The sequence below is a fragment of the Cryobacterium sp. SO2 genome (assembly GCF_026151165.2).
Taxonomy (GTDB): domain Bacteria; phylum Actinomycetota; class Actinomycetes; order Actinomycetales; family Microbacteriaceae; genus Cryobacterium.
Map to the genome: position 1 here is coordinate 2792159 of NZ_CP117849.1, position 55551 is coordinate 2847709.

The 55551-nt window shown below is 70.3% G+C and carries 53 protein-coding genes (2 of these 53 only partly in view); 27 read left to right on the forward strand and 26 right to left on the reverse strand.

Annotation, left to right across the window (positions count from 1 at the left end):
* The 4 genes from ptsP to BJQ94_RS13075 all read left to right on the forward strand — a co-directional run.
* Positions 1-908, forward strand: partial view of a phosphoenolpyruvate--protein phosphotransferase gene (gene ptsP / locus BJQ94_RS13060; protein WP_265399006.1) — the 3' portion only. 781 nt of this gene lie to the left of the window's left edge; 908 of the gene's 1689 nt are visible here — the last part of the coding sequence; its start codon lies beyond the left edge, outside the window; its stop codon occupies positions 906-908.
* 94 nt (positions 909-1002) lie between these two features.
* Complete coding sequence (locus BJQ94_RS13065; RefSeq protein WP_265399007.1) at positions 1003-1281, forward strand: HPr family phosphocarrier protein; 279 nt, start codon at positions 1003-1005, stop codon at positions 1279-1281.
* Between the two features lie 161 nt (positions 1282-1442).
* Positions 1443-1733 (forward strand): hypothetical protein, encoded by a 291-nt coding sequence (locus tag BJQ94_RS13070; RefSeq protein WP_265399008.1) that lies wholly within the window; start codon positions 1443-1445, stop codon positions 1731-1733.
* Between the two features lie 4 nt (positions 1734-1737).
* On the forward strand, positions 1738-2607 hold the full coding sequence (locus BJQ94_RS13075) for an FHA domain-containing protein (RefSeq protein ID WP_265399009.1): 870 nt from the start codon (positions 1738-1740) through the stop codon (positions 2605-2607).
* A gap of 116 nt (positions 2608-2723) precedes the next feature.
* Here the strand turns inward: BJQ94_RS13075 and BJQ94_RS13080 are convergent, their stop codons facing one another.
* The gene (locus BJQ94_RS13080; RefSeq protein WP_265399010.1) at positions 2724-4340 is read right to left on the reverse strand and encodes a DHA2 family efflux MFS transporter permease subunit; all 1617 of its coding nucleotides are present in this window, start codon (positions 4338-4340) and stop codon (positions 2724-2726) included.
* Complete coding sequence (locus BJQ94_RS13085) at positions 4337-5146, reverse strand: tryptophan-rich sensory protein (protein WP_265399011.1); 810 nt, start codon at positions 5144-5146, stop codon at positions 4337-4339. Before BJQ94_RS13085 ends, BJQ94_RS13080 begins: the two co-directional genes overlap by 4 nt.
* Positions 5147-5226: 80 nt before the next feature.
* Between BJQ94_RS13085 and BJQ94_RS13090 the strand changes: the two genes are divergently transcribed.
* Positions 5227-5655: a MarR family transcriptional regulator gene (locus tag BJQ94_RS13090; protein WP_265399012.1), complete on the forward strand. Its 429-nt coding sequence runs from the start codon at positions 5227-5229 to the stop codon at positions 5653-5655.
* 25 nt (positions 5656-5680) lie between these two features.
* Here the strand turns inward: BJQ94_RS13090 and BJQ94_RS13095 are convergent, their stop codons facing one another.
* Positions 5681-7384, reverse strand: coding sequence for a CYTH and CHAD domain-containing protein (locus tag BJQ94_RS13095; protein ID WP_265399013.1), 1704 nt, complete (start codon positions 7382-7384; stop codon positions 5681-5683).
* A gap of 50 nt (positions 7385-7434) precedes the next feature.
* Between BJQ94_RS13095 and BJQ94_RS13100 the strand changes: the two genes are divergently transcribed.
* Complete coding sequence (locus tag BJQ94_RS13100) at positions 7435-7995, forward strand: DUF2510 domain-containing protein (RefSeq protein ID WP_265399014.1); 561 nt, start codon at positions 7435-7437, stop codon at positions 7993-7995.
* On the opposite strand, the gene BJQ94_RS13105 is transcribed toward BJQ94_RS13100, so the two are convergent.
* Both BJQ94_RS13105 and BJQ94_RS13110 read right to left on the reverse strand, forming a co-directional pair.
* A complete protein-coding gene (locus BJQ94_RS13105) occupies positions 7976-8755 on the reverse strand; it encodes an HAD-IA family hydrolase (RefSeq protein ID WP_265399015.1) in 780 nt (259 codons plus the stop codon). The two genes, BJQ94_RS13100 and BJQ94_RS13105, sit on opposite strands and share 20 nt — an antisense overlap.
* Before the next feature lie 96 nt (positions 8756-8851).
* Complete coding sequence (locus BJQ94_RS13110; protein WP_275875493.1) at positions 8852-10588, reverse strand: HNH endonuclease signature motif containing protein; 1737 nt, start codon at positions 10586-10588, stop codon at positions 8852-8854.
* Between the two features lie 550 nt (positions 10589-11138).
* Here BJQ94_RS13110 and BJQ94_RS13115 point away from each other — a divergent pair.
* The 4 genes from BJQ94_RS13115 to BJQ94_RS13130 are packed head-to-tail and all read left to right on the forward strand — an operon-like array spanning position 11139 to position 19229.
* Positions 11139-13316 (forward strand): S9 family peptidase, encoded by a 2178-nt coding sequence (locus BJQ94_RS13115; RefSeq protein ID WP_265398599.1) that lies wholly within the window; start codon positions 11139-11141, stop codon positions 13314-13316.
* 40 nt (positions 13317-13356) lie between these two features.
* Positions 13357-15627, forward strand: coding sequence for an EAL domain-containing protein (locus BJQ94_RS13120; protein ID WP_265398598.1), 2271 nt, complete (start codon positions 13357-13359; stop codon positions 15625-15627).
* A gap of 48 nt (positions 15628-15675) precedes the next feature.
* Entirely contained in the window at positions 15676-16131 is a 456-nt protein-coding gene (locus BJQ94_RS13125; RefSeq protein ID WP_265398597.1) for a GyrI-like domain-containing protein, read from the forward strand.
* 50 nt (positions 16132-16181) lie between these two features.
* A complete protein-coding gene (locus tag BJQ94_RS13130) occupies positions 16182-19229 on the forward strand; it encodes a DEAD/DEAH box helicase (RefSeq protein ID WP_265398596.1) in 3048 nt (1015 codons plus the stop codon).
* A gap of 97 nt (positions 19230-19326) precedes the next feature.
* Here the strand turns inward: BJQ94_RS13130 and BJQ94_RS13135 are convergent, their stop codons facing one another.
* On the reverse strand, positions 19327-19959 hold the full coding sequence (locus BJQ94_RS13135) for an NAD(P)-binding domain-containing protein (RefSeq protein ID WP_265398595.1): 633 nt from the start codon (positions 19957-19959) through the stop codon (positions 19327-19329).
* A gap of 111 nt (positions 19960-20070) precedes the next feature.
* Between BJQ94_RS13135 and BJQ94_RS13140 the strand changes: the two genes are divergently transcribed.
* Together BJQ94_RS13140 and BJQ94_RS13145 are read left to right on the forward strand one after the other, a co-directional pair.
* Positions 20071-20577 carry a MarR family transcriptional regulator gene (locus tag BJQ94_RS13140; RefSeq protein WP_265398594.1) on the forward strand — a complete coding sequence of 169 codons (507 nt, stop codon included), beginning with the start codon at positions 20071-20073 and terminating at the stop codon, positions 20575-20577.
* 4 nt (positions 20578-20581) lie between these two features.
* A complete protein-coding gene (locus BJQ94_RS13145; protein ID WP_265398593.1) occupies positions 20582-20941 on the forward strand; it encodes a hypothetical protein in 360 nt (119 codons plus the stop codon).
* Between the two features lie 20 nt (positions 20942-20961).
* On the opposite strand, the gene BJQ94_RS13150 is transcribed toward BJQ94_RS13145, so the two are convergent.
* Complete coding sequence (locus tag BJQ94_RS13150; protein WP_265398592.1) at positions 20962-24456, reverse strand: bifunctional RecB family nuclease/DEAD/DEAH box helicase; 3495 nt, start codon at positions 24454-24456, stop codon at positions 20962-20964.
* A gap of 71 nt (positions 24457-24527) precedes the next feature.
* Here BJQ94_RS13150 and BJQ94_RS13155 point away from each other — a divergent pair, with 71 nt between their 5' ends.
* The gene (locus BJQ94_RS13155) at positions 24528-24818 is read left to right on the forward strand and encodes a GNAT family N-acetyltransferase (RefSeq protein ID WP_265398591.1); all 291 of its coding nucleotides are present in this window, start codon (positions 24528-24530) and stop codon (positions 24816-24818) included.
* A 9-nt stretch (positions 24819-24827) separates the two neighbouring features.
* On the opposite strand, the gene BJQ94_RS13160 is transcribed toward BJQ94_RS13155, so the two are convergent.
* Positions 24828-26072 (reverse strand): exonuclease domain-containing protein, encoded by a 1245-nt coding sequence (locus BJQ94_RS13160; protein ID WP_265398590.1) that lies wholly within the window; start codon positions 26070-26072, stop codon positions 24828-24830.
* 71 nt (positions 26073-26143) lie between these two features.
* A complete protein-coding gene (locus tag BJQ94_RS13165) occupies positions 26144-26887 on the reverse strand; it encodes an endonuclease/exonuclease/phosphatase family protein (RefSeq protein WP_265398589.1) in 744 nt (247 codons plus the stop codon).
* 172 nt (positions 26888-27059) lie between these two features.
* Between BJQ94_RS13165 and BJQ94_RS13170 the strand changes: the two genes are divergently transcribed.
* The 3 genes from BJQ94_RS13170 to BJQ94_RS13180 all read left to right on the forward strand — a co-directional run bounded on the left by BJQ94_RS13170 (position 27060) and on the right by BJQ94_RS13180 (position 28992).
* Positions 27060-27269: a hypothetical protein gene (locus tag BJQ94_RS13170; RefSeq protein ID WP_265398588.1), complete on the forward strand. Its 210-nt coding sequence runs from the start codon at positions 27060-27062 to the stop codon at positions 27267-27269.
* A 410-nt stretch (positions 27270-27679) separates the two neighbouring features.
* Positions 27680-28402: a DUF4097 family beta strand repeat-containing protein gene (locus tag BJQ94_RS13175; RefSeq protein WP_275875494.1), complete on the forward strand. Its 723-nt coding sequence runs from the start codon at positions 27680-27682 to the stop codon at positions 28400-28402.
* A gap of 35 nt (positions 28403-28437) precedes the next feature.
* Positions 28438-28992, forward strand: a complete 555-nt coding sequence (locus tag BJQ94_RS13180; protein ID WP_265398872.1) for an MOSC domain-containing protein — start codon at positions 28438-28440, stop codon at positions 28990-28992.
* 204 nt (positions 28993-29196) lie between these two features.
* Here the strand turns inward: BJQ94_RS13180 and BJQ94_RS13185 are convergent, their stop codons facing one another.
* Positions 29197-29622 (reverse strand): hypothetical protein, encoded by a 426-nt coding sequence (locus tag BJQ94_RS13185; RefSeq protein WP_265398871.1) that lies wholly within the window; start codon positions 29620-29622, stop codon positions 29197-29199.
* A 193-nt stretch (positions 29623-29815) separates the two neighbouring features.
* Entirely contained in the window at positions 29816-30667 is an 852-nt protein-coding gene (locus BJQ94_RS13190; RefSeq protein WP_265398870.1) for a DUF4433 domain-containing protein, read from the reverse strand.
* Positions 30668-30905: 238 nt separating this feature from the next.
* Here BJQ94_RS13190 and BJQ94_RS13195 point away from each other — a divergent pair, with 238 nt between their 5' ends.
* Entirely contained in the window at positions 30906-31364 is a 459-nt protein-coding gene (locus BJQ94_RS13195; RefSeq protein ID WP_265398869.1) for a cytochrome c oxidase subunit 4, read from the forward strand.
* 24 nt (positions 31365-31388) lie between these two features.
* Here BJQ94_RS13195 and BJQ94_RS13200 read toward each other — a convergent pair whose 3' ends face one another.
* The 7 genes from BJQ94_RS13200 to BJQ94_RS13230 form a co-directional block, all read right to left on the reverse strand.
* Positions 31389-31892 (reverse strand): cupin domain-containing protein, encoded by a 504-nt coding sequence (locus BJQ94_RS13200; RefSeq protein WP_265398868.1) that lies wholly within the window; start codon positions 31890-31892, stop codon positions 31389-31391.
* On the reverse strand, positions 31874-33208 hold the full coding sequence (locus tag BJQ94_RS13205) for an amidohydrolase family protein (protein ID WP_265398867.1): 1335 nt from the start codon (positions 33206-33208) through the stop codon (positions 31874-31876). The genes BJQ94_RS13200 and BJQ94_RS13205 overlap by 19 nt, the downstream gene beginning before the upstream one ends.
* Entirely contained in the window at positions 33196-34020 is an 825-nt protein-coding gene (locus BJQ94_RS13210; protein WP_265398866.1) for an energy-coupling factor transporter transmembrane component T, read from the reverse strand. The genes BJQ94_RS13205 and BJQ94_RS13210 overlap by 13 nt, the downstream gene beginning before the upstream one ends.
* Positions 34020-34595, reverse strand: coding sequence for an ECF transporter S component (locus BJQ94_RS13215; protein WP_275875495.1), 576 nt, complete (start codon positions 34593-34595; stop codon positions 34020-34022). The genes BJQ94_RS13210 and BJQ94_RS13215 overlap by 1 nt, the downstream gene beginning before the upstream one ends.
* 132 nt (positions 34596-34727) lie before the next feature.
* Positions 34728-36395 carry an ABC transporter ATP-binding protein gene (locus BJQ94_RS13220; RefSeq protein ID WP_275875496.1) on the reverse strand — a complete coding sequence of 556 codons (1668 nt, stop codon included), beginning with the start codon at positions 36393-36395 and terminating at the stop codon, positions 34728-34730.
* Positions 36392-37687 (reverse strand): adenosylhomocysteinase, encoded by a 1296-nt coding sequence (locus BJQ94_RS13225; RefSeq protein WP_265399117.1) that lies wholly within the window; start codon positions 37685-37687, stop codon positions 36392-36394. The genes BJQ94_RS13220 and BJQ94_RS13225 overlap by 4 nt, the downstream gene beginning before the upstream one ends.
* Positions 37684-38280, reverse strand: a complete 597-nt coding sequence (locus BJQ94_RS13230; RefSeq protein ID WP_265399118.1) for a hypothetical protein — start codon at positions 38278-38280, stop codon at positions 37684-37686. The genes BJQ94_RS13225 and BJQ94_RS13230 overlap by 4 nt, the downstream gene beginning before the upstream one ends.
* Positions 38281-38406: 126 nt before the next feature.
* Between BJQ94_RS13230 and BJQ94_RS13235 the strand changes: the two genes are divergently transcribed.
* Positions 38407-39393 (forward strand): LacI family DNA-binding transcriptional regulator, encoded by a 987-nt coding sequence (locus BJQ94_RS13235; protein ID WP_265399120.1) that lies wholly within the window; start codon positions 38407-38409, stop codon positions 39391-39393.
* A gap of 6 nt (positions 39394-39399) precedes the next feature.
* On the opposite strand, the gene BJQ94_RS13240 is transcribed toward BJQ94_RS13235, so the two are convergent.
* Together BJQ94_RS13240 and cls are read right to left on the reverse strand one after the other, a co-directional pair.
* Complete coding sequence (locus tag BJQ94_RS13240) at positions 39400-40086, reverse strand: GAP family protein (RefSeq protein ID WP_265399121.1); 687 nt, start codon at positions 40084-40086, stop codon at positions 39400-39402.
* 12 nt (positions 40087-40098) lie between these two features.
* The gene (gene cls, locus BJQ94_RS13245; RefSeq protein ID WP_265399122.1) at positions 40099-41553 is read right to left on the reverse strand and encodes a cardiolipin synthase; all 1455 of its coding nucleotides are present in this window, start codon (positions 41551-41553) and stop codon (positions 40099-40101) included.
* A gap of 94 nt (positions 41554-41647) precedes the next feature.
* Between cls and BJQ94_RS13250 the strand changes: the two genes are divergently transcribed.
* Both BJQ94_RS13250 and BJQ94_RS13255 read left to right on the forward strand, forming a co-directional pair.
* Entirely contained in the window at positions 41648-42388 is a 741-nt protein-coding gene (locus BJQ94_RS13250) for an META domain-containing protein (protein ID WP_265399123.1), read from the forward strand.
* Between the two features lie 10 nt (positions 42389-42398).
* The gene (locus BJQ94_RS13255) at positions 42399-42731 is read left to right on the forward strand and encodes a DUF4190 domain-containing protein (protein WP_265399124.1); all 333 of its coding nucleotides are present in this window, start codon (positions 42399-42401) and stop codon (positions 42729-42731) included.
* Between the two features lie 22 nt (positions 42732-42753).
* On the opposite strand, the gene BJQ94_RS13260 is transcribed toward BJQ94_RS13255, so the two are convergent.
* Complete coding sequence (locus tag BJQ94_RS13260; protein WP_265399125.1) at positions 42754-43602, reverse strand: phospholipase; 849 nt, start codon at positions 43600-43602, stop codon at positions 42754-42756.
* 181 nt (positions 43603-43783) lie between these two features.
* Here BJQ94_RS13260 and BJQ94_RS13265 point away from each other — a divergent pair, with 181 nt between their 5' ends.
* Genes BJQ94_RS13265 through BJQ94_RS13280 form a run of 4 tightly spaced genes read left to right on the forward strand, consistent with a single transcriptional unit; the run spans position 43784 to position 46527 of the window.
* Positions 43784-44041, forward strand: coding sequence for a hypothetical protein (locus tag BJQ94_RS13265; protein WP_265399126.1), 258 nt, complete (start codon positions 43784-43786; stop codon positions 44039-44041).
* A gap of 23 nt (positions 44042-44064) precedes the next feature.
* Positions 44065-44526, forward strand: coding sequence for a GNAT family N-acetyltransferase (locus BJQ94_RS13270; RefSeq protein WP_265399127.1), 462 nt, complete (start codon positions 44065-44067; stop codon positions 44524-44526).
* Positions 44519-45520: a DUF2332 domain-containing protein gene (locus BJQ94_RS13275; protein WP_265399128.1), complete on the forward strand. Its 1002-nt coding sequence runs from the start codon at positions 44519-44521 to the stop codon at positions 45518-45520. Before BJQ94_RS13270 ends, BJQ94_RS13275 begins: the two co-directional genes overlap by 8 nt.
* Positions 45521-45549: 29 nt before the next feature.
* Positions 45550-46527, forward strand: a complete 978-nt coding sequence (locus BJQ94_RS13280; protein ID WP_265399129.1) for an NAD(P)H-quinone oxidoreductase — start codon at positions 45550-45552, stop codon at positions 46525-46527.
* 21 nt (positions 46528-46548) lie between these two features.
* On the opposite strand, the gene BJQ94_RS13285 is transcribed toward BJQ94_RS13280, so the two are convergent.
* Both BJQ94_RS13285 and BJQ94_RS13290 read right to left on the reverse strand, forming a co-directional pair.
* Positions 46549-48465 (reverse strand): diguanylate cyclase, encoded by a 1917-nt coding sequence (locus BJQ94_RS13285; RefSeq protein ID WP_265399130.1) that lies wholly within the window; start codon positions 48463-48465, stop codon positions 46549-46551.
* Between the two features lie 255 nt (positions 48466-48720).
* Positions 48721-49740, reverse strand: a complete 1020-nt coding sequence (locus BJQ94_RS13290) for an LLM class flavin-dependent oxidoreductase (protein WP_265399131.1) — start codon at positions 49738-49740, stop codon at positions 48721-48723.
* 481 nt (positions 49741-50221) lie between these two features.
* On the opposite strand from BJQ94_RS13290, the gene BJQ94_RS13295 reads away from it, so the two are divergent.
* Entirely contained in the window at positions 50222-50962 is a 741-nt protein-coding gene (locus BJQ94_RS13295) for an HAD family hydrolase (RefSeq protein WP_265399132.1), read from the forward strand.
* A 57-nt stretch (positions 50963-51019) separates the two neighbouring features.
* Positions 51020-51529, forward strand: a complete 510-nt coding sequence (locus BJQ94_RS13300; protein ID WP_265399133.1) for a GNAT family N-acetyltransferase — start codon at positions 51020-51022, stop codon at positions 51527-51529.
* Here BJQ94_RS13300 and BJQ94_RS13305 read toward each other — a convergent pair.
* From BJQ94_RS13305 to BJQ94_RS13315, 3 genes are all read right to left on the reverse strand, one after another.
* A complete protein-coding gene (locus tag BJQ94_RS13305) occupies positions 51526-53544 on the reverse strand; it encodes a DUF2207 domain-containing protein (protein ID WP_265399134.1) in 2019 nt (672 codons plus the stop codon). The two genes, BJQ94_RS13300 and BJQ94_RS13305, sit on opposite strands and share 4 nt — an antisense overlap.
* The gene (locus BJQ94_RS13310) at positions 53541-53945 is read right to left on the reverse strand and encodes a hypothetical protein (RefSeq protein WP_265399135.1); all 405 of its coding nucleotides are present in this window, start codon (positions 53943-53945) and stop codon (positions 53541-53543) included. Before BJQ94_RS13310 ends, BJQ94_RS13305 begins: the two co-directional genes overlap by 4 nt.
* A gap of 96 nt (positions 53946-54041) precedes the next feature.
* Positions 54042-55019, reverse strand: coding sequence for an aldo/keto reductase (locus tag BJQ94_RS13315; RefSeq protein WP_265399136.1), 978 nt, complete (start codon positions 55017-55019; stop codon positions 54042-54044).
* A gap of 129 nt (positions 55020-55148) precedes the next feature.
* On the opposite strand from BJQ94_RS13315, the gene BJQ94_RS13320 reads away from it, so the two are divergent.
* Positions 55149-55551, forward strand: partial view of a DUF1801 domain-containing protein gene (locus BJQ94_RS13320; protein WP_265399137.1) — the 5' portion only. 2 nt of this gene lie beyond the right edge of the window; only the first 403 of its 405 coding nucleotides appear in the window; it begins with the start codon at positions 55149-55151; its stop codon straddles the right edge of the window (only 1 of its three bases is visible, at position 55551).

The window sequence follows — 55551 nt, forward strand, 5'->3', positions numbered from 1 at the left end:
TCGTGCCGCTGCTCGCGAACGTCGGCGGCGCCGCGGATGCCGTCAAGGCCGCCGCTGCCGGAGCGCAGGGCGTTGGCCTGTTGCGCACCGAGTTCTGCTTCCTCGACCGCGACGAAGAGCCCACTCTGGACGAGCAGGTCACCGCGTACCGCGGCGTCTTCGACGCGTTCCCGGGCAAGAAGGTCGTCGTGCGCACGCTCGACGCCGGCGCCGACAAGCCCCTCCCCTTCCTCACCGACGCGTCGGAGCCCAACCCGGCCCTCGGCGTGCGCGGCTACCGCACCGACTTCACCTCGCCCGGCGTGCTCAAGCGCCAGCTGGCCGCCATCGCGACCGCCGCAGAGGGCACAGAGGCGGATGTCTGGGTCATGGCCCCGATGATCTCCACCGCCGAAGAGGCCGCAGACTTCGCCGGTATGTGCCGCGAGGCCGGGCTGAAGACCCCCGGCGTCATGGTCGAGGTTCCGTCCGCGGCCCTGACGGCCGAGACGATCCTGGGCCTGGTGGACTTCGCCAGCCTCGGCACCAACGACCTCACCCAGTACGCCATGGCCGCCGACCGCCAGCTCGGCCCGCTCGCGGCGCTGAACACGCCGTGGCAGCCCGCCGTTCTGCGTCTGATCCAGCTCACCGTGGCCGGGTCCGTCGCCGAGGGCAACAACAAGCCCGTCGGTGTCTGCGGCGAAGCCGCGGCCGACCCGGCCCTGGCCGTGGTGCTCGTTGGCCTCGGTGTGAACACCCTCTCGATGACCGCCCGTGCCCTCTCGGCCGTCGCGGCCGTGCTGGCGAAGGTGACCCTCCCGGAGGCCCAGCGCCTCGCTGCCGTGGCCCTGGCCGCTCCGAGCGCCGTCGAAGCACGCGCCCGGGTTCGCGCCGAGCTGCCCGTTCTCGACGAGCTGGGGCTCTAGACCCCGTCGTTATTCGCACGATGTGCTGCGTCTCACGGCGTCAGCACATCGTGCGGGCAATACAGTAGAAATCCGTACCGTTTCAGGAGGAACCATGTCAGAACGTAACGCCACCATCGCCAGCCGCGTCGGCCTGCACGCCCGCCCCGCGGCGATCTTCGCCGAAGCCGTCGGCGCGTTGCCCGTCGAGGTCACCATCGCCCTTGAGGGCGACCCGGCCGACGACGCAATGGACGCGTCGAGCATCCTGTCGCTGATGAGCCTCGGTGCCGCCAACGGCCAGGTCGTCGTGTTGCGTGCAGAGGGCGATGGAGCGGACGAGGCCCTCGAGAGCCTCGTCAAGATCCTTGAGACGGACCTCGACGCCGAATAGGCACCTGCACCAAAACTCACACCGAACAGCTCGCCCGTGATCCACGGGCGAGCTGTTCGTGTCTGCGGTCGGCTTGCGGAAGCCTCAGGTGATCTTCAGTTCTGGCGGCCCCACCACCGCTAGGGTGGCGCATACCCCTCAAAGGCGAGAAAAGGAACACCATGACCGACCCGATCAAGCCCGACCCAATCAGCACAACCGAGCCCGACTTCTCAGGCCCGCCGTCCCGCAGCATCCAGGACTGGACCGACCTGGGCAAGGAAATGTGGTCCTATCTGACCGGCAAGAGTGCCGTCATCGACTACAGCTTCATCGACATGACCGTCGAGGTTCCGCGCGACATCGGCCCGGATGCGCCGCGCGCCACGTGGAAGCTCAACGGCACGGTTCGGGTGACCACGAGCGAGGCTCCGGCCGGCGCGGGATCCGAGCTCTCCTCCAGCACCGACTGACCTCGTGGCCGACACCACAACGCGCCTCGACATCGATCTGCGCTTCTCGCTGGGCGAGCCCAGAGATGACCGTGAGCCGCTCGTCGGTACCGTCACGGCGGCCGGCCTGGAGATTGAGGTGTTCCTGAGTGAACCCGAGCGCTTCCTGCACAGCCATCTCACCTCCCTGGCCGATCTGCGCACCGTGGCGGCTGGCCTAGCCGAGCGGTCGATGGTTGTCGCCGTGTCAGGACCCGACGGCGTGATCGTCCGGATGGGCGCGGTGCGGGCTCCACTTGCGCAGCGGATGGTGACCCGCTCGCCGCATCTCAGGCTGGGGACCGCCGCGGCCGTAAGCTCGCTGCTCAAGCACTGGCGTCAGCCACCACCGCCCGAGCAACGGTTGCAGCTGCCGCCGACGACACCGTTCCCCCTGGTCCCCACGGTCTCCCGGCGGATCAGGAAACACGTCACGACGACCCACTACACGCCGGGTTCAGGACGCCCCCGCCTGATATTCGTGGTGGGATCTGAGAACTGGGACGGCCAGCCGCCCCGCGAGTTCAACCTACTGCCCGAGAACACTCGGATCGGCAGCGGCGCAGACGCCGACCTGCGCCTGGATGGGCTCGACCTCCTGCACGCCGAGATCCGGCACAACGCCAACGACGAGTACGTCCTCATCGCTCACGGCATGGTCGGCGGCGGCTCGAGTTCGGCGCAGCCCGAGCAGGGCCTGATCCTGCGCACCGGTGCCCGTATCGAAATGGGGCGCTGGCGCATGGGCTTCTTCCGGGAGGAGTACGCCGATCATGGTCGCCCTTACGGCGGCCGGCTCGGCGGGGAGCTCTCGGTGCAGAAGCCCCAGCCGGATCGCCGGTCGCGACGGGACTGAGTACCGCACTAACGCGAATCAGCTCGCTCGTGTAGGGCGAGCGAGCTGATCTTGCGCACCAATGTACTCCGGCCTTCGCCCAGCGCAAGGCCGTTTTTCATGCCCTCAGCGATTACTCAGGTGCGGGCCTGCTCGACCTCGGGCTGCTGGTCGTCGGTGTCCTCGTCGGCCTCCACGCGCCGGCTGCTGAGCCGCAGGGTCGCGATGAGCCCGATCACGAGGAAACCGGCGGCCGCGAAGGCGGAGTACCTGGTTCCCTCGCTGAACGCCTCACGGGCGGCCTCGGCCACCGCTGGACTCTGAGCGTCGAGGGCGGGGATGGCGGCTCCCGCGCTGTCGACAACGGTATCGACGATCTGGCTGCTGGTGGCCGCCGGCACATCGAGGTCGGCGAGCTTGGCGTCCAGCGACAGTCCCACCGAGGTGAACAGCACGGTGCCGAGCACGGCGATGCCCAGGGCCGAGCCGATCTGGCGGGCTGTGCTCGAGGTCCCTGAGCCTTGGCCGCTCTGTTCGATGGGCACGTCGCCGAGCACGACGCCGGTGAGCTGGGCGGTGGCCAGGCCCACACCCATGCCGTAGACGAACAGGAACGGCACGATGGCCAGCCAGGTCGCATCCACGGTGATGACGGTGCCCAGGCCGGCGACGCCGAGGATCTCGGCCACGATCCCTGCGCGCACGATGGTGAGCGGGGAGACCTTGTTACCGAAGGCGCCCGCGATGCCGCTGGCCACGAACGAACCGATGGCCAGCGCCAGCAGCACAAAACCGGTTTGCAGGGCGTCGTAGCCGAGCACGTTCTGCAGCCAGAGCGGCAGCGACAGGATGATGCCGAATTCGCCGAGCGAGACGATCAGCGCGGCGATGTTGCCGTTCCGGAACGACGCGATCCTGAACAGCGAGAACGCGAGCAGGGTGGTCTTGCCCAGGCGCTGGCGGTGCAGGCCCCACCAGATGAAGGCGATGCCGGCGAGCAGGGTGACCAGGAATGCGACCGGGATGATGGAAAGCGTGAACGGCCAGGTCCAGTCGCCGATGGTGGGCGCGGTCTTGGTGAGCCACCAGCCGTAGGTGCGGCCCTCGATGAGCCCGAACACCAACGACGCGCTGGTGATCACCGACAGCACGGCACCGATCACATCGATGCGCCGGGGCACACCCGTGTCCTTGGACTCGGAGACGAAGATCAGCACGCCGACCACGATCACCAGGCCCAGCGGCACGTTGATGCCGAATGCCCAACGCCAGGAGAAGTAGGTGGTGAGCCAGCCGCCGAGCAGCGGCCCGACCGCGACCATGCCGCCGATGGTGGAACCCCAGATGGCGAACGCGATGCCGCGGTCGCGGCCCCGGAAGGTGGCATTGATGAGCGACAGGGTGGTGGGAAGCACCATGGCGCCGCCGACGCCCTGCACGAGCCTGGAGGCGATGAGCAGGTCACCGGTCTGCGCGAAGGCGGCGAGCACAGAGGCGGCGGCGAAGATGACCACGCCGGAGAGCAGGATGCGCCGGCGGCCGTACCGGTCGGCGAGGGTGCCGAAGACCAGCAGCAGCGCGGCGAAGACCAGGGTGTAGCTCTCCTGAACCCACTGCACCTGGGTGGAGGTGATGCCCAGGTCGTCGATGATCGAGGGGATCGCGACGTTGACGATGGTGGAGTCGACGATGATCAGGGCGACGGCGATGCTGATGAAGACCAGGCCGAACCAGCGTCGGCGGGCGCCGGTCATGCGCGCACCAGCTTGTCGGCACTCTGCCGGCGCGGGGCGCGGATGCGGAGGATCACGGTGACGGCGACAACCGCGACGACCGCGACGATGGCGGCCACCGCGGTGGGTGTGGAGAGCAGATCGCCGGTGAGCCGGGCGATCGCAACCCAGACGAGGCCCCAGCAGAGCGCCAGGGTGGGGGTGAGCCGGCCCCGGCCGACGATGGCGAGCAGCACGCCCACCAGGCCGGCCACGGCGATCACCACGACCGACCAGATATCGGCGGCCAGGCCGAAGCCGGTGAACCCGGCGGTCACGAGGACCGCGGTGATGTTGGCGGCCGTGGCCACGCAGACCCAGCCGAGGTACAGGCCGATCGTGCCGTCCACCAGCACCGTCTCGACGAGGCTGTGCGGCCGGGTGTCGAGGATGATCAGGAAGGTCCAGACGAGCACGGCCAGGAGCAGCACGATGACGGGCACGCTCAGCCAGAGCAGGTCGAACTGCACGCTGAGGATCCAGGCTGCGTTCAGCAGCAGAGAGGCCGCGACGGCGTAGCCGAGCCGGCGCTGCCTCGGGTCGGTCGCCTGCCGCGGCAGGAGCTGCCAGATCGCGTAGAGCACGAGTCCGGCATAGATCGGGGTCCAGATCGCGAAGGCCGGGCCCCCGGGCGCGATGGGGGTGGCGTCGGCGGCCAGAGCTCCCCCGGAGGCGTTCTGAATGGGGGTGCCGCCCGCGGCGCCGGACCCGATGAACGAGCCGACGAGGGCGAGGATCGCGCTCAGCAGCACGGTGCCCTGGCGAAGCAGGTCGCGAGACACTGTCATGGGAATCTCCTTGGTGCCGGCGGGGACGCCGGCAATTGATCAGCTAGCTGACTAAACCACGGTAGCAGTACATTGAGGGGGTGACTACTCCCGATTCCGGCATGGACCAGTGGCCGAACGGCCGGCTGCTCTCTACGGCCGCCCGGCTCGTGGAGCACGCCTGGATCGAGGCCCTCGAGTCGCTCGGCCTCACGCACGCCGGCCTGATCGTGCTGCACCTGTTGGGTGAGGGTGCGCAGAGCCAAACCGACCTTGCACGGCAGGCGCGTGTGCAGACGCAGACCATGTCGCGCACTCTCGACCGGCTGGAGCGCCAGGGCCTGGTGGCGCGCATCCGCGACGAACGTGATGCCAGGCGCCACCTGGTCACGCGCACGGATGCCGGCACCGGCGTCTGGCGGCAGGCTCGCACGCTGGAGGCCGATGTGTTTCCGCCGCTCGAGAACGCCGACGAATTGCGGGCGGCGCTGTTGGAGATCATCACCGCGTCGTCGGCCCGGCGCTGGTGAGACCGGCGCCGGCGAGCCCCGCGGCTTAGAGCTTGCGCACCAGCCGCTCGAGCTGCTTCACCGAACCCTCGGTCTCGGCCAGGACCACGGCCACGGTGTCGCCCAGGTGTTCCGCCCGAGCCACGAGCAAACCGTAGACGAGCGTGTTCTCGCCGTCTTCGTGGGCGGCCTGGGCGGCCTGCTCGAGTTCCTCGATGTAAAGCAGCCTGTCGTGCCTGTCGCCGAGCCGCTTCACCACCGGCTTGGCCACGCCGGCGATTTCCGTGTAGCGCCGGCGCAGCTTGGCGAATCGTTCCGCGGCCGCGGCGTGCCTGGCCGCGGCCTTGGCCGCCGCCTTCGCCGCTGCCTTACGAGTGGCCTTCGTGCCCCGTGTCAGCGTGATCGCGGGCTCGACCGGCGCCACCGGGTCGGCCAGGGCCACGGCCTGGGCTGCGTAACGCAGCCGGCGGGCCGCCTTGCGCACCTCGTGCAGCGCCGCCTCCGGCGCATCCGAGCCGGTCACACGGGAGGTGGTGCGGGCCAGGATGGCGACGGCCTTGGTGAGGTCCCTGGCGATCTCCTTCGGCGCGGGCCGCTCGGCCTTACTCGTCATCGGCGGCCACTCCGCACAGGCCTCGAGCGCGTCGAGCAGCCGGTAGTAGCGGGTGCTGAGCAGGTAGGCGCGCACGTTGGCGAGGCCCTCCGCGTACACCCGGCGTGCTCCCCCGACGAGCCGGATCTCGGCGTCACCGGTGGGGTGCGCTGTGATCCCGTCGAGCTCGGCGGCCAGCCGGCTGCCGCGCACCTCGGCGTCGCGCGCACGGCCTAATTCGATGCCGAGTTGCTTGAGTTCGAAACGCAGCTCCGCCACGGCCGACTTCTCGAACAGCCGACCATAGACCGCGAGCACGCTGCGCAGGCGGCGCACTGTCGTGCGCATCCGGTGGATCGCGTCTGGCGCATCGGCCCTGGCGTGCGGGTCGTCGTCGACGAGTTTTTCGGTGAGCTGGCGTAGGGCGCCCACGACGATCACAGCCACGGAGTTCGGGTCTTGCAGGGGCGGCGCCGGCAGCAGGCCGGGCAGTACCGGGGCCCCATCGAGCTCGGCGAGCGAGTCGACGCCCACCGCCCTGGCGATCTTGGCGATACTCGACGACGGGTGCGCGCCGGCGGCGAGCAGCGCCTGTTCGATGCTGTCGAGCAGGCGGGTGCGCTTCTTGCGGGTGTCGGGGGCGCCGTCCAGCAGCTCGGCCTCCCATTCCCGCCACTTGCGGTAGGTGCCGCCGCGCACATCGGATGCCGAGACGTCGTCGTCGGCGATCTCAGCGAGAGCGCTGCCGTCGGGGCCGTGCAGGTGCACCGTGGTGCGCACGGTGGTGACCCGAGCCAGCGGGGTGAGCGGGCGGTCGCGCACGATCGCGCGGACGGGTTCGAGCACGTCGGTGGGGATGGCGCCGGGTTCAGAGCCGTCGGCGCCGCCGACGTCGAGGGGCCAGTGCACCTCGGTGCGGCCCTCGTCGGCGGGCATCTTCAGGTGCCAGCCGGCGTCGCCGCCGCCCTCGCGGCGACGCAGCACGATGCGACGGCGGGCAAGGTCGTGGTCGGCGGTGTCGTAGTACACAGCGGTGAGGGTGAACGAGTCCGGTGCGCTGACCTGCGCGATGGCGTCGATCCCCTCGAACTGGGGGATCCGGCTGAGCGCCTCGACGTCGTATTTGCGTTCGATCTCGGTCTGTGCGCGCCCAGTCATGTCTCCTGTCTACTACCTTGGACGCATCCGGAGGAATTTTGGGGGATTTCATGAGCGCTTCGTCACCAGAACTCGGTGAACCGCGGTGGTACGCCGATCCGGCAGGCGGCGCCGGCCTGCGCTGGTGGGACGGCACGCAGTGGACGACCGCGGTGATGGGGCCGGCCGAACTCGGCCCGCCCGTGCAGCAGCCGTTGCCGCCGGAGACACCCGTCTTCACCGTGAGCCTCTGGATCATCGTGTTCCTGCCGTTGCTGGCGACGGCGGCGGTCATGGTGATGCCCGGCGCTCCCCTGTCCTCTGTCTTCGACATGCAGGCGAGCCGGCAATTGTCGACTTTCGATTCGGCCGAGTTGATTCGGAACCTGTTGAGCCTGGCGATCTACGGCACCACGGTCGCCCTGGCCTTCGCCGACCGTCGGGCCCTGCTGCGGGCCGGGTACCAGCGCCCATTCCACTGGGCGTGGGCCTTCCTGTCGACGGGCGTTTACGTGGTCGGCCGTTCGGTGATCGTGCAGCGCCGGATCGGTCGTGGGCTCACGCCGATCTGGGTGTGGGTGGGCGTCACGATGCTGGGCCTGGTGGTGTCGGTCAGCTCGCTTCTGCGGTAATCGAGAACACCACGCCGTGATCGTGGAGTTCGATACGTAGGCGGTCGAGGCTGGGCACCACGAGGTCGGCGTCGAGTTCGGCTGCGGAGTGTGTGCCGACGACGCCGATGGTGGCGCAGCCCGCCGCGCGGCCCGCGGCCAGTCCGGCGGGTGCGTCTTCGATGACGACGCACTGCCTGGCGTCGAGGCCCAGGCGGTCGGCGGCCTCGAGGAACGGGTCGGGGGCCGGCTTGCCCTTCGCGGTGTCTTCGACGGTGACCACGGTGGCCGGGGCATCGAACCCGGCGGATGCGAGTCGGATGCGGCAGAGCGCGCTGGGGCAGGAGGTGACGATCGCCCGGCGCTCCTCGGGGAGGCTGTTCATCAGCTCTGCAGCGCCCGGAAGGATCGTGATGTCGGAGGTATCGGCGAGTTCAAGTTCGTTGACCCTGGCGAACGAGGATTCCACCTGATCCGGCGCGACCAGGTCGGCGATCATCTCGCGGCCAGGCCGGCCGTGCTGCACGCCGGCGAAGCGCAGACCCAGGTTCATCTCGTCGGCCCAGCGCCGCCAGGATCGGTTCACGGCCATGGTGGAGTCCACCAGGGTGCCGTCCATGTCGAAGAGCACGCCCTGAAAGACCCGGCCCAGAACCGCGTGATCGTCCCCCTCGTGGACCACCTCCGGTACGGCCTGCAGCACCGACTCGAGAACAGCGCCGATATCAACCCCGGTCGGCGTCTCAGCGTTGGGGCCAGGCGAGTTCTCGGGGGTCGTCATGGGATGTCCTTCTTCCGAAGCACCGTCGAGGGCGGTGATGCTCCTCCTTCGAGCCTAACGAAGGCCCACAAACGACCGGTAATCTGCTCACTCGGTTCATTCGGTGTGTGGTGGTCTTCGCGTCCGCGGGTCATGTGCCCGGTGCTGGTTGGGTTTCCGCCAGGTCCCGCTCGGGTCGAGCCAGGCTGGTGCCGTGACTTCGGGCATGCCCAAAACCATCCGGATCTGCCACCCACCGGTGCTGAGGGTGTGGTGGTGGTACCAACACAGCAGCACCCCGTTGGAGACATCGGTGGGCCCGCCGTCCTGCCAGGACGTCACATGGTGGACTTCGGTCCACTGCGGCGGGCAGTCACAGCCCGGGATGACGCAGCCACCATCGCGGGCCGTGATGGCCTTGCGCTGCAGCGCTGTGAAGCAGCGTACTTTGTCGCCGAGGGCGAGGACGGCGCCGTTGCCGCCGAAGAAGATCGGCCGGTACCCGCCGTTGTCGATCATCTGGTTGATCGTCTTCATCGAGATCGGCCCCTCCACCCCGTCGATCCACCCCACCCCGACGCCGGCGAGCAGATCCGTGGCGCTCACGTGCACCATCACGGTGGGCGGCATGCCGCCCATGGTCGGGGTGCGGGGGTCTTGGGCGACCTGGGTGAGGATGCCACGGAGCATGTCGGCGCGTTTCTCCCCGCCGGTGCGCTCATCGATGACCTCGCCGGGCACGAGTTCACCGGCCTCGATGCGCTGCTGCTCCTCTGCGGAGGGGAATGCGGGGGCCGAGCGGGCGGACTGGAAGGTGTTGAACACGCCCTGCATGATGCCTTTCAGCTCCGGCGTCACCGCGCCGCGCAGGGGGTGGAGGCCGTTGGCGAGTCTGCCGAAGGAGAACGTCGACTTCGCTTCCAAGACTGCTTCGTTCGGCGCGACCCCGTCGGGGTTGAGGAACGCTTGCCACTGCAGGGCCATGGCGTGCAGGGAATCGACGGAGTAGACGGATCCGTCCGAGTCGCCCAGTCGTGCCACCGGTCCGGTGAACACCGTGTCGGAGTCGGTGGGGTTGTCGCCGGGGCCGGGGGTGCGGCCGAAGATCGACCCGGTTGCACTTTCGACCAGGGCCGCTTCACAGCCGTGCACGTCGTCCTGGTTGGCATCGAACCGGCCATGCACCGTGTAGTCGGCCAGACCCTTCACAATGATCTCCGCCGCATCAACACCCAACTCGCCCGCCCGCAGTGCCGCGGCGACTACCGGGAACACGGGCTCCAGCACCCTGTCGCCGAGCACCCGCGGGCAGACCTTGTCGCCCAGCGCTACCCGCCGCTTCATCTCCGGCACCGAGGCGCCCGTCAACCGGGTGAGGAGGTCGTTCGCGTGCGAGCAGCCCAACCTCCAGGCCAGGGATTCGGTGCCCAGGAACCGCCGCGACCGGTACCCCACCACGGTCGCCGTCGCCACCCGGGCCGCGTCCACCGGCCGGCCGGTGCGCTCCACCATTTGAGTAAGCGCCACCACCTCGGGGTCGCTCAAACCCTCCACGTCGATGGACTCCATCAGGTCTTGGAACTGCCGAGCAAGCCCATCAATGGCCGTCAACTTCTCGCCGAACGCCCCGGCCAGCACCCTCTGCACTCCAGGCAGCTCGGACGGGTCCCGCCACTGCGGCCGCTTGTCGCCCGGGGCGCGGCGGGCCCCGCCGCCAGCGGGCGTGCCAGCCGGCGCAACCCGGGCCGGGCCGGCAAGGCTCGTGTTCCAGTCACACGGCGCATCTGCACCGGAAGACGCAGCGGGAGTGTCTCCCGCTGCTGCTGTGGAACCACCTGCCAGGTCTTCGTCCATACCTTCATTCTCCCACGAATGAGAGGTTTACGCGAGGATATCTCATGTTATCCACAAGGAAATCTCGCGGATTTATCCGGCTCGACCCAGCGGAAGGCGACGCACGTCTAATAGGAAATAGGCCGCAAAATAGGACGTTCTGGCCGATTCCGTCCTCATAAACTCACTATCTCCTCATAAAGTCGCTGTCTCCTCAGAACGTAACTTCGACTAATACCCAGCTGCTCTGAGGCCGGGTCGCTGGGTCTCGACAAGCTCGACCAGCGCGGGGTGCGTTCTACAGGCCGGGTTGCGGGGTCTCGACAACCTCGACTAGCGCGGGGCGTGTTCTCGAGGCCGGGTCGCGGGGTCTCGACAAGGCTCGACCAGCGCGGGGCGTGTTCTCGAGGCCGGGTCGCGGGGTCTCGACAAGGCTCGACCAGCGCGGGGCGTGTTCTCGAGGCCGGGTCGCGGGGTCTCGACAAGCTCGACCAGCGGTCGGCTGGCACCCGCTCGACGAGCTCCGACAAGGGCGTGGTGCGGCGCGGGGTGGGGTGGTTACGCTGAAGGGATGAACCTTCCTCCCGTCGCCGCCCAGAAGCCCACGCGGCGCATCCACCACAACGATGTCTACGTCGACAACTACGAGTGGCTGCGCGACAAGGACGCCCCGGAGGTGACGGCGCACCTCGAGGCCGAGAACGCGTACACGGATGCCCGCACGGGCCACCTCGAGCTGCTGCAGGAGCAGATCTTCGAGGAGATCAAGGACCGCACCCAGGAGACCGACCTCAGCGTGCCCGTGCGCCGCGGGCAGTGGTGGCACTACACCCGCTCGGTCGAGGGCCAGGAGTACGGCATCCACTGCCGCGCGCCGATCTCGGGCCCGGACGACTGGACTCCCCCGGTGATCGAACCGGCGACCGATGCCGCCGACAGCACCGCGCCGGGCCTGCCCGGCGAGCAGGTGCTGCTCGACGACAACGCCGAGGCCGCCGGTCACGAGTTCTACTCGCTCGGCTCGTTCGACGTGAGCGACGACGGCACCCTGCTGCTCTACGCGGTCGACATCGAGGGCGACGAGCGCTACACGGTACGCATCCGCACCATCGCCACCGGCACGGACCTCGCCGACGAGATCCCCAACACCAGCTCCGGCGCGCTCTTCGACCCGAGCGGCCGCTACGTCTTCTACACGACTGTCGACGACGCCTGGCGCCCGGACACCGTCTGGCGCCACGAGGTCGGCAGCCCCACCGACGCCGACGTCACGGTGTTCACCGAACCCGACGAGCGCTTCTGGGTGGGCGTCGGCCGCTCGCGCAGCAACCGGTACCTCATGATCGAGGCCGGGTCCAGCGTCACCAGTGAGACCTTCCTGCTGAACGCCGACGACCCCACCGGTGAGTTCACGGTGGTGTGGCCGCGGCAGGACAACGTGGAGTACGACGTGGAACACGCCGTGATCGACGGCGAGGACCGACTCCTCATCGTGCACAATCACAACGCCGTGAACTTCGAGCTCGTCAGCGTCGCCGCCGGCGACCCGCAGGGCGACCGCCGGGTGGTGCTGGCGCACAACGAGCGCATCCGCCTGGAGAGCGTCGATGCCTTCCGCGACTTCGTGGTGGTGGAGTACCGCAAGGACGGCCTCACCCGGGTGGCCTACGCCACCAAGCGCGGCGGCGGCCTCACCGAGATCAGCTTCGACGAGGAGCTCTTCTCCGTCGGCACCGGCGGCAACCCGGAGTGGACCCAGCCCACCATCCGCCTGGGCTACACGAGCTTCGTGACGCCGTCGACGGTCTACGACTACGTGGTGGCCACCAAGGAACTGCGCCTGCTCAAGCAGCAGCCGGTACTCGGCCACTACGATCCGACCCTGTTCGAGCAGCGCCGCGAGTGGGCCGTCGCCGGCGACGGCACCAAGGTGCCCATCTCCATCGTCTACCGCAAGGACCTCGTCGAGCCCGGCACCCCGGCTCCGACGCTGCTCTACGGCTACGGCTCCTACGAGATCAGCATCGACCCGTCGTTCAGCATCTCCAGGCTCAGCCTGCTCGACCGGGGCATGGTCTTCGCGGTCGCGCACGTACGCGGCGGCGGCGAGCTCGGCCGGCTCTGGTACGAGAACGGCAAGACCCACCAGAAGCGCAATTCATTCACCGACTTCATCGCCTGCGCCGAGCACCTCATCGACTGCGGCTACACCTCGGCCGACCGGCTCGTGGCCGAGGGCCGCAGTGCCGGCGGCCTGCTGATGGGCGCCGTCGCCAACCTGGCCCCCGCCCTGTTCGCCGGCATCCTCGCCGGCGTGCCGTTCGTGGACCCGCTCACCTCGATCCTCGACCCGAGCCTGCCGCTCACAGTGATCGAGTGGGACGAGTGGGGCGACCCGCTGCACGACGCCGAGGTGTACGCCTACATGAAGTCGTATTCGCCGCTGGAAAACGTGCACCAGACGCACTACCCGCGCATCCTCGCCGTCACCAGCCTCAACGACACCCGTGTGCTCTACGTCGAGCCGGCCAAGTGGGTCGCGAGGCTGCGTGAGGTGGGGGCGGATGCCCTGCTCAAGACCGAGATGTCGGCCGGCCACGGCGGCGTCTCCGGCCGCTACGCCGGCTGGCGCGAGCGCGCGTTCGACTACGCCTGGCTGATCGACGCCGCCGGTGCGCACCCCACCGGCGAGGGCGAACTCGCCGCGGCGGCGGGGGCCCAAACTGGGTCAGGTGACCCAGTAAACTGACGCGGTCGCGGACTCCCGCACATCGACCGGCAGGAGAGCTATGCGGCGCCTGACCCGCACCGAGCGCATCCTGCTGTGGGGTGTGCCGACGGTGCTGGGGACCTATCTCGTCGTGTTGGCCGTGCGCGGAAACGGGTACAACCCGCTGCTCGACGGGTGGCTGGCCCTGGCCTGCGATTGGGCGGCGGTGGCCCTGGTCTGGGCGGCCTGCGCCCGGGTGCGCCCCCGCCGGCTCGATGTTGTCTGTGCGGCGCTGGCTCTCACCGCCCTGGCCCTGGGCGACACCGCCAATCGTGTGCTGCCCACCGGCGTGGGCCCGACCTGGCTGCCGAGCCCGGCTGACCTCTGCTATCTCGCCTTCTACGTCTGCATGATGGGCGCCCTCGCGGTGCTCGCCCGCCGATCGCTGCGCGGACAGGCGTGGTCGGTGCTGCTCAGCAGCGCCGTGGGCGGCCTGGGCGCGACGTCGCTGCTCGCCGTCGTTCTCAGTCCCACCATCGAGGCAGCCCTGAACGGACCGTTCTCCGCCGCGGTGCTGATGAGGATCGCGTTCCCGGTGTTCGACCTGCTGCTCGTGGCGACGCTGGCGGGCATCGCCTCTGCGCCGGTGACGGTGCTCGGCCGTCACGGCCTGCTCCTCGTGGCCGGACTTGTGATGTTCGCCGCAGCGGATGTGATGCACGCCCTGCGGTTGCCGGAGGATGCCGTTCCGCTGGGGGTGGCGCTGTACGCCGGCTGGGCCGTTGGCTTCGCGCTGATCACCGGCTGGGTGCTGGTCACCGTGCGTCTGCGCCGGCGGTCACCGCGGGCCGCGTTGGGCTCGACGACCGCCACGACCGCCGTGGCCGTACCCGTCGTCGCCACCGCCGCGGGACTCGGCGTGCTGCTGCTGGCCAGCCAGACACACGTGTCGCTGCTCGCGGTGTGCCTGGCCGGATCCACCCTGGCCCTCGCCACGATTCCGCTGGCGTTCCGGCAGCGCATCCTGCACTCCCTCTCCCGCACCGACGAGCTCACCGGGCTGCCCAACCGCCGCGCCCTGGCGATGGATGTCTCGGCCCGCCTGCGCGCGCCGGACGCCAGGCCCAGCGCCCTCCTGGTGCTCGACATCGACAGGTTCAAGGAGGTGAACGACAGTCTCGGCCACGAGGCCGGTGACCGGCTGCTGAGCCGGATCGGCGAGCGGCTCGCCGGCGTGCTGCGCTCCGGGGACCTCCTCGCCCGCCTCGGCGGCGACGAGTTCGCCGTGCACCTGCACCACGCCGACGCCCAGCGGGCCACGGCCATGGCCAACCGGCTTCGCGCGGTGACGGCCAGGCCACTCGTAGTCGACGGGCTCAGCCTCGAGCTCGGCCTGAGCATCGGCATCGCGCTCGCCCCCGAACACGGCTCTGACCTCGGCGGCCTGCTGCGCAACGCCGACATCGCCATGTACGCGGCGAAGACCACCCGCATGGGCCAGCGCATCTATTCGACCGGGGACGAGAAGAACGACGCCATGCGGCTGCGCACCCTGCAGGAACTGCGGGTGGCCCTGGCCGAGGACCAGCTGGTGCTGCACTACCAGCCCAAGGTGAACCTGCGCACGAACTCCGTGCACGGCGTCGAGGCCCTGGTGCGCTGGAACCACCCCACCCGCGGGCTGCTGCACCCCGGCGAGTTCCTCGACGTCGCCGAGCAGGGCGGCCTCATGCGCACCCTCACCAGCACCGTGCTCAGACTGGCCCTTGACCAGGCGGCGCTCTGGCACGCGCGCGCCCTGCCGCTCACCATCGCGGTCAACCTGTCCTCGCGGTCGCTCGCGGATTTCCGGCTGGCCGGAATCGTCGTGGACATGCTCGAAAGCCGCGGCCTGCCGGGCTCTGCCCTGATGCTCGAGGTGACCGAGGAGTTCCTACTCGTCGACCGCGACCGGGCCCGCGCCATCCTGGTGCGACTGCGGGATGCCGGCGTGATGATCGCCGTGGACGACTTCGGCACCGGCTACAGCTCGCTCGCCTACCTGCGCGACCTGCCCATCGACGAGCTCAAACTCGACCAGTCCTTCGTGATCCCGATGCTCGACGACGACAGGGCATCCGCCCTGGTCGCCTCGTCTATCCACCTGGGCCACAGCCTGGGCCTGCGAATCGTGGCCGAGGGGGTCGAGACCGCAGAGGTGCTCGAGCAGCTCACCCGCTTCGACTGCGACGTGGCGCAGGGGTACTTCCTCTCCAGGCCAGTGCCCGCCGCCGCGCTCGAAGCGTGGCTCGTCGACCGCGCCGCGGCCACCGGCACGGCTGTGCCGCTGGCGGTGGCGGGAATAGAGTGACGTCGACGCCACCGGGTGGCTGCGCGTCACGGAGCGAAGGAGCACACCATGCAGATGGATCGCATCGAGCTTGAACCGCGCACCCTGCTGGGCGTGCACGAGGTCGTGAAGATGGCCGACCTCACCGACTACTTCGGGCGGGCCTTCGAGGCCTCGGCCGCCGCGCTCGCGCGCCAGGGCCTGGCACCGGCCGGGCCGCCCCTCGCGCTGTACCACGGCATGCCCACAGACACCGTCGACGTCACGGCCGGTTTTCCGGTGGCGGCAACGGCCCAAGCCACCGAGGGCGTCGCCGTGACCACGCTGCCCGACGGCCCCGCCGTGGCGACGGTCTATGTGGGCCCGTACAACGGCATGACCCGCACCTACGACGAGATCGCCGCCTGGCTGCAGGCCGAGAAGCTCACCCCGCGCCCGGACATGTGGGAGGAATACCTCAGCGGTCCTGACACCGACCCCAACCCGGCCACCTGGCAGACCCGGATCGTCTTCCCCCTCGCCTGACCGGCGCCGGCCGGCCCGGCGGTGTCGTGGGCGCGTGAGAACATGGAGCCATGCCGCCCACCGCCCCCACGCCGCGCCCCGCGGCCGGCGCGGATGATTGGAAGTCCGCCGTCGCCGCCCTGACCAGGGGCCCGGCCACGGGCACCGACGGCCGAGGCACCGACTCCCCCGGCGCCGCCCCGGCCGACCAGGACGACGGGACGCACGGCCCCGCCCGCACCGGCATGGGACTGCTCTTCGAACTGCGCGAGCAGACCCCGCGCACCAACGACCGCTGGCGCGGTGCCACGGCCGTGCGCGCCTCGGCCAGCCGTGCCCGCGCCGGCGCCTACAGGCTCGGCGTGCGCCCCGTCGTGCGGAGCGACTCCGGCAAGTGGGTCAAGTCCACCCTCACCTGGAGCAACGTGGGCTACCAGCTCAACCGGCTGAATCTCAACGTGGAACAGCACCGCTGGTTCTGCCAGTTTGTTCCGCTGCACCGGGTGGACCGGCCGGTCTACAACGGCCAGGATACCGAGTGGCTCTACCTGGACGAATTCGAGAGCCCGCTGCTCTGGCACCTGCTCGCCGAGGCCGGCCGCTTGGGCATCGGCCTGGCCGGCAGCCACAAAGACGCCCGGGTCACGGTGGGACACACGGCAACGGTGGCACTCGATGCGGTGCTCACCTCCACCGACCTCACCCTGCGGCCGCGGCTCACCATCGACGGCCACGAGCATCCGGTCTACGACGCCGGAACCCTGGGCTCACACGGCGTCTACGCCTTCAGCCTCGGTGCCGAACCGGAGATCGTGCTGGCGCCCACGGCCGAGCCGCTCAGCCCCGAGCAGCGCCGCCTGCTCGGTGCGCCCGAGCGGGCAGACCTGGTCGTGCCGGCCGGCGAGGTCGACGAGTTCCTCACCGAGTACTACCAGACCCTCCGCCGCGGGGTGCCGGTGACCAGCGCGGATGCCTCGATCGAATTCCCTCCCCCACCCCCGCCGGTGCTCGTGCACACCGTGAGCTTCGAACCGAAACAGGCCGTTCGGCTCGACTGGGAATGGCAGGGCGAGCGCGACGAGCAGGCGGAGGACAGCCTGCTCGACCGGGTGAACACCGCGGTGCCCGGTCTCGGCGCCCCCGCGGACCCCGACGCCGCTGCCGTGACCCTCAGGGGCATTCCCGCAGCGGAATATACGGACAAGACCCTGCCCAGGCTGGACGAGATCGAGGGCCTCCGGGTGGAGCTTGTGGGCGAGCGGCCCGACTATCGCGAGCTCACCGGCACGCCGCACCTCACTGTGACCACCCTGGAGACCGAGAAACGTGACTGGTTCGACCTCGGAGTGCTCGTGCACATCGACGGCCACAGCGTGCCGTTCAACCCGATCTTCACCGCCCTGGCCAAGAATCGCAAGAAGCTGCTGCTCGGCGACAACAGCTACCTCTCGCTCACCCAGCCGGTCTTCGACAGGCTGCGAGAGCTCATCGAGGAGGCCAGGGCCCTGCAGGAGTGGGAGACCGGCCTGCGCATCAACCGGCACCAGGCCAGTCTGTGGAGCGACTTTGAAGACCTCGCCGACGAGACCGACCAGGCCGTGTCCTGGCGCGCCGCGGTGGGCGGCCTGCTCGCCCTTGACCGGGGCGAGGGCGCCGCTCTGCCCCAGGCCACCACGCTGCCGGCCGGTCTGACCGCCACCCTGCGCCCGTACCAGGTGGCCGGATTCGAGTGGCTGGTGTTCCTTTGGGAGCACGGGCTGGGCGGCATCCTCGCCGACGACATGGGCCTGGGCAAGACCTTGCAGGTGCTGGCGCTGCTCAGCCACGCCGTGCAGAACCCCGGAGTCGGCCCCGACGGTTCGACCGTCCCCCGCAAGCCGTTCCTCGTCGTGGCCCCCACCTCCGTCGTCTCCAACTGGGTGGCCGAGGCCGCCCGGTTCACGCCGGGGCTGCGGGTGGCATCGGTCGCCAGCACCGAGGCCACCAGCGGCCGCAGCCTGGCCGAGCAGGCCGAGGGCGTGGACGTGCTCGTGACCTCGTATGCGCTTTTCCGCCTCGACTTCGACGCCTACCAGGCGCACGGCTGGGCCGGCCTGGTCCTCGATGAGGCCCAGTTCGTGAAGAACCGCACCTCGCAGCTGCACCGCTGTGCCCGCGACCTCGACGTGCCGTTCACGCTCGCCGTCACGGGCACACCGATGGAGAACAACCTCCTGGAACTGTGGGCGCTGTTCGCCATCACGGCCCCTGGCCTCTTCCCCTCGGCGCGGCGCTTCACCGAGGAGTATCTTCGCCCGGCCGAACGCGGGGTGCGCACCCAGCGCGAGCTCGTCGACCGGCTGCGGCGGCGCATCCGCCCGCTGATGTTGCGGCGCACCAAGGATGTCGTGGCCAGGGACCTGCCGGCCAAGCAGGAGCAGGTGCTGCACATCGAGCTCGGCCCGGAGCACCGCGAGATCTACGACACCTTCCTGCAGCGCGAGCGGCAGAAGCTGCTGGGCCTGATGGATGACCTCGAGGCCAACCGGTTCATCGTCTTCAGGTCGATCACGCTGCTTCGCATGCTGAGCCTGGATGCGTCCCTGGTGGACGACGCCTACGCCCGGGTGCCATCGAGCAAGCTCGACGCGCTGCTCGACCAGCTCGACGAGGTGGTGGCGGAGGGGCACCGCGCCCTGATCTTCAGCCAGTTCACCTCGTACCTGGCCCTCGCCGCTGCGCGGCTGGAGAAGCACGGCATCCGCTACAGCTACCTGGACGGGTCGACGTCCGACCGGCCGGGCGTGATCGACGACTTCAAGACCGGCGACGCCCCGGTGTTCCTGATCAGCCTCAAGGCCGGCGGCTTCGGGCTCAACCTCACCGAGGCGGACTATGTCTTTCTGCTCGACCCGTGGTGGAACCCGGCGAGCGAGAACCAGGCCATCGACCGCACCCACCGCATCGGCCAGACCAAGAACGTGATGGTGTACAGGCTGGTGGCCGCGGACACCATCGAGGAGAAGGTGATGGCTCTCAAAGACACCAAGGCCAAACTCACCCAGGCGGTCTTAGACGACGACGCGGTCTTCGCCGCGACCCTCACGGCCGCCGACATCCGGGGTCTTCTCGAGCCCTAACTACCCGCGAGCCGTGAGTAAAGCCCCGAAGATCGAAGATTTTCGGGGCTTTACTCACGGCTCGCGAGGTGGAGAGGTGGAGGGGTGGAGGGGTGGCTTACTTGATGAGGGCGAAGCCGCCGGTCCAGCCGATGGTCTCACCGGCTGCGAGGGTGAGCTGCAGGAAGCCGAGGGCCTCGAGCTCACGAGCGCGCTTGAGGGCGCCGGCGTCGACGGCGGCAACGCCACCGGCGGTGATCACGTTGATGAGGGCTTCCTTGGCAGATGCGTCATCGCCGGCGACCAGAACCGTGGTCGGCGCGACGCCGTTGACCGCAGCGGTGGCCAGGGTGGCGGCGAAGGTGGTGTTGAACGCCTTGAGCACGCGGGCGCCGGGAACTGTCTCGGCGATGACCTGCGCGGCGGAGCCATCCGCCGGCACGACGAGCGAGTCGAAGGTGGCGAAGTCGAGCGGGTTGGTGATGTCGACGACGATCTTGCCGTCCAGCTGGCCCGCGTACTGGGCGAGCACCCCGGCGACGGCCGGGTACGGCAGGGCGAGAACGACGATGTCGCCGGTGAGGGCGTCGCCCGCGACACCCGAGACGACGGAGGCGCCGGCGGCGGTGGCCGCGGCCTGGGTCTTCTCTGCGTCCTGGGCGAGCAGCTGAACGGGCGAGCCGCCCTTCGCCGCGATGGTCGCGATGGCGGTTCCCATGTTGCCTGCTCCAATGATGCTGACGCTCGTCATGACGTTCTCCCTCTCGCCTTTCGGCTGTGATTGGTTGTTGATACAAGTAATGTACCGCACTTTTACTTGTTGCGTCAACCAAATATGAAAGTCTCTTGATAAGCTGTTGTCATGAACACGAACGAGACGCCACCCGTGCAGGGACTCAATTCGTCGCAGTTGCACGCCTGGATGCGTTTCGTCGCCGTCGTGGAACTCGTGCCCGGGCTGCTCGACTCCCAGCTGCAGCGCGACTCCGACCTCAGCCATTTCGAGTACTACGTGCTCGCGATGCTCTCCGAGGCGCCCAACCGCACCCTGCGCATGACCGGTCTCTCGTCGATGACCAACTCCAGCCTGCCGCGCCTGTCCCACGTGGTGCGCCGCCTCGAAGACCGCGGTCTCGTGCAGCGCAGCCCCTGCCCCACCGACCGCCGGGCCACCAACGCCGCCCTTACCGAACCGGGCTGGGCCGTGGTGCAGGCGGCAGCGCCCGGACACATCCGTACCGTGCGGGAGAACGTGATCGACCCGCTCACCGATGAACAGGTGGCCCAGCTCGACGCCATCTCCCACCAGCTGCTGCTCAAGCTCGACCCCACCAACCGACTCAACAACTCGGTGCCAGAGGGCGCCTGAGCCCATGCGGATCACGCGCCTGGAACCCGGCGAGGTCTTCGTCTTCGGCTCAAACGCGGCAGGGATGCACGCGGCCGGGGCCGCCGCGCTGGCGCACGAGCGGTTCGGCGCGGTCTGGGGCCAGGGCCACGGCCTGCACGGGCACTCCTATGCGATCAACAGCATGAGCGGCCTGGACATTCTGCACGCCGAGGTGACCGGGTTTGTGGACTTCGCGGCGGAGCATCCGGAGCTGAGGTTTCTCGTCACCGAGATCGGCTGCGGCATCGCCGGCTACACGCCCACCGAGGTCGCCCCGTTCTTCGCCGGCGCCGGCTACAACGTGGTGCTGCCGGAGCGGTTTGCGGAGGAGCTCGGACGCTAGGCTGCTGGGCCCCCGACGAGCTAGCCCTCGACGAGCTCGATGAACGCGCTGAGCTGAGCGAGGGTGCCGGCGTTGTGCGGCAGTGCGTCGGTGAGCGCCGGCGAGTAGACCAGGTACGCGGCCCACTGGGCGCGGGAGATCGCCACGTTGAGCCGGTTGGCCAGCAGCAGGAACTCGAGCCCGCGCGGCACCTCCTCTGCGCTCGATGCGGCCAGGGACACGATGGCCACCGCCGCCTCCCGGCCCTGGAACTTGTCGACGGTTCCCACGCTCACGTCGTGCCACCCGGCCAGCGCCAGCCGTTCCCTGAGCACCTCGACCTGCGCGTTGTAGGGCGCCACCACGATGAGGTCGCCCTGACCGAGCGGTCTGCTCGCGCCGTTCACGGTCCAGGCGCGGCCGAGCAGGGAGCCGATCAGCCCGGCGACGGCCTCGGCCTCCTCCGGCGAGGAGGTGGAGTTGAGGCTGTGCGGCACCGGCAGCGGGTGCAGGCCGGGCTTGATGCCGTCGAGGTGCCGGTCGGCGGCCCGGGATTCGAGCTTGCCCTCGTAGGAGAGTCTGGAGACCGGTGCGCAGACCGCGGGGTGCATCCGCCAGCTCTTGGCCAGGAAGTACCCGAATTCAGGCGGAAGCACGTCGTGATCGGCGGTGAGCCAGCCGAGCGCGGACACGTCGACGGGTTCGGGGTGTGACCCCTGGCTCACCTGCGGCAGCTGCTGCGGGTCGCCGAGCAGCAGCAGCCGGCGGGCCGAGACCGCGGATGCGATGGTGCTGGCCAGCGAGAACTGGCCGGCTTCGTCGATCACGAGCAGGTCGAGCGAGCCCGGTTCGATGCGGGCGGCGTTGCTGAAGTCCCAAGCGGTGCCGCCGAGCACGAAGCCGCCGGCCTGACCGGTGAACTCGGCGAACCGGCTCGGCGAGAGGGCGGTCCAGCCGGTCTCGCGGTTCTCCTCCCCCGCCTTGGCCTTCTTGCCCACGTGCTCAGAGCCGAGTCCGGCCTTGAGCACTGCGCTGAGCATGTTCTCCACCGTCGCGTGCGACTGGGCGACCACGCCGACCTTCCAGCCGTGATCACGCACGAGCTCGGCGATCACCCGGGAGCCGGTGTAGGTCTTGCCGGTGCCGGGCGGGCCCTGCACCGCCAGGTAGGAGCGGTCGATGCCGAGCAGGGTGTCGCGGATGGCACGGGTGACGTCTCCGCCGCTGGTCGAGCTCGTCGACGCCCCGCTGGTCGAGCTTGTTGACGCCTCGCTGGTCGAGCTTGTCGAGACCCATCGCGGCGGAACCCGCCGCAAGATGTCCAGCGCCGCATCCGGCAGCATCGCAGGCAACGCGTCGAGTACCCGCTGGCCCCACTCGGCGATCGCGGGCACCTGGGTGCCCGGTGGCGGCGGCGTGGCCGGAGTGAGCGCCATCGGCAGCTGGTCGTAGGCGTCGACGCCGCGGCCGAGCTTCTCGGTGACATAGAGCACCTCTTCACCGGTGGCCTCGTCGACCAGTCCGGTGATCTCGGTGCGTTCGTGCGCCACCCGCGAGCCGGGCTCACCGGTGGGTGCGAGCGGCGGGTAGGGGGCGTCGTAGAGCAGGAAGGGCCTTTGGCCGAGCTTGAGCGAGCTGCCCGGCGCGGCCTCACCCTCGATGCGCAGCACCCTGGACAGGTTGCGGTCGCGGCCGACCAGGCTCCAGTCCCGCTCAACGGTGGCCCGCTCCACGATGAGCACGTCCCGGGTGGCCGACCACTCGTCGGCGGGGTTCCGCAGCCTGTCGAAGTGCTCCTGCCAGAACTTCTTGCCCTCCCGGCGGTGGTAGTCGATGGCGGCGGAGGCCAGGGCGATCGCCGTCTGGTCTGGTGTGCGGTCGCCCGGCGGCGCATCCGCCACCTCGGCCGCCAGAGCTAGATAGACCGGACTGGGCTCCCGCACCGGGATGTCGAGTTCGAGATCGCGGGCGGCGGCGCGCGGCACGCCCGCCTCGTCGGCGCGGGCGAGCAGCCAGTCGCGCAGGCGCAGGGTGGAGAGGCAGTCGTATTCGTTGTAGTCGGCGATGGCGTCGAGCTTGGCCTGGGCGGCATCCGTCTGGCCGGCCCGGAACAGGTCGCGGGAGTCGGCGTATTCGGTGATGGAGTCGGCGGCGTTGTCGACGCCCTCGCGGTGGTCGGCGCCCATGTAGAGCGGTTCGAGTTTCTTGATCGAGTAGCTGCGGGAGCCCACCCGCAGGCTCTTCTTGACCACCGGGTAGAGGTCGACGAGCACGTTGGCGCGCAGCAGGTCGTCGACGGCGTCTTCACCCACGCCGTGCCGGGCGGCCAGGCTCAGCAGGTGGGTGCGTTCGTAGGCGGCGTAGTGATAGATGTGCAGGTTCGGGTGGCGGGCGCGTCGCTCGGCGACGTAGCCGAGGAAGTCGATCAGGGCCTGGCGTTCCTCGGCGTAGTCGTGCGCCCAGAACGGACGGAAGGTGCCGTCGGTCTCGATCAGGCCGAAGAGGTAATCCAGCCCCCACTCGGGGTTCTCGGTGCCGGCGGCGGTCTCGCTGTAGAGCGGGTCGCCCTCGAAGTCGAAGAAGATGTCGCCGGCGTCGGGTGCGGGCAGGGCGCCGAGTGCCACCGGGTTGTAGACCTCGAACGCGGGGGCGTCGGCGTGCCCGGGCTGGCCGGTGGCGAGCTGACGGGACTGCAGTTGCAGCCGGGCCTGGGCGCGGAGGGCCTCCACTGTGGTGTCGACCAGGCCGGCGACCGGCCCGGTGCTCGCGGCCAACTTCTCGATGGTGGTGAGCCCGGCCGCAAGCAGATGCCGGCGCTGGGTGAGCCGCATGCCGGCGACGAGCAGCACGTCCCGGTGCGCCTCCACCTCCACGGCGCAGGCCGCGCAGTGGCCGCAGGCCGTGTACCGCGGGTCGCCCCACGGGGTGGGCTCCGGATCGGCGAGGCGTTCGTCGAGCAGGCGTTCAAGCCGGGCGCGGCGTTTGCGGTACACGGGCAGGATGTCACGGAGCCGGTGGGTGCTCGTGCGTCCGTCGCCGAGCAGGAGGTGCACGTTCTCGCCGATTCTGATGCCGAGCCTCTGCAGTTGGTCGCTGTACGCGGCCACCTGGAGCAGGGCGGTGATCTTGGCCGAGCGGGCCAGCTTGGTGTCGTAGACCTCGTAGGCGCCGTCATCCGTTCGCATGATGAAGTCGGCGAAACCGACAAAGCGCCCGTCGAAGAAGGTGGCCTGGAAGAGCACGTCTGCGCCGGCCCGGAACGCGTCGGCGGTGGCCGCGGCGGCCTGCGGCAGCTCGCGCATGGACGGGCGGTCGAATTCGACGACCTCGCGGGTGCGGCGCAGCGTCTCGAGATAGCGCAGTTCGTGCGCGTCGCCGAGGGCGCCGGCCCGGCGCAGCATGGCGTCGCCGTCGTCGGGCACGGTCTCGATGCGGCCGAGCTTGCCGTCGAGCTTGCGCATCAGCGCCCACTCGCAGCCCGCGGCGGCGCCGAGGTCGGTCGCACTGAAGATCACTGTGGTATCGAGCAAGAACACTAAGGCGCCTCCACCTGCTGGGTGTGGTCAGGTTACCGGAGACCACCGACACGGCGGTCTACGCTGGTCAGGTGACCACTGCTCTCCTCCACGAACCGGATGCCTCCCGCTACGCCCTCTATATCGACGGCGAGCTCGCGGCCCTGGCCGACTACCTCGTCCAGGGCGACACCGTGTCGTTCCACCACACTTTCACCGACCCGCACCGCCGCGGGCAGGGCCTGGCCGGCCAGGTCGTGGCGTTCGCGGTGGACGACGTGGAGGCCACGAGCAACCGCGCGATAGCGCCGGACTGCTGGTACGTGGGCAAGTGGTTCGCCAAGCATCCTGAGCGCTCGCACCTGTTGCGGGTGCGTGGCTGAGCCGGCCGCCTACCGCCCCGCCACCCGCGCACGGGCGAGCCTGATGAGGGTGGCCTCGTCGACGATCGGGATGCCGTAGTCGCGGGCCTTGCGGGCCTTGCCCGAGAGGGAGCCGGTATCGGCGGCTACGAGCAGTTTCACCTTCTTGGTCACGGCGCTCCACGGCACCAGGCCCAGCTCCCGCAGCTCCCGTTCCCAGTCGCTGCGCACCCTCAGCATGTCGCCGGTGAGCACGACCAGGTCGCCGGGCTGCAACGAGAAGTCGGTGCCGGGCGCCGGCGCGGCGACGTGTGACGTGGGCTGTTGCCGGGTCTCGTTCAGGGCCGCCGCGACGGTCGCTGCCGGCTGGCCGAGCAGCATGCCCACGTTCACCAGGTCGGCGAGTTCGGCGGTGGTGAGCATTCCGTCGGTCCAGGCCAGCGCGGTGAACGCCGCGAAGTACTGCCGGTTGAGCCTCTCGGCGGTGGCACGATCCAGGCCGAGCTCTTGAGCCAGCCGGGCCAGGGAGTCCGCCTCGTGGCTGGAGAGTGTGCGGTCGATCAGACAGCGATCGAGCAGGGCCAGGTAGTCGACGTATTCGGCGGGTCCGGCCACGTTGGGCAACCGGGTGGCCAGGTGCTCGAGGAACGCCTCTGTGCTCATCGGGTGCGAGGACACCGTTCGGGCGTACCACCGAACGGCCGGAGTCGAGGCGACCGGCCACGGCACGTCCGCGGCGGCGGCGAGGTGGGCGGCCCAGAATTCCGGCGCATCCGCGGCCTCGATATAGGCCGCCAACAGCCGGGCCGTGGCGCGGGCGTCACCGGCTGCGCGATGGCCGCCGTCCAGCTCGATGTCCAGCGCCGCGCAGCAATCGGTGAGCGAGCGGCCCGAGCCGGGCAGAAAGTCGCGAGCGAGCTGCATCGTGCACAGTGTGACGATGTCGGCGGGCGCATCCAGCCCGGCCCGGCGCAGCTCCGCCACGAGGAAGCGAACGTCGAAGCTGGCGTTGTGCGCCACGACGACCCGACCGCGCAGGAGGTCGAGCAGCCGCGGGGCGATCTCGGCGAAGGTGGGCGCGTCGAGCACGTCGCTGGTGCGTATGCGGTGGCTGTCTGCCCGCCCGACGTCGCGCCCGGGGTTCACCAGGCTCTCCCACTGCCCCTCGAACTGACCGTGCGAGCTGAGCTGCACCACAGCGAGTTCGATCACCCTGTCGTGGCCGCCGGGGAAGAGTCCGGTGGTTTCGAAGTCGACCACAGCGAAGCCGGTCATGCGGGCTCCTTCGCGTTTCGTATGCATGACTCTAGACCCTGCGACGGGTGTCGGCCGGATGTGGACCGCGGTTAGATCGAGAACTCGCCGCCGGGGACGACGGCGCCGGCCGCATCCTGAGTCTGGTCGGACGCAGGCACGACCGCATCGCTGTACGACGACGTGACCAGGATAGGCATGTGGTCACTCGTGCCGCGGGGCAGCGTCTCGACATTGTCGATGGTGAGCCCCACCGAGGTGGCCAGGTCGAAGTGGCCGCGGAAGAACTTGTACCTGGTGTAGGTGCGGCTGTCGCTCAGGGTGAGGTCGTAACCGGACTCCCGCACCTCGTTGCTGAGGTGCTTCTTGAAGATCGGGTAGTTGTAGTCGCCCACCATCAGGGTCGGCAGGTTCGGGCCGAGCACGTTGAGCTCTTCGTGCGCCGAGCGGATCTGATTGCGACGCAGCGAGTTGCGGGCGGTGAGCGGCGCGGCGTGGAACGAGGCGACGACGAGCTCCCGCTGGGCGGCCATGTCGTACAGCAGCGTGCCGATCAACCGTTCGTGCGCGGGGGTGAGCAGCATGTCGTGCATCGACTTCTTGAGCGCGAAGGTCTGCGTCTTCCTCGCGGTGAAGCGGTCCTTGCGGTAGTACACCGCCAACCCCAGGCGGTTGCGGGTGGTGGAGTCGGCGAGGTGCAGCAGTCCCACCTCTGCGGGCAGGTCGAGGGTGTCACACTCCTGCAGGCACAGCAGGTCGGGGTCGTACTTTTCTGCCAGTGCAATAAGTTCCCCGCTGGCACGGTTCTTACGGAGGTTGTAGCTGATGACCTTCACGTCAGACCTATCTCTGAATCGGTGGCTAGACATCCAGCCTACGTTCGCTCTGCGCCGAATGCCGCATCGGGTGCGCCGCCGGGGTGCCTGAGCGGGCGGGTCGGGGTGGCGCTGGTACCGTGTAATCAGCTCGGCGGCCGCGCCGACCTGCCACCGATTGGATGCCTGCCCCGTGAAATCCTGGACGTTCACCACCTACACGGTCGCCGCCTTCGCCTGCAGCGGCCTGGCCGTGGCCCTCCTGATCGTCAATGCCGCCACGAACAGCGTGATGCTGTCGGTTCTGCTGCCGGTGGCGATCGTCGCCCTCGTGGCCGGCGGCATCCTGTCGGTGCGAGCCAGACTGCTGCGTTACCGCGACCGGGACCTCACCAAGCGCTGAGCTCCCCGGCGCCGGCCATATCGAGGCGCCGGCAACCCTGCTACGTTCCCCAGCAGCGGGCGCCCGCCTGCCGGCAGACCGCCGGGTGCGCCAGGGCCCCGTTCACCCGGGGAGCCCACGCCATGACCGACACGTCGCCGCCGCACGGCCGCCCGCGGCCGCCCGTGGTCCGGTCGGCGGCGGGCGGGGCGGGCGGCGGGGCCGGTTCACGTCCACCCGCACCACCACCCTCAGGGTCGCCGCCCACGCCGCCGCCGGATGCCCGCTCCGCGCCGCCCACTCCCCCTCCGCCGCCTCCGCCACCTCCGGGCGGTCCGGCAGGTCCGCCCGCTCCGGCCGCGGAGCCGCGCGCCGCCGGACAGGGCCCGGCACCCCTGTGGCGCACCCTGCTCTACGTACTCCTTCCCACGGTGGGGCTTCTCCTGCTGGTCCTGGCGTTCTTCTTCGCCCTGTCCGGTCGCAGCGGCCCCGTGGATCTCCGCGCCACCGGGTCTCCGGGCACCAACCTCAGCGTGCAGATTCCCAATGCTGCCGTCACCCTCGAGCCGAGCACAGACGACAGTGTGCACGTGCGCATGACGGGGTCGTTCTTCGGCACCGAACCGACCCTCACGGTACGCACGGAGGGCGGTGTCACCGAGGTGCGCGGCGGCTGCGAGGCCCAGCTGTTCTCCCGCTGCGCCATCAGCGTCGCCGTGCAACTGCCTCGCGTGCTGCCGGTCACGGTCGTCGGTGAGAACGGCCGCATCGCGGCATCCGGGCTCACCGGCCGGGTCACCCTCACCACGACCAACGGCGCGATCGAGACCGAGGGCACAGTGGGCCGGGTGGATCTGCAGACCACCAACGGCGACATCCGCGTTCGTGACGCCACCTCCAAGTCCGTGGCCGCCGCCACCACCAACGGCTCTGTCGAGCTGACCTTCGCCGACGCCCCCGACTCCGTGGACGCCGGCAGCACCAACGGCTCGATCACCGTGCGGGTGCCCGTGGCCGGAGTGAGCTACCTGGTCTCCGCCCGCACCACGAACGGCACCGTCAACTCGGATGCCGTGCCCTCCGACAGCACCTCCCGGCGGTCGATCACCGCGCAGACCACCAACGGCGGCATCACCGTCGAGGCGATCGGCTAGTGTCGGCGCGGGGCGGCATCTGGCAGGATGGCGGCATGAGTGAGCAGCAGACGGGTTCCGTCGTGGCCGTGAGCCGCGACGAGAAGCACCGGTTCAGCAAACCCGTTGTGCCCAGCATCCGCCTGCTGGCCGGCTACGGCATCGAGGGCGACTCGCACGCCGGTGCCACCACCCAGCACCGCTACCTGATCCGCACCGACCCCGGCCGGGCCAACCTCACCCAGGTGCATCTGGTGCGTTCGGAGCTCTTCGACGAGCTCGCCGACGCCGGATTCACCGTGGCGGCCGGGCAGCTCGGCGAGAATGTCACCACCGCCGGGCTCGACCTGCTCGCCCTCCCGGTCGGCACCCGCCTGCACCTCGGCGCCGACGCCGTCGTGGAGGTCACCGGCATGCGCGACCCGTGCTCGATGATCGACAAGTTCCAGCCCGGCCTCAAGGGCGAGCTCAAGAGCACGGATGCGTCGGGCGACATCCTGCGCCGGGCCGGCATCATGGGCATCGTCGTGGTGGACGGCACCGTGGCCCCGGGAGACGAGCTGCGCGTGGAACTGCCCGCCGGCGAACACCGTCCGCTCGGCGTGGTGTAGCCCAGTCAGCGCGCCATCCGGCGACTCTCACGATCCACCCCTGCACCGACTTACGGCAAAGCACCCCTTCGGTGGCCCGGAGAGGGCGCTTTGCGGCAAGTCGAAACGGGCGCATGCGCCGACTTCCGGCAAAGTGCCCCTTCGAGGGCCCGCAAGGGGCGTTTTGGCGCAACTCGGGAGGGGCTGGGCGGCGGGCGGGACGGCTCAGGCGCGGCTGGAGCGCCAGCGGCGATGCGCGAGGGGGCGGCCGGGCGAGGCGGGAGGCAGGTCGATGCCGGAGAACGGTTCACCGGCGCGGAGCAGGGTGCCCGCCGTGTCGAAGGCACGGATCAGCTCGTCGACGGTGAGACGGAGGGCCTCGGCGTGGAACAGCCCCGTCAGCAGGCTCACGCTGACGCGGGTGCCGCCGGCGGCAGGTTCGGTCCAGACGGCGATCTTCGCGTAGCCGTACGGGCGGCCCGCGAGCCGCAGGATCAGGGGCAGGCCGGCGATCTCGGACAGGAACTCCGTCAGCAGCGTTCCGTACTGGTATAGCACCACACCGTCGACACGCTCGCCGACCGGCGTATAGCGGCGCCCGGCCATGGCTGTGTGAGCGAAAGCGTGCGCGGTGGCCTCGTCGACCGACACCTCGAGCCACCGGGCAGGCAGGTGCTTCGTGGCATTCGCGGAGCGCGCGGCGGCACGGGTCGCAGCACGCTCCGCTGCACGCGTCGGAGCACTCGAGGTCGCAGCGCCTGAGGTGGCAGCGCCAGACGACTCAGCAGGCGACCCACCCCGGGACCCGGCGCTCACCGGCCGCGACCCCGGCGCATCCGCTGGTCTAGATCTCTTCGGTCGGGTGGAACCACGGCGGGTACACGGCGACCTTGGGCTTGTGGCTCAGGGTGGCGAGGATCGGCTTGACCGCGTCCCGCACCCTGTCGTTGGCGACGCCGATGAGGGTGATCAGGCCGAACGGGACCTCGCCGGGCACGAGCAGCTCGGCCTTGAGGATCGTGTCGGAGTCGAGGTCGGCGCGGAGGGTGCGTAGCAGGCGGTCGGCCGAGTCGGTCGTGGAGCCGAAGCGGGTGCTGGCGAAGGCTGCGTCGCCGTCGGTGACAGCGAACGGGGTCTCGGCGTCGTCGGCGGCGTCGAGCACCTTCTTGACCGTCGAGACCAGGATCACGAAGTCGAACGCCGCGGCGTCGTGGGCGTCGTCGGACAGGCGCGGGTCGAGGGACTGGGCGCGGATGTTCTCCCAGACCAGTGCGTTCGGCGAGAGGAAGAACGGCACGTGGTCGGCGACAGCGAGGCTGTCGGGGCCGGAGACGCGCGCGTCGCGGCGGGCATCACGGTTCGCGGGCGAGGAGATGTCGACGACCGGACGGGTTTCCCAGTCTTCGCTGCTGTCGGCCAGCAGCCGGCCGGTGGCGAGAATGCCGGGCAGGTTGCGGATGTGGGTGAGGTGGTAGATGCGCTGTTCGCCGACATTGTCGTCGTGGCGCTTGGTCTTGGCGGTGCCGGTGGTGATCGGCGCGGCGATGGTGCGCAGGGCGGTGGGAGCCTCAGGGGTGCGCGCGCGGCTGGCGCGCGGGGCTCGCACGGCGGGTACGGTCGATGCGACGGGGGCGGCGGGTGGGAAACACAGGGCGCAGAGCTCCCCGTCCAGTCCGTGGATGCATTCCTCGTTCACAACTCAACCCTTCGTGTGCGCAGGCTCGCTGCGCGCCGGATTCGACGGGAGTGTGCCTACCTATCTAAGTTACGGTCATTTCGCGGGCCCCGGTGACAGAACCGGGACAATCCGGGGCTGAACAGGTGACAATCCGGACCCAATCGGGCATCCGGGGCGCTCCCCTGGCGTGTCCCGCGTCGCGCCGGCACCGAGTGAAGGCCTTGGTCGATGTGGCCGAACGGCGTATTTTGCCTGCATGGGAGCGAACGTCAGATTGTTCTGGGTCCTCGCCGGGTTCTTCCTGGTGGCCGATGTTGCCTACACGGTCTGGAATCTGATCGTCTATGCCCAGCACGTGAACAATCCCGGCGCATCGACCCAGACCCTCCCGCCCGTGGACTGGGTGGGCACGGTCGTTCTCGGGCTCACCTTCGTGCTGGCGGCGTTCATAGCCTTCTACCTCGGCCGAGTGCACAAAGCCCAGGGCGGTGAGCTGCCCCAGGACAACGTGAACGGCAATATCGACGACGACGACCCGGAGCTCGGCTTCTACAGCCCGTTCAGCTGGTGGCCGATCCTCGTCGCCGCCTCCCTCGCCCTCGTCTTCCTCGGGCTCGCGGTGGGTGTCTGGATCTCCATCATCGGCGTGGGCGTGGGCCTGATCGCCCTGGTCGGCTGGACCTACGAGTACTACCGGGGCTTCTTCGCCCGCTGAGCGTCACCACCCCGGCCGGGGCCGCTACTCCATCGAGAAGTCGGCGAAGTCGAAGCCGGGTGACACCAGGCAGCTCACCAGGGCGTCCTCGTCGCTCGGCAGGGTGCGCTGCCAGACGTTCGCGCCGATGATCACCTGGCTGCGCTCCCCGCGCAGCAGCCGCCCGCCGACGACCGGGCTGACCTCGGCATCCGGCTCGTCGCCGACCCCGCCCAGCTCCAACTGCACGGTGCCCTGCCCGTTCCAGATCCAGATCTCGCTGGACGACACCCGGTGCCAGGCCGAGAATTCGCCGGCCGGCAGCAGGAAGTGAATGAGGGTGGCCGCGGGACGCACGCGCTCGCTGCCGTCGGCATCCGTGAGCGTCACCGGCACCGGTGAGGTCCAGGTGCGCCGGTACCAGCCGCCCTCCGGATGCGGTTCGAGGCCGAGCTCGATCGCCAGCGCCGGGCGCTCCAGGCGTTCGATGAACTCGCCGGATGCCGTGCGGCGGGTCGCGAGTCGGCTGTCTAGATCGTGCGTTGCCATCGAATGTCTCCCGAGATGATTGTGGCCAGGTTGTGTCCGTCGCCCGCTTCGACGAGAGCGGCGACGACGTCGTGAGCGGTGGGCGCGAGGGTGTCGAGCACCGCGAAGTCGGCGAGGGCGCCGACGTCGAGGCTGCCGATTCTATGGTCGCCGGTCTCCATGCCCATTGCCACGGCGCCGCCGAGCGTGGCCGCGTGCAGCAGCCGAGCGTGCAGATCGGTCTCGGCGTAGCCCTGAGCGCGGGCGAGCGCATAGAGGGCGGCGACGTCGCCCATCAGGTCCAGCGACGGAGTGGACGACAGCGAATCGGTGCCCACCGCGATGCGGTTGCCCTCGCGCAGATAGGCGGCAACGGGGGCCTCGTCGAGGCCGATCACCGCGTTCGAGCGGGGGCACAGCGCCACGGCCGTGTGGGTGCGGCGCAGGATGGCGCGGTCCTCCGCATCCGCGTAGATACCGTGCGCGATGTGGCAGTCGGGGCCGAGCGCCCCGATGGATTCGGCGTAAGCGACCGGGCGGCGCTGGGTGCCGCCGGCCCTGAGCACGGCGAACTCGCTGTAGCCCCAGTTGCGCCACTGGTCGGCCAGCTGGCCAGTGCCGCTGAGGGTGTATTCGGCCTCCCAGGCCGATTCGGCCAGATGCATGTGGCGGCGCACGCCGAGCTCTTCCGACAGGGTGGACAGGTCGCGGATGACCTCGGTGTCGAGTGAGTACGGGGCGTGCGGCGACAGGCCGAGGAAGTCGTGCGGGGCGGTGCCGAGCCGGGCGATGGTCTCGCTGCGGCCGCGGCTCATCCACTCGTCGGTGAGCCAGCTCATCAGCTCCCAGTAGGCGATGCCGTGCATCTGGCCGTGTTTGAGCACCTCGAACGCCTCGGTGTCGGTGACGATGTCGCTGATGGCCGTCGTGCCGGCGGCGAGGGCGATGGCCAGGCCGTCCGCGGCCGACGCTCCCCAGTCGTGCGGCTCTTCGTAGACCACCTGGAAGGCACGTGACCAGTCCTCGAAACCGGCGTAGACGCCCTGGCCGACGTCGGCCATGCAGGTGTACTGCAGGTGCGAGTGCGCGTTGACGTGGCCGGGCATGAGCACACCCTCCCAGGCATGCTCCCCGAACTCGGTGCCGTTGCGGCGCAGGTCGCCGAGCAGCTCGGTGGCGGTTCCGACGGCGCTGATGCGCCCGTCGGTCACGAGCACGGCACCGTCGCGGATGGGTTCGCGGCTGACCGGCACCAGCCAGGGGGCTGTATGGAGTTGCGGGCGGGTGTCGGCGCGGATGCCGGTGGCCGGGAGGCCGCGGTCGTTCAGAAGATCCATAGTTCGGGCATCCGTCCGGTGAGGCTGGCGATCGTGGCGAGCAGGGCGAGGGCGAGGAAGAACCCCACCACGAGGTAGTCGACAGTGCCGAAGCGCAGCTGCCGCAGCCAGGTGCGTTTCTGGGTGCCGAAGCCGCGCAGGTCGAGGGCGTCGACGACGTCTTCGGCGTCGATGAACGAGTTGACGGTGACCGGCACCATCAGCGGCCGCAGCTGCAGCACCCGCCGGATGGGGTTGTGAGTGGGCGGCGGTTCGTAGCCGCGCAGCCGCTGCGCGGCGATGGTCTCGGCCAGGCTCGCCGAGGTGGACGGCAGGAACTTGAAGGTGAGGTCGATGCCGTAGGCGAACCGGCTGGGCATGCCGAGCCTGGCGAACGCCACGGCCAGGTCGCCGGGACGGATCGAGAAGGCCAGCGGAAAACCGGTGGCGGCGATCGCGAGGAACCGCAGGGTGAGGTTGGCGGCGTAGGAGACGCTGCCGGTGGTGACGTCGACCCCGATGAGCGGGATCGTGAACAGGGTGGCGCTCTCGGTGGAGGTGCCGGACGCCTGCGCGCCGACGATGATGCCGTTGATCCCGGCCATGATCAGCACGAACACGAGCACGAACGTCCAGTTGGAGCGCACCTCGCGGAACGGGATGCGAGCGCTGGCGTAGTAGGCGAACGCTATGACCACGAGCACCGCCATCACCCGCAGGTCGGAGACCTGCGCGGCGACGATGACGGAGAACACCGGTACGCCGATGAGCACGCGGGGGTCCCGCCGGCCGAGGAAGGATCGGCCGGCGAGATACCGCGGGGAGACCTCCACTAGCGCCCTGCGAGGTTCTGCAGGGGCTTCCAGGCCTGGTCGAGCACCGGGGCGATGATGACGGCGGCGATGGAGGTGGAGATGATGGCCGGGATGTACGCGCCGAAGAACCAGTACTCGAAGGTGTTGCCGAGCAGCAGGTCGGTGGCGGTGAAGAGCAGGCCGACGACCACGGCGACGAGGGCGATGAGGGCCACGCGCAGGATCTGGGCGCCGGTCTTCTTCGGTTCGGGCGTGTAGAACGCGATCAGGCCGGCGACGAGGCCGATGAAGCCGTTCGCGAGGCTCCAGTTCCAGTAGGTGAGGAAGCCGAAGCCCTGGATCTGGTCGACGAGGGCGTTGCCGACGGCGCCGGTGAAGAAGCCGGCGATCGGTCCGAACCGGGCGCCGACGAACGGGATGATCGCGATGGCCGGGCGGATGGCGACGTTGGCGGTGCCGGGGATGATGAAGCTGAAGACGCCCAGCGCGCCGTAGAGGGCGGCGCCGATGGCGCCGAAGACGATGGTGCGGGAGGTGACGGCGAAGGGGGCGCGTCGGGCCTTGGGGGTGGTGGTGGCGGTGGCGGTGCTCATGGGGTGATTCCTTTCGGTCGGGGCAGGGCGGGTGGGAGCGGACTGCGAATGCGGCTGAACGGATGGTGCGGGTGAGGCGGGCGGTGCGGATGACGCAGGCGGTGCGGGCGGTGCGGATGCTGGGTGGTGCGGTCAGGAAGCGGGGGCGGGAACGGGTGGGGCGCCGGCGACCTGGCGGGCCAGGTCCCAGGCGCGGGGCATTCGGCCGGTGCGGGGGCCGTGTTCGCGGGCGGCGCGCACATAGTCGGTCTCGCGCAGCACGCCTGCAGTCGCACCGACGGTGGTGGCGTGCCAGAGGCCGGTGTGGTGCACGATCGCGGCCGGGGTGTCGTCGGCCACGATGCATCCGTCGCTCACCACGATCACCCGGTCGGCCCTGGACAGGGCCATGTCGATGTCGTGCGTGATGAAGTAGATGCTGTCGATGCCCGGCAGGTCCCAGATGGCGTCGAGGAAGTGGGTGGCGCTGCGTTCGTCCTGGCCGGCAGTGGGTTCGTCGAGGATGAGGGTGCGCGGCTGCAGGGTGAGAGCGAGCGCCACCGCGAGCCGGCGTTGCTGGCCGAAGGAGAGGGTGCGGGGCGGCCGGGCCAGGATGTCGGGCTCCTCGTGCAGCAGCACGGCCTCGAGTGCGATGCGCGAGATCTCGGCGATCTCGGCCTCGCTGCGGCCGAGGTTCTTGGGGCCGAACGCGAGCTCGGCGGACACGGTGTCGCTGAACAGCGCCTGCGCGGGGTTCTGGAAGAGGTAGCCGCAGATGCCGACGAGTTCCTTGGCGCCCAGGGTCTCGACCGGCACGTTCTCGAGCAGAACCTGGCCGGCCAGCGGGTCGACGAGCCCGACGGCGGCGCGCAGCAGGGTGGATTTGCCCGCACCGTTGTGGCCGAGGATGGCGACCCGCTCCCCCGCGTGCAGCCGGGTGGTGACGGCCGAGAGGATGGTGGTGCTGCCGTAGCCGAGGTGCGCGTCGACGAATTCGAGCCGCGCGGCGCCGGCGGTGGCGCAGTCGGGTTCGGCGAGCACAGGCTGCCCGTCCGGCTCGCTGCGGTGCCGGTCCACGAGGGTGCGGAACGGCAGCTTCACGGCTTGGGGCGAGGCGACGGCGAGGAACCCGGCCAGGTCGCCGCTGTACAGGGTGGCGCCCTCGTCGAGGTAGAGCACCCGGTCGGGGGCCAGTTCCACGATCTCGTCCACCCGGTGCTCCACGATCAGCGCCGCACCGCCGCCGCGCACGTACTCCCGCACGGCGCCGAGCAGCCGGTGCGAGGCATCCGGGTCGAGGTTGGCGAGGGGTTCGTCCACGATGATGAGCGCGGGCTCGAGGATGAGGATGCCGGCGAACGCGACGAGCTGCAGCTGGCCGCCGGAGAGCTCGTGCGGGGCGGTCTCGAGCAGGTTCTCTATGCCCAGCCGGCGGGCCACGGCGTGGGCGCGGCTGAGGATCTCGGCGGGACGCACGCCGCGGTTCTCCAGGCCGAAGGCAAGCTCGGCGAGCACCGAGTGACCCACGACCTGCTTGGCAGGGTTCTGCAGCAGGGTGCCGACGGTTTCGGAGATGGTGCGCAGGGTGAATTCGGCGCTGTCCTGCCCGTTCACCTGGATGCTGCCACTCACCTCGGCGCGGTAGGAGCGCGGCACGAGGCCGTTGACCACGCGCAGGAGGGTGCTCTTGCCGCAGCCGGACGGACCGGCGACGAGCACGATCTCGCCGGGCTCGATGCTCAGGCTGGCGTCGATGAGGGCGGGCCTGGACGCGGAGCGGTAAGTGACCGACACGCGGTTCAGTTCGACGAGGGCGCTCACGAGGGATTCTCCGCGGATTCTGCGGGCCCGGCCGTGTAGGCCGTGCTGGTGCCGCGCCATCCGCCCAGGAAGTCTTGCTGGGCCGCGCTGGGCACGTCGAGCCTGGCGCCCAGGGCAGCGAGCTTGGCGCGGGCGACCCTGTCGTCGACGCTGGCCGGCAGCAGGTGCACGGCGTTGGCCAGGCCGGCGCCGTGGGTGAGCAGGTATTCGATGGCGCCGGCCTGCACGCCGAAGGAGAGGTCCATGATTTCGATCGGATTGCCCTCGCCGGCCGTGCAGTTGATGCAGCCGCCGTCGTCGAGGATGCGGATGCTGCGGCCGTTCGGCAGCGCAAACCGCTCAACGAGGTGGCCGGCCGGGTGCCGGGTGGCGCCGGCGGCGAGCACCGCGTCGATGGCGATCTCCTGGCCGACACCGCCGGAGACGGCCACGGCGGCGCCTTCCGGCAGGGCGAGCAGGTGTTCGACGTCGATGGTGTGCGCGATGCCGGTGGCCGAGATCAGCAGGTCGGCGCTGCGGGCGGCGCGGGCGAGGGTGTCGACGCGGAAGCCGGCAAAGGTGGCCTCGAGGGCCTTCACGGGGTCGACCTCGGCGATGGTGACCCGTCCGCCGAGCGCGGCGACCTCGCGGGCGACGCCGCGGCCCACGTAGCCGTAGCCGGCGATCACCACGTTGCGGCCGGCGAGCGGGGTGCCGAGCAGGTCGAGCATGGTGAGTACCGTGGACTGCCCGGTGCCGTAGCCGTTGTCGAACAGGGTTTTGCAGAGGGCGTCGTTGGCGGCGAGCACCGGGATGCGCAGCGCCCCGGCGGCCTCCATCACTCGCAACGGACGCAGCCCGCTGGTGGTCTCTTCGGTGGCGCCGATCATCTGCTCGAGCACCCCGGGCCGGTCGGTGTGGGCCAGCCGGGTGATGCTCGAGCCGTCGTCGACGAGGATGTCGGGCCGCTGGTCGAGCAGCTCGAGGGCGAAGGCGTGGTCCATAGCGGGGGTGGCGTCGCTGCGCGAGAAAACGGTGACGCCGGCGCGCTCGAGGGCGGCGGCGGTGTCGTCGCGGGTGCTCGAGGCGTGGCACATCACCGAGACGTCGGCGCCGGCCTTGGCCAGCTCGAGGGCCAGGTTGGCGGTCTTGGGTTCGAGCACGAGCACCAGGGCGATGCTGGTGCCGCGCAGCAGGCCGCTGTCGGCGAGCTGCCCGCAGAGGCTCTGGGTGACGGGCATGAACCGGGCGGCCCAGTCGATCTTGTCCTGGCCTTCGCGCCAGAGACCGGGGTCGAGGATGCGGCCGGTCATGCGCGCGCCTCCCCGGCGTGGGCGTCTGCGGTGGTCTCCAGGTGGGCGACCGAGATCACGAACACGTCGCGGTGCAGCGCGAACCCGCGGATCGCGTCACGGGCCGTGAGCGCGGGGTGGGCGGCGAACGCGGCGAGGTCGACGGCGGCGGGGCGGCCGGGCTCGGCGGCGTCGACGATGACCAGCGGATGCGCCGCGGCGGCGTCAGCTGCGCCGAGCGCGGCCGGGGTCAGCGGCGTCGGTTCCTCGCCGGTGGCGAACACCAGGTCGGTCTCGGCGGGGATGAGCAGGCCGGCCGGGCCCACCTGGTGCGTGTCGAGGCCACGGCGGGCGAAGGCGTAGAGAGCCGCGGCATCCGTGCCGGACACGGCCACCCTGGCGCCCATGGTGCTCAACGCGTGGGCGAGCTCGTCGGCGAGCGGGCCGGCGCCGACGATCAGGACCCGGCTGCTCGCCACCAGGAGGTTGGTCTGGCTCGCGAAGCGGCGCACGGAAGCCTGGGCCCAGGCCGTGCGGGCCAGCTGGGTGTCGACCCCGGATCGGCCGAGCTCGTCGGAGGCCGGCGGTGCGGCTGCCGTCGTGGCGTCTGGCATGATTTTCGACCTCGGTTCTGCGTTTATCTAAGCGCTTAGAAGGGAAACCCTAGTGAGGAGATGTTACGGACGATCGAGCCTCGGTTAACACCGTGTTACGTCCCGCGACGCCGGTAGGGTGGCTTCATGAGCGATGCTCCGAAACGGCCCACCCTGGCCGATGTCGCCCGGGAGGCCGGCACCTCCACCGCCGTGGTGAGTTACGTGGTGAACAACGGCCCCCGTCGCGTGGCCGAGGCCACCCGGGTGCGGGTGCAGGCGGCCATCACCGCCCTCGGCTACCGTCGCAATTCGCTGGCAGGAGCGCTCAGCGTTGGACGCACCAATCTGGTGGGACTGCTCGTGCCCGACTCGTCGAACGCGTTCTTCAGCGAGCTCGCCCGGCACGTGGAGGTGGCCGCCCGCGAGCGCGGTTACCTCACCCTGCTCGGCAACACCAACTACGACCGTGAGGTGGAGCGCGGCTACGAGTCGGCGTTCTCCGATGTGCAGGTGGCGGCGATCTTCGTCGTGACGATCGATCCCGACGACCCCGTGATCGACCACACGCCGCGCATCTACCTGCACTCGGCGCCGGAGGCCGGCGGCACCTCGAGCGTGCTGTTCGACGACGAGGAGGGGGCCAGGCTCGCCGTGCAGCACCTGATCGGCCACGGGCACACCGAGATCCACTGCGTGACCAGCCTCGACGACTTCGGCCCCACCGGGCGCCGGGCCCGCGGCTGGGCCACGGCGATGGCCGCCGCCGGCCTGTCCACGGCGGGCCTGCTGCACCGGGTGCCGATGGACCGCATCGAGGCCGAGACCGCGCTCCGTCGGCTGCTGGCCGCCGGGGCGCCGCCCGCGATCTTCGCCACGACAGACGAACACGCCCTCGCGGTGCTGCGGGCGGCGGCGCTGGCGGGCGTGCGCATACCGGAGCAGACCGCGCTGGTCGGTTTCGACGGCATCCGTGAGGCGCTGCTGGGCAGTGTGCGGCTCACCACCGTGGCCGTCTCCCTGCCCGCGATGGCCGAGCGGGTGTTCGACCACCTGGCCGAGTGGACCCCCGGCGCGCATCCGCTCACCGTACTGCCCCCGGCTCTCGTGGTCGGCGAGACCTGCGGCTGCTGACCGGGCTCAGGAGAGCAGCTGGCCGAGCAGTTCGCCCAGGCCCGCGAGCACCAGGAAGATGCCCAGCAGCAGCACGGTGACGACGGTGATGAGCGGCATATTGCTCACCAGCCACTGCCGCAGCCGCACCAGCCGGAGCCGCACCGCGGCACCGCCGAATGCGTAGGCGAGCACGGGCCCGAGCATCGTGATGGAGGCCAGCGCGGTGAACAGCGCCACGGAGAAGATGATCCCGGTGGGGTCGGTGTGCGCGCCGAGGATCACCACCCCGGCTGCGGCCGCCATCACCAGGTTCTTCGGCCGGAACGCGGCATAGCCCACCCCGAGGATGGTCGCCCTGGCCGGGGTCAGCCGGTCCAGCGCGCTCAGCCAGCGCGGCAACGGCACCACCTGGCCGCGGCGGGGCCTGTCGTGCCACTGCACGATTCCCAGCACGATCAGCACGAGGCCCAGCAGCAGCGGCACCACCACCTGCAGCACACGGGTGCCCGACGACCTGTCGTGCGGCAGCAGCGACGACAGCACCGCGAGCAGCGTGGCCGAGAGCAGCACGCCGATGAACCAGCCGATGCTGAAGCCCGCGGCCGCCCGGAACCCGTCGGGTGCGAGCAGCATCAGCAGCAGCGCGGCCAGCGGCAGCGGGCTGAGCGCGATGGTCAGCGCCAGCGGCAGCAGCTGCCCCCATTCGCCCATGCCGCACCCCCTCTATTGCAGCGACGACGTCAGCCGGGCGAGATTGTCGAAGATCCGGCCGCCTGCGGGCCTGTCCAACCAGTCGGCCAGCTCGAGCTTGCGGCTGTTGGCCCGGTAATCGTCTTGCACCAGGCGCATCCGTCGCACGAAGTCTGCGCCGTGCACGAGCACCGACACCTCCATGTTCAGGCTGAACGAGCGGATGTCCATATTGCTCGACCCCACCACCGCCACGTCGTCGTCGATGGTGAAATGCTTCGCGTGCAGCACCGTCGGCTCCCGGTAGAGGTAGATCGACACCCCCGCCCGCAGCAGCTCCTCGTAGTAGGACCGCTGCGCGTGGTAGACCAGCGCCTGGTCGCCGATGGCGGAGGCGAACAGTTCCACCTCCACCCCGCGGGAGGCGGCGGTGACGATGGCGAGCATGGTCGATTCCTCCGGCACGAAGTAGGGGCTGGTGATGCTCACCCGGTGCTCGGCCTTGTGGATGAGCAGGGCGTAGAGCTTGAGGTTGTTGTCGTTTTCGAAGCTCGGACCGCTGGGCAGCACCTGCGCGTCGAGCAGGTGCGGCTCTGGGCCGAGCACCACGGGCGAGGTGTCGAACGGAAGCATCTCATCGGTCTCGCTGAACCAGTCCGCCAGGAACACCGCGTTCAGCTCGCGCACCGCGGGCCCCTCGATCCGCATCATCAGCTCGTGCCAGCGAAGTCCCCGCTTGAGGTTGCCGGGCTTGAGGTAGGTGGCGTCGATCATGTTCTGCGAGCCGCTGAAACCCAGGCGCCCGTCGACGACGAGAAGCTTGCGGTGGTTGCGCATATCCGGCCGGCGCCACTGTCCGCGCCAGAATCGCAACGGCAACAGGGCCTGCCAGTGCGCGCCCATCGCGGCGAGCGCCGCGAGGGTTTCTTTGCGGCGCGGCAGCATCAGGCAGGCGAGGTAGTCCGAGAGCACGTGCACAGTGACGCCGCGCTGGATCGCGCGGGCCAGGGCGTCGAAGAACGGCTGCGTGGTCTGGTCGAGCACGAGGATGTAGAACTGCACGTGCACGAACTCGGTCGCCTCGTCGACGGCCTCCACCATCCGGGCGATCGACCCCTCGTAGTCGGGAAGCAGCTCCACCCGGTTGCCGCCCACCATGGGCAGCGCACCGAGGGTGCGGTTCAGCCGCACCGCGGAGGTGAGCCAGGGCGGCCACTCGTCGCGGTGGCTCACCTGGTCGAGGCCGTCGGTGCGAGCCAGGATCAGTTCGTTCACCTTCCGCTGCTTCTCGCGACGGGCCCGCGGCAGCCGCCCCACTCCCACGATGAGGAAGATGAGCACGCCGAGGAAGGGGATGAAGATGATCGCCAACACCCAGGCGATGGCCGCGGACGGCCGCCGGTTGGCGGAGACGTACACGGTGGCGACGAGCACGAACAGTGCGTGCAGCGCCGCGAGGAGCCAGGCGCCGGCCTGAAAATCCCACATGCGTTCCTCCTTGGACTCGACGTGAACCTACACCGGCGTTGCCCGGGATGCCCGGTCGCACTAGATTGCCCTGCGAGAGAAGGACTTGGCAGTCATGGCTACCCACCCGCCCCGCCGGTATTCCCCCGCTCGGTTCGTCCTGGCGGCGGCCTTCGTTCTGCTGCTCGCCGGATGCACCATCGTGACGCCGGACAGCCAGTCGCCGTCAGGCACGGCACAGCCGGGCGCGCTCGTGGGCACCTGGGTGATCGACAAGACCTTCGACAGCCCGGAGCAGCCGTACGTCTCCTTCGTGCAGGACAACACCTGGAGCGCTTCAGACGGCTGCAACCGGGTGCAGGGCACCTGGGAGCTCGGCGCGGACGGCACCCTCACCACCACCTCGGGGCCGCAGACCATGATGGCCTGCGACGGCGCCCAGCTGCCCCTCGCGGTGACGCGGGGCACCCGGGTGGAGGTCGACGGCGACACCCTGGTCATCCACAGTTCGTTCGACTCGACGGAGACCACCCTGGTGCGGTCCCAGGACAGCACGGTGGGCCCGCAGGGACTCCCGATCGGTTACTGGGTCGAATCGAACACCCCCACGGCGCCGTTCCTGTCCATCCAGGCCGACGGCAGCTACTCCGGCAACGACGGCTGCAACGTGCTGACCGGCGCCTGGGAGCAGACCGACGACGAGGCGATCCTCTTCACCGCCGGGGCGACGACGCTCCGGGCCTGCGAAGGTGTCGACCAGTGGCTGAGCCAGGCCGCCCAGGGCCGCGTGCAGGCCAGGGTGATGACGCTGCAATCGGCCGACGGCACCGTGCTCGGCCAACTCACCTCCCGCTAGGAGTCGTCGTATGGGCACCTATCCGATCACCATCGTCGTCATCCTGGGCGGTGCGCTCGCAGTGATCTTCCTGCTGCGCTTCGGCATCCGCCAGAACGCCAGGGCGGCCGCCGTGGACCCCGACCCGGACGCCACGGGCGGCCTCGCCGTGCTGAGCTTCGTCGTGGCGCTGATCCTGCCTGTGATCGGGGTGGTCCTGGCGCACCTCACCCTGTCCCGCATCGCGCGCGGCCAGGCCAGCGGGCGGGCGTTCGCGTATGCGGCCCTGTGGGTGGGCTACGCGTTGATCGTGCTGGAACTGGGCGTGGTGATCTTCCTCTACCAGTCCAACTACTGGACCTGACGAAGCCGAGGCACCCTGCGGTCTAGTACCAGTTCATGGCCTGCGAGTGCGACCAGGCCGAGCACGGGCTGCCGTAGGACGCGTTGATGTAGTCCAGGCCCCAGGAGATCTGGGTCGTGGCGTTCGTGGCCCAGTCGGAGCCGGCCGCGGCCATCTTGCTGCCCGGCAGCGCCTGCGGGATGCCGGTGGCACCGCCGTCGTCGTTGTAGGCCGTGTACGACCAGCCGGATTCCTTCTGCCAGAGCTGCACCAGGCAGGAGAACTGGCTCTCGCCCCAGCCGTAGCGGGAGGCGGCCAGGCTCGCGGCGGTGGCTTTCGCCCCGGCGGGAGTGTTGCCGGCGGCGAGGGCCTCGGCGGCGGCCTGCGCCTGGGCAGCGGCCTGCGCGTCGGCGGCGGCCTGGGCGGCGGCGGCCTCGACGGCCACCCTGTCGGCTTCGGCGGCGGCGGCGGTGACGGCCGCGGCCTGCTCGGTGGCCTGCGAGGTGAGCTCGCTCACCTCGTCGAGCGGCATCGAGATGTATCCGGTCAGCGAGCTCGTCGTGGCCGAGAGGTCGGACGCATCCACCTTGTTCGCGGCGGCGTCGAGCGCGGTGTCGGCGTCGTAGAGAGCCACGGATGCGGCGAGGTGCGTCTTGCTGATCTCAGCAGCCTTGGCCGCGGCGCGGGCATCGCTCTCCTGCTGGGCCTGCTGGCGCTGCTCGGCGACAGCGGACTGCACGGTGAAGCCGGTGCCGGCCACGACTCCGGCGAGCACGAGGCCGCCGGCGATGAGGGTGAGGCGGCGGCTGCGGGTGCGGCGGGTCTTCCGGGCGGCGCGGGTGATGGGGGCGGACAGGTCGGACGTGGGGGACTTCGGAGTGTGGGGGCGCATAAGCTTCCAGGTCGCGTGAGGCGTCGCTCAAGGCAGACGGTTCACTGATCGGTGGGCCCACGCGCGCGGGTCGGCGCGGGCAAGTCGCCTAGCTTGCACAAAGTTTCTGCACAAACCCTCATCTTTTCCTGCCAAACCCATGTGAACGTATGCACCGGGACGGCTGGAGTATCGTAAAAAGATGTCCAGTTCAGATCAGACTCCGCAGACCGACTCCGCGCAGACCGGCTCCGCGCAGACCGGCTCCGCGCAGACCTCCTCAGCACCGACCAGCGCCGACCGCCTGATCGCGGCGATCGAGAGCATCAACGACGTCGACGTGGCGAACGCCCCCGAGGCCGACCGGGCGGCAGTGATCGAACTCATCGACCTCATCAACGACGAGCAGCGCTCCAGCCTGCTCTTCGCGCTGCTGCTGGAGCGCATCCGCCCGCTCTAGCACCGGCTTGTAGAATCGGGCGCGTGCCCCACAGCTCCCCCCTCGTGAAACCCTGGTCCGACCTCAGCACCGACGAGCTCTACGCGATCCTCAAGCTGCGCACGGATGTCTTTTTCATCGAGCAGAAGATTGACGAAACCGAACTCGACGATCGTGATCGCGAGCCCGGCACCGTGCACTACTGGCTGGCCGCCGACGGGCAGGTCACCTCCTATCTGCGGGTTCTGCTCGACACCGAACCGGAGCATCTCGACGCGGCCCGGGTGATCGGCCGCGTGGTGGTGCATCCCGACCACCGCGGAGCCGGCCTGGCCCGGGTGCTGCTGCAGCGCGTGATCGACGACTTCGGCGATCAGGCGATGCTGCTGCACGCGCAGGACTACATCGTGCCGCTCTACGCGCACTTCGGGTTCGTTCCGTTCGGCGCTCCCTATCTGGAGGCCGGCATCAACCACCAGAGCATGTACCGTCCCGCCGGTGGCTGATCTGCCCGGCGGCGCTGCCGCGCAGCGCGCCCTGGACCTGGAGAAGACCGCCGACTGGTTCCGGCGCTTCCGGCTGTCGGAGACTCCCGGCCAATCCGAGCTCTACGCCGGCTGGGCCGCCGGGGTCGAGGACGACGCCGAAGTGTTGGACCTGATCATCGGCCTGCCGCGGCCCAAGCGTCAGCCCAACCTCGTCTTCTCCTGCGCGCGCCTGCTCGGGGCGCCGCTGGCCGGCTACCCGGTGTTCCGCCGCTGGCTCATCGAGCACTGGCCGGCGGTGGCCGCCGAGGCCAGGGTGCGCGCCACCCAGACCAACGAGCCGCGCCGCCTCACCGCGATCATGCCGGTGCTCGCGTCGATCGGGCCGCGGGTGGCTCTCATCGAGGTGGGCGCCAGCGCCGGGCTCTGCCTCTACCCCGACCGGTACAGCTACGACTACTCGGGCCGACGGGTGGATCCGGCCGACGGGCCCAGCCCGGTGCTGCTGAGCGCCGAGACCACCGGGCCGGTGCCGCTGCCCGAGCATCCGCCCGCTGTCGTCTGGCGGGCCGGCCTCGACCTCAATCCCCTCGACGTGCGGAACCCGGATGACGTGCGCTGGCTCGAGACCCTGGTCTGGCCGGAACAGACCGAGCGGCGTGCCCGGCTGGATGCGGCGATGGCGATCGTGCGCGAGGACCCGCCACTGCTCGTGGCCGGGGACGCCGTGGCCGGTCTGGCGGCGCTGGTCGCGCTCGCGCCGGCGGGCGTGCCGCTGGTGATCGTGAGCCCCGCCGTGCTGGTCTACCTGGCCCAGGAGCAGCGGGCGGCCTTCGCGCATGCGGCGCCAGGCTTCGGCCGCTGGATCTCGCTGGACGGCGTAGGCGTGCTGCCCCGGGTGGACGCGCTGCTGCCGGAGACGCCGGTGCCGGGCGATTACATCGTCTCGCTCGACGGCCGGCCGGTGGCCCGCTGCGGCCCACACGGGCAGACCCTCGACTGGATCGCCGGATAGCTCGCAGGTCACGATCGTAGGATGAGCGCATGCGCGCACTCGTGGTCACCACCCCAGGGGGCCCAGACGCCCTCACCCTCAGCACGGTTCCCGACCTGGTCGTCGGCGCCGGCGACATCCGGATCGAGGTGGCGGCGGCCGGCGTGAACCGGGCCGATGTGCAGCAGCGCCTGGGGCTGTACCCCTCCCCCGCCGGCGCCCCGCAGTGGCCGGGCCTGGAGGTCTCCGGGATCGTGGTCGAGACCGGGATCGCCGTGACCCGCTTCGCCGTCGGCGACAGGGTCTGCGCGCTGCTGGCCGGCGGCGGCTACGCCACCGAGGCCGTGGTGCACCAGGATCTCGCCCTGCCGGTGCCGGAGAGTGTCGACCTCGTTGACGCCGCCGCGCTGCCGGAGGCGCTGGCCACGGTGTGGTCGAACGTGTTCATGAGCGCACGGCTCACCGCAGGGCAGACGCTGCTCGTGCACGGCGGCGCCAGCGGAATCGGCACCACGGCCATCCAGCTGGCCCGGTTGGCCGGCGCCAGGGTCATGGTCACGGCCGGCTCCGCCGAGAAACTCGCGGTCTGCGGGGAGCTCGGCGCCGACGTGCTGATCAACTACCGCGAGCAGGACTTCGTGACCGAGGTGCTCGCCGCCACCGACGGTCGCGGCGCCGACGTGATCCTCGACATCATGGGCGGCTCCTACGCGGCCCGCAACGTGGCGGCGCTCGCCACCGACGGCACCATCATGGTGATCGCCAACCAGAGCGGCACCGACGCCGTGTTCAACCCCTTCCACCTCATGCAGAAACGCGGCCGCTACTGGGGCACCACCCTGCGTGCCCGGCCCACGGTGGAGAAGGCCGCCATCATGGCGGAGCTTCTCGAGGTGGTGTGGCCGTGGCTGGCGTCCGGGGAGCTGCGCCCGGTGATCGACAGCCGGTACTCCTTCGCCGACGCGGCGGATGCGCATCGCCGGTTGGAGGCATCCGCACACGTGGGCAAGATCGTACTGACCCCCTGACGCGGTGAATCCGGCCGGGGATCAGGCCCGGGTCGGGGCCAATTCGACCCGGTTGCGGCCGCCGGACTTGGCCTCGTAGAGGGCGGCATCCGCGCGACCAAGCCAACGCGACACGCTCTCGCCGCGGGTGAGAAGGGCCACGCCCACGCTGGCCGTGCAGCTGAGCCCGGCGGTCACGGTGCTCCACGGATGGCTGCGCACCTCGCCGAGCAGCCGCTCGCAGATCTGCACGGCCTGGTCGAGATTGGTGTTGCCCAGCACCAGCAGGAACTCCTCGCCGCCGACCCGCACGGCGAGGTCGGTGGCCCTGGTGGTTTCGCCGAGGATGGCGGCCATGGTGGTGAGCACCCGGTCGCCGGCCGCGTGGCCGTGCTGGTCGTTGACCTCCTTGAAGTGGTCCATGTCGATCATCACGGCGCAGAGCGGTTCGGAGCGGTCGAGGGCGGTGCTCATCATCTCGGGCAGCTGCCGGTCGAGGGCCCGGCGGTTGGGCAGCCGGGTGAGCGGGTCGGTGTTGGCCTGCTCGTCCAGCTCCTCGGCACGGATGCGCTGCATCTCGGCCTCCAGCTGGGAGCGCTGGGCCTCGTGGCGGGCCTGCTCGATCTCGAGGGAGTTGATCAGCATGCGCGACTGCAGCCCGGCGGTCTGCCGGGTGAGACCGAGCATCAGCACGTGCAGTTCCTCGTGGTGCCGCAGGGCCTGCTCGAACCGGCCGGCGTTGCTGTGCATCTCGTAGAGTTCCCGGTGCAGCTTCACCTTGAGGGCCGCATCCTCGGACACCGACGGGTCGGCCAGCTGGGCGTCCATCATGGCGCAGGCCAGGTCGATCCGACCCTCGGCCCTGGCCACCTCGGCCAGTTGGGCGTCGTTGTTCACGGCCAGGTTTTGATAGTTGTTCGCGGTGGCGATGGTCTTGGACCGGCCGGCCTGCGACCGCGCCTCGGCGTACTGGCCCAGCTCGATGAGGAAGCCGACCAGGTTGGTGCGCGCGACGGTCTCGTAGAAGGCGTGCCGCTGCTCGAGCGCGCGGGCCACGGCGGCTCGGGTGAGGGCGAGGCCGTCGCGGAGCGCCTCCGACGCATCCTCGCCGGCCGTGCGCTGTGCCCGGGCGATCTCGAGGAAGGCGTCGCCCAGGTTGTTCACCGCGGCGAAGCCGGCCTCGGGGTCGTCGAGCGTGTCGGCCAAGGCGATGGCTTGCCGGCCCAGCTGGATGCTGCGCTCGGCCTCGCCGAGGGCCTGGTGCACCATGGACGACCGGCTGAGCGCCCAGAACTCGGCGGTGACGCTGCCGCAGGCCCGCGCGGCCTCGAGGGCGCCGAGCACATGGCTGAGCGCGGGCTCTTCCAGCGCCGTCTCGTGGAAGGCCAGCGCCAGTGTGCAGTGCACGGTGGACTGCGCGAGCAGGTCGCCGGTGCCGGTGAAGTAGTCCAGGGCCAGCAGGCCGTGGCGCACGGAGGCCTCGAACTCGCCCAGCCGCAGCCAGTGGCCGGAGAGGAGCTGCCAGGCCCTGGCCTCCTGGGCGGCGGTGACGTGCGGGTCGGCGAGGGCGTGTTCGGCCTGGGCGACGCCGATGTGGTGCTGGCCGTCGCGATTGGCCTGGGCGCTGGAGTCGAGCAGGGCGTCGATCGCCGTGTCGCGGGGCGGGGGCATGCGGTGCCCGGCGTCGGCCGGGGCGGAGGCGGCCGGGTTCGGCAGGTCGGCCTGGGTCTCGGGCTCGGCCGGAGTCGGCAGGTCGGCCTGGTCGGCCGGCTGGGGCAGGTCGCCGCGCTCGACGAAGCCGCCGGGCAGGGCGGCATCCGTGTCGGTGACGCCGGCTGCGGCTCCCGCGGCGGATGTCCCCGGAGTCGCGCCCGAGATCTCCTGAGCATGGGTCGAGGTGTCCGCCGGGACGGTGGTTCCGGCCGGGAGCGGCGGGACGAGGTCGCCGGAGGGGGTCATCGCGGGCCCGCAGACAGGGCGAACGCGCCGCCCGCTCGTCTCAGCGGGAAGCGAAGTGACGGTACGCCAGGTGCGTTCACGGTTCAGTCCCCAAACTGCTCGTAACTCGAACCTAGCAGCGCCACGGAGGCTACCGGCCCCTTCCGGCCGCTGCGCACTCCCCCATTCATGGGTAATTTCGATCGCGAATGATCGCGCTCTCATCTGCTGTTGATGGCGCGGGCACAGCCAGCCCATAGCCGCGCGGCTCCGGGGTCAGCGCCAGCCCAGGCCTGGCGCCACGAACCGGATAACGGAGTCGAGCAGCCGGGCGTTGTAGTCCACCCCGAGCTGGTTCGGCACCGTGATGTGCACGGTGTCGGCGGCCTGCACCGCGGCATCCTGGGCCAGCTGCTCGACGAGCACATCGGGTTCGCCGATGTAGCTCTTGCCGAACCGGGCCAGGCCGCCGTCGAGGTGGCCCACCTGGTCGCGGTTGTCGGCCTGCGCGCGCAGCCCGAAGTAACGGCGGTCCTCGTCGGTGACGAGCGGCAGGATGCTGCGGCTCACCGCCACCCGGGGCGTGCCGGCGTGGCCGGCGGCCGCCCAGGCCGCGCGGAAGATCGCGATCTGCTCGGCCTGCAGATCGCCGAAGTCCACGCCGGTGTCTTCGGTGAGCAGGGTCGAGCTCATCAGGTTCATGCCCTGTTCGCCGGTCCACTGCGCGGTCGCGCGGCTGCCGGAGCCCCACCAGATGCGATCGCTGAGGCCGGGCGACTGGGGCTGGATGGCGAGCAGCCCGCTATGCCCGGTGAGCTGCGGGTTCGCGGCGGCGACACCCGCGCCGGCGATGGCGGCACGGAACGCTGCGGTGCGCGCCCGGGCGTCATCCGCGTCGCTCTGGCCGGGGGCGGGTACATTGCCGAACGCTTCGGCGCCGCGCAGCGCGGTCTCGGGTGAGCCGCGGCTGAGGCCCAGCTGCAACCGGCCGTTGCTGATCAGGTCGGTGATGGCCGCTTCTTCGGCCATGTAGAGGGGGTTCTCGTAGCGCATGTCGATCACGCCGGTGCCCAGCTCGATGCGGCTGGTGCGGGCGGCCATGGCGGCCAGGAGCGGGAACGGCGAGGCGAGCTGCGGGGCGAAGTGGTGCACGCGCACGGAGGCGCTGTCCACGCCGAGCTCCTCTGCCGCGACCGCCAGCTCCACGGTCTGGAGCAGGGCGTCCTGCGCGGTGCGCACGAGCGACCCCGGCACCGCCTGGTAGTGGCCGAAGGAGAGGAACCCGATGTGTTTCATGCTTGCTGCAGCGTCCCTCGTCCCCCACGTATTCCCGCTCCCACCCGCCCTTCTCCGCCACCGGCCTGAGGAGGTGGCCGGCCGCCGGGCCGTTGCGCGGGCCAGGCGCCGTTGCGCGGGCCAGGCGCCGTTGCGCGGGCCAGGCGCCGTTGCGCGGGCCAGGCGCCGCTACGCGGGCCAGGCGCCGTTACGCGGGGTAGGCGCCGCTCCGCGGGGTAGGCGCCGTTGCGCGGGTGGAGCGCCAGCCGGGCGGGGGCTACGCGGAGTGGCGCGGTACCCGCGCAACGCGATACGCGGGTCAGGCGCCGTTGCGCGGGTGGCGCGCCACCCGCGCAGCGGCGCTGAACCCGCGCGCCGCCATCCGTCGGGCCTGCGGCCGCCCGGGCCCGGCGGGAGCGACCCGAGGCCGGCCCCGCGGTGGCGCGGATGCCCGATCGGGTCGCTACGCCGGCTCGGGCCCCGGTACTGCCAAGCTGGGGGCATGCGTCATCTGTTCCTGGACTTCTTCGGCACCCTCGTCAACTACGCGGACTCCCGCGCGGGGCAGGGCTACGCCGACACGCACGCCAGCATGCTGGCGCTGGGCGCACGCGGCACCGAGCAGGAGACCGCCACAGCCTGGCTGGATGCCTTCCACCAGCTCAACGCGGAGTCCGACACCGACCACCGCGAGTTCACCATGGAGGAGCTGTCCCGGCGGGCCATCGTGCGGCTCGTCGGCCGTGAACCCGACGCCGCCGAGATCGCCCACGGCGCCACGAGCAACATGGCCGACTGGGAGCGCGGCGTGGTGCTCATCCCCGGCATGGCCGAGACGCTCAAGGAACTGGGCCAGACGTTCACCCTCACCATCGTGTCCAACACACACAGCGCATCCGTGGTGCCCCGCCAACTGGCGGCCATGGGTGCCACCGACCTCATCGCCAACATCGTGACGTCGCTCGAGGTGGGCTTTCGCAAGCCGCACTCGGCGATCTACCAGGCGGCCCTCGACCGCGCCGAGGCCGACCCCGCCCGGGTGATCTTCGTGGGCGACACCTGGGACGCCGACTTCGACGGCCCGCGCGCGCACGGCATGGAGGCCGTGCTCGTGGCCGCCGCCCCGCGGGACGGCGTGCCGGAGACCCGCCGGGTGAGCTCGGTGCTCGACCTGCCCGACCTGCTCTCGTTCCGTTACCCGAGCACCCGCCCGGTCAGCACCCGCCCCCGCGGGGTGGCCTGACTCCTGCCCGGTTCCCGCCGGCGGCGACGGGCGCGCGCATGTGGGTAAGCTCGGCGAATGGTTACAGAGGGGTACCGCATCCACCGCACCGTGGCGAGCGACTGGCGTGAGGTGCGCGATCTGCGCTTGGAGATGCTGCGGGACACCCCGATCGCATTCGGCGAGACCCTGCAGGATGCCCTCGGTCACTCCGAAAGCGAATGGCGGATGCGCGCGGCACGCGGCACCGCCGAGCACGGCACCGTGCTCGTGGCGATCGACCCGGCCGGGCAGTGGGTGGGCACGATGGGCGGCTACGTGCCCGACCCGGCCGCCGGCCCGCTGCTCGTGGGCGTGTACGTGTCGCCGGGCCACCGCGGCCGCGACGCCGGGGTCTTCGACACCCTGCTCGCCGCCATCGAGGACTGGGCGCGCGACGAGGGCGAGGTATTGACCCTGCACGTGCACGAGGACAACGCCAGGGCTCGAGCAGCCTACCTGCGCCGCGGGTTCACCGAGACCGGGCACCGGGTGCAGTACGTGCTGGATGCCGCGGCCATGGAGATCGAGATGGTCAAGCGGCTCTAACGGCCGCCTCCTCCCCCACCACCGCCACCGCCACCGGAGAACCCGCCGCCGAAGGATCCGCCGGAGAAACTGCCGCCGCCGCTGCCCGACCAGGTGGAGGGCGGCGGGGGCGTGGGCGTTTCGGAGGTGTGCACAGAGGAGACGAGGCCGTTGAGGGCCGAGGCCAGATAGAGGCCGCTGAACGCGTTCTGCGACAGGAACCAGTCCGGTGCGGCGGTGGCCTGCTCGTAGTAGAAGGCGAGCTCCGCCGCCCACTCCCGTTCGACGCCCCAGAGCACCGCGAACGGCAGCAGCTTCTCGTAGAGCTTCACGAGCTCCACGGTGTCGGGGCCGGCGGTGGTGAGGCCGACGGCGGGCGCGGAGCCCTGCGGGGCTACGGCCAGCGGCACGGTCACCCGGTCGGCGCCGTCGGGGCTCTGCAGCATCCGGAATCTGTCTGCCTCGGCCAGCTCGAGGTACACCTTCATGCCCTGCAGGTAGTCCCGCTGCTCGGCCCCCGCGTCGGTGAGGACGACGGGACGGGATGCGGCCGCGCTGGCCACGACCACGGCGATCACCATGAGCACGAGCAGCGGGAAGATCCAGACCCCGGGCAACCAGCCCAGGCCCACGCCGGACACGAGCACCACCAGTGCGACCAGGACCACGGCGGCGCAGCCGATCAGCCACCGGGCCTTCACCCGGTTCCACGGCGCCCGGGCCCGCCAGCCGCGGGTGATCGCGCGCGCGCGGGCATCCGCCGTGGCCGACGCCAACGCGCCGGCCAGGGCGTCGTCGGTGACCCCGAGCTCACACACGGCGCCCACCTCGAGCTCGGGGAAGAACACCCAGAGCAGGGCAAGCTCCTGGTCGTCGACGCCGTCGGCGCTCAGGAGCTGCAGCGTGTAGTCGCCACCGTCGGCGCTCACCGGGTAGTCCAGGATGCGCACCTTGCCGCGCACCGCGAAGCTCACGATCTGCGCGGCCACGGCCGAGTTCGTGCGCCCGATGAGATCGGCGGCCTCGAGCAGGTTGTAGCCCGGCGGCACGCTGTACTGCGGGATGATCGTGCCGCGGCCGCGGGCGTCGCGGGGGCGCAGGAAGGCCCAGGAGAGCGGGACGGAGCCGAAGAGCAGGGCCAGGCCGATCAGGATCACCGGGAGGGCGCTGAGGTCGAGCGGCTGGTCGGTCGCCGGGAAGCCGCCGTAACCCGGATCGGACTGCGCCTCTGCCGGCACCTGCACGAAGGTACCGGCCGTGAAGCCGATGGCCACGGTGAGGTTCTCGCCCGGGCCCAGGTCGGTGGCGCCGGCGGTGAACAGCTGGCCGGCCGGTTCGTCGGCGGTCGCGGCGGCGGCATCCGGGTCGGCCTCCTGCACGATCCGGCACTCGCCGCTCTCGCCTTGCGCCCCGGCGTAGCAGGCGCTGGCCCCGGTCAGGAAGGAGGTGATGGCCGGGTCCACGTGCACGCGGGCGTCGACGGAGCCGAACGGCTGGTCGAAGCCGGTGCCGTTGGTGTCCCAGTACAGTTCATCGTCGTTGGTGTCGGCGAAGGCCCGCACCACGTTCTGTTGCGTGTAGCTGATTACGTAGGTCTGAGTGCCGCGCACGAACTCGTCGGTGCCGAGCGCGAGCTCGGTGAAGCCGCCGTTCACTGTGCTCTCGAAGTACACCGGAGCGCCCTGGGCATCCGTGACGGATTCGACGCTGGTGTGCAGTGGCACGCCGTCGTAGTCGTTGGGGATGGCCCGGATGATGCCGCGGTTCTGGTCGAAGTCGGGGAACTCGGCCACGAAGGTCTCGACGGTGCGCAGGGTGGAGTGACCCGCCTCGTCGCGGCCGAGGTAGTAGTCGGCCGCGAACGAGTCGAAGGTGAAGTCCGAGGTGTCGGTTCTGACGCTTGCGGGGCTGACCGCTGCGGCGCTGACGGCTGCGGGCACCGGGCCCAGCCCCACCGCGCTCGCCGCCAGCGGCGCACCGAGCGCCAGCACCATGGTTACGACAAGGGAGGACAGGACCTTCAGAAGACGAGTCACGCCCCCGAGCCTAGTGACCCCCTCAGATTCAGGTCGTTGATGCGCCGTTCCAGCACGGCTCCCGCCGGGAACACCCCGGCCAACCTGATGAGCTCGTCGATGACCTCTTCGACCGACCGGCTGGTGCAGCACGGGCACCACTCCTGCGCGTCGAAGCTGGCCGTCAAGGCCGCCTCATACTCGGTGCGAGTGAGTCCGGGGATATCCCGGACGACCGCCGTCGTCGTGTAGTTGTTCGAACTCAGTCCGGAGAACGAACGCCCGCACTCGCACGGGCCGTCAGGTCGCCGCCGACTGGCCGGACAGACGTCCCGCAGCCAGACGAGCTCACCGTCGACACAGCGCATTGAATCGCTGGCCCGGGTTCCCTGGGTTGCCGATGTCGCCACGAATACCCTCATGATCTGCTCCGTTTTCTCGGCACGAGGGTGTGTGAGTAGTTGGCCACAGGCTAAACCAGGCCACCGACATCCGCCCCGCTCCGACGTCGCGGGCGGCTAGAAGCCCTCGGGGGCGTGCGGGCGGTACGGGGCGGCGAGGCGGGCCAGCTCGTCGTCGGTGAGGGTGAGGTCGACGGAGGCGATCGCATCCGTGAGGTGGTGGGCCCGGGTGGCGCCCACGATGGGCGAGGTCACGGCCGGCTGCTGGCGAACCCAGGCGAGCGCGATCTGCGCGCGGGGCACGCCGCGTTCGGCGGCAACCTGGGCCACGGCGTCGGCGATCTCGCGGTCACCCTCCTCGTGCTGTTTGTAGAGGGTTTGGCCGAAGGTGTCGGTCTCCGAGCGGGTGGTGGTGTCATCCCAGTCGCGGGTGAGCTTGCCGCGGGCGAGCGGGCTCCACGGCAGCACAGCCACACCCTGGTCGAGGCAGTACGGCAGCATCTCGCGCTCCTCCTCGCGGTTGAGCAGGTTGTACTGGTCCTGCATCGACACGAACCGGGTGAAGCCGCCCAGGTCGGCGGTGTGCTGGGCGGTGGCGAACTGCCACGCGTACATGGACGAGGCGCCGATGTAACGGGCCTTGCCGGCCTTGACCACGTCGTGCAGCGCCTCCATGGTTTCCGCGATCGGGGTCAGCGGGTCCCAGCGGTGGATCTGGTAGAGGTCGACGTGGTCGGTGCCCAGCCGGGTGAGGCTGTGGTCGATCTCGGCCAGGATGGCGCGGCGCGAGAGTCCGGCGCCGTTCGGGCCCGGCCGCATCCGCCCGTGCACCTTGGTGGCGAGCACGTAGTCGTCACGGTGGCTGAAGTCGCGCAGCGCCCGGCCCAGGATCTCCTCGCTGCTGCCGTCGGAGTAGACATTCGCGGTGTCGAAGGTGGTGATGCCGGCCTCGAGCGCCTGCTGGATCAGCGGCCGGCTGTCCTCCTCCGGGAGGGTCCAGGCGTGGTTGCCGCGCAGCGGGTTGCCGTAACTCATGCAACCGAGCGTGATGGCCGACACCTCGAGGCCGGTGCTGCCCAGGCGGACGTACTTCATGGCGGGGCCTTTCGGTCGGCTGTGGAGCGGGGAATTGCTCTTCACCCTAGGCGCGCCGGGTGGGGTTGTCACGCGGCTTCCAGCCTGGGGCTCAGGCGGGCGCCTAGGGGTGAGCGCTACGCTCTGGGCATGGTCACTCAGTACCGCACCGTGGAGGAGTTCCGCGCCGCCCAGACCGACGGCCGCCGCGAGCTCGTCGATGCCCTCCGCGCCCTCGTGAACGAGGCGAGCCCGGCCGCGCAGGAGCACATCAAGTGGAACTCCCCCAGCTTCGTGCTCGACGGGGTGGACCAGGCCACGATCAGCGCGCAGGGCAAGCAGGGCGTGCGCCTGGTGCTGCACCGGGGCGCGACGACAGCCGAGAACACGGATGCCGCATCCACGTTCACCGGGGACCCGGCGGGCTTGCTCACCTGGCACTCCGACATCCGAGCGAGCCTGCTCGTCACCGACCCGGCCGACCTCGCGGCGAAGCGGGCCGCGGCCGTCGAGGTCGTGCGGGCGTGGCTCGCGCCGGTGGGTCCGTCGGCCT

Excerpts from the sequence above, each read along its gene's own strand:
- BJQ94_RS13065 (WP_265399007.1), top strand. The coding sequence starts at position 1,003 with ATGTCAGAACGTAACGCCACCATCGCCAGCCGCGTCGGCCTGCACGCC.
- BJQ94_RS13070 (WP_265399008.1), top strand. The coding sequence starts at position 1,443 with ATGACCGACCCGATCAAGCCCGACCCAATCAGCACAACCGAGCCCGAC.
- BJQ94_RS13080 (WP_265399010.1), bottom strand. The coding sequence starts at position 4,340 with ATGACCGGCGCCCGCCGACGCTGGTTCGGCCTGGTCTTCATCAGCATC.
- BJQ94_RS13085 (WP_265399011.1), bottom strand. The coding sequence starts at position 5,146 with ATGACAGTGTCTCGCGACCTGCTTCGCCAGGGCACCGTGCTGCTGAGC.
- BJQ94_RS13095 (WP_265399013.1), bottom strand. The coding sequence starts at position 7,384 with ATGACTGGGCGCGCACAGACCGAGATCGAACGCAAATACGACGTCGAG.
- BJQ94_RS13100 (WP_265399014.1), top strand. The coding sequence starts at position 7,435 with ATGAGCGCTTCGTCACCAGAACTCGGTGAACCGCGGTGGTACGCCGAT.
- BJQ94_RS13105 (WP_265399015.1), bottom strand. The coding sequence starts at position 8,755 with ATGACGACCCCCGAGAACTCGCCTGGCCCCAACGCTGAGACGCCGACC.
- BJQ94_RS13110 (WP_275875493.1), bottom strand. The coding sequence starts at position 10,588 with ATGGACGAAGACCTGGCAGGTGGTTCCACAGCAGCAGCGGGAGACACT.
- BJQ94_RS13115 (WP_265398599.1), top strand. The coding sequence starts at position 11,139 with ATGAACCTTCCTCCCGTCGCCGCCCAGAAGCCCACGCGGCGCATCCAC.
- BJQ94_RS13120 (WP_265398598.1), top strand. The coding sequence starts at position 13,357 with ATGCGGCGCCTGACCCGCACCGAGCGCATCCTGCTGTGGGGTGTGCCG.
- BJQ94_RS13125 (WP_265398597.1), top strand. The coding sequence starts at position 15,676 with ATGCAGATGGATCGCATCGAGCTTGAACCGCGCACCCTGCTGGGCGTG.
- BJQ94_RS13130 (WP_265398596.1), top strand. The coding sequence starts at position 16,182 with ATGCCGCCCACCGCCCCCACGCCGCGCCCCGCGGCCGGCGCGGATGAT.
- BJQ94_RS13135 (WP_265398595.1), bottom strand. The coding sequence starts at position 19,959 with ATGACGAGCGTCAGCATCATTGGAGCAGGCAACATGGGAACCGCCATC.
- BJQ94_RS13140 (WP_265398594.1), top strand. The coding sequence starts at position 20,071 with ATGAACACGAACGAGACGCCACCCGTGCAGGGACTCAATTCGTCGCAG.
- BJQ94_RS13145 (WP_265398593.1), top strand. The coding sequence starts at position 20,582 with ATGCGGATCACGCGCCTGGAACCCGGCGAGGTCTTCGTCTTCGGCTCA.
- BJQ94_RS13160 (WP_265398590.1), bottom strand. The coding sequence starts at position 26,072 with ATGACCGGCTTCGCTGTGGTCGACTTCGAAACCACCGGACTCTTCCCC.
- BJQ94_RS13180 (WP_265398872.1), top strand. The coding sequence starts at position 28,438 with ATGAGTGAGCAGCAGACGGGTTCCGTCGTGGCCGTGAGCCGCGACGAG.
- BJQ94_RS13195 (WP_265398869.1), top strand. The coding sequence starts at position 30,906 with ATGGGAGCGAACGTCAGATTGTTCTGGGTCCTCGCCGGGTTCTTCCTG.
- BJQ94_RS13200 (WP_265398868.1), bottom strand. The coding sequence starts at position 31,892 with ATGGCAACGCACGATCTAGACAGCCGACTCGCGACCCGCCGCACGGCA.
- BJQ94_RS13205 (WP_265398867.1), bottom strand. The coding sequence starts at position 33,208 with ATGGATCTTCTGAACGACCGCGGCCTCCCGGCCACCGGCATCCGCGCC.
- BJQ94_RS13215 (WP_275875495.1), bottom strand. The coding sequence starts at position 34,595 with ATGAGCACCGCCACCGCCACCACCACCCCCAAGGCCCGACGCGCCCCC.
- BJQ94_RS13225 (WP_265399117.1), bottom strand. The coding sequence starts at position 37,687 with ATGACCGGCCGCATCCTCGACCCCGGTCTCTGGCGCGAAGGCCAGGAC.
- BJQ94_RS13230 (WP_265399118.1), bottom strand. The coding sequence starts at position 38,280 with ATGCCAGACGCCACGACGGCAGCCGCACCGCCGGCCTCCGACGAGCTC.
- BJQ94_RS13235 (WP_265399120.1), top strand. The coding sequence starts at position 38,407 with ATGAGCGATGCTCCGAAACGGCCCACCCTGGCCGATGTCGCCCGGGAG.
- BJQ94_RS13240 (WP_265399121.1), bottom strand. The coding sequence starts at position 40,086 with ATGGGCGAATGGGGGCAGCTGCTGCCGCTGGCGCTGACCATCGCGCTC.
- cls (WP_265399122.1), bottom strand. The coding sequence starts at position 41,553 with ATGTGGGATTTTCAGGCCGGCGCCTGGCTCCTCGCGGCGCTGCACGCA.
- BJQ94_RS13250 (WP_265399123.1), top strand. The coding sequence starts at position 41,648 with ATGGCTACCCACCCGCCCCGCCGGTATTCCCCCGCTCGGTTCGTCCTG.
- BJQ94_RS13255 (WP_265399124.1), top strand. The coding sequence starts at position 42,399 with ATGGGCACCTATCCGATCACCATCGTCGTCATCCTGGGCGGTGCGCTC.
- BJQ94_RS13260 (WP_265399125.1), bottom strand. The coding sequence starts at position 43,602 with ATGCGCCCCCACACTCCGAAGTCCCCCACGTCCGACCTGTCCGCCCCC.
- BJQ94_RS13265 (WP_265399126.1), top strand. The coding sequence starts at position 43,784 with ATGTCCAGTTCAGATCAGACTCCGCAGACCGACTCCGCGCAGACCGGC.
- BJQ94_RS13280 (WP_265399129.1), top strand. The coding sequence starts at position 45,550 with ATGCGCGCACTCGTGGTCACCACCCCAGGGGGCCCAGACGCCCTCACC.
- BJQ94_RS13285 (WP_265399130.1), bottom strand. The coding sequence starts at position 48,465 with ATGACCCCCTCCGGCGACCTCGTCCCGCCGCTCCCGGCCGGAACCACC.
- BJQ94_RS13290 (WP_265399131.1), bottom strand. The coding sequence starts at position 49,740 with ATGAAACACATCGGGTTCCTCTCCTTCGGCCACTACCAGGCGGTGCCG.
- BJQ94_RS13295 (WP_265399132.1), top strand. The coding sequence starts at position 50,222 with ATGCGTCATCTGTTCCTGGACTTCTTCGGCACCCTCGTCAACTACGCG.
- BJQ94_RS13300 (WP_265399133.1), top strand. The coding sequence starts at position 51,020 with ATGGTTACAGAGGGGTACCGCATCCACCGCACCGTGGCGAGCGACTGG.
- BJQ94_RS13310 (WP_265399135.1), bottom strand. The coding sequence starts at position 53,945 with ATGAGGGTATTCGTGGCGACATCGGCAACCCAGGGAACCCGGGCCAGC.
- BJQ94_RS13315 (WP_265399136.1), bottom strand. The coding sequence starts at position 55,019 with ATGAAGTACGTCCGCCTGGGCAGCACCGGCCTCGAGGTGTCGGCCATC.